Below are 57671 nucleotides of genomic sequence, written 5' to 3' on the forward strand. Positions count from 1 at the left end.
CTCGGTGTTGTGGCCGTGGGCTCTGCAAATGCTTCCATGGGACTGGACAGTGAAGCATTTCTGCAAATGTTGTTGACCCAGTTGCAGTACCAGGACCCTACCGCTCCCATGGATAACGCCCAGATGGTCTCCCAGCTGGCTGACCTGACCATGATGGAACAGAATGCCGAGCTGGTGCATGCCATGAATCAGCTGCGTGATCAGATGTATCAGTCTCAGGGTTTGTATGCTTCCAACCTGGTGGGTAAGGAAGTGATGGTCATCGCTAACCTTTTCAAAGTGGAAAATGGTCGGCTGCCAAGCGGTGAGATTTTGCTGAATTATGCGGCCAGTGATCTGAATCTGGAAATATATAAGCAGGATGATGAACCTAAGGATCACGATCCGGTTGATACCCTGAAGTTGGGTGAGCAGACAGAAAGCGGCAAAGTACCTTACGACCTGAATGATCTGAAGAAGTCGCTCGAAGACGACACTTATATGATGTATGCCTACGCCGAAGTAGACGGCAGTGATCTGGAACAGGCCGTTGTTCAGCGCAGTGTCGTGCTGAGTGTGGTGATTCCCGGTGGCGGGCAGGATGTGCTGGTTGATGTGAAAGGCATTGGACTGGTGCCTTTATACAGTATTACCGAGTTTCAGGGTGATTATGTTGCCGGTGGCGGGGATGGCGGGCAGGAAGGTCAGCGCCCGGAGCGGCCCGGTCAGTTGCCGTCTTTGCCGGAAATTGATCCTTTTGCCAGTGTGGCCGGTCATATGGAAAAGACGATGCGTGATGGTGAGCGCTGGACCATAAATCCTTTTCATAAGCCCCAGAGTATGCGCTCGAATGAACGACAGAAGAGTCAGCCGGTGTCACACCGCGATGCCATGTTCAGACGAGTTCGATAACGTTTAATCCAGTTTTTAGTTTGAATCAGACTGGCTGCTGAATTGAAATGCAGCAGCCAGACACCAGAGAGTAAATACCAATGTCAATGAATACCGGCGTTAGTGGCCTGAATGCTGCCAGCCAGAGCCTGAATACCATCAGTAATAACATCGCCAATGCCAATACCACCGGCTACAAATCCATGAATACCCAGTTTGCCGACGTTTACTCGTCAGCAACAGGCAGTGGTGGTGTTTATGTGGCTGCTATCGAAACTAACTTTGCTCAGGGTGATTTGCTGTATACCTCCAGTGCGACCGATCTGGCGATTGAGGGCGGTGGTTTCTTCGTGATGGAAGATTCCAACGGTCAGCAGTATTACACCCGCGCCGGTAATTTCAGCACCGACAAAGACGGCTTCCTGGTGAACAATCAGGGACAGAAGCTGATGGGTTTTGCTGTAGACGGCAATGGTAATGTGATTGAAGGTCAGCTGGTTGAGCTGCCTATTAATACCGCTGATATTGCTGCGCGTTCTACCAGCTCTCTGAATCTGGGTGCTAACCTCGATGCCCGTGTGGATGTGTTGGATGCTGACGAGTTTGATCCGGCTGATCCAAACTCTTACCACAGCACCACGACCACCACGGTTTACGACTCTCTGGGTAATGAACAGCAGGTAACGGCTTACTACATCAAAACCGCTGATGAGCCTGCCACCTGGGAAGTTCAGTACGAAATTAATGGTGAGCGTGTAGAAACGGCGCCGGGCAGTGGTGAGTACTTTGCTGCCACCCTGACCTTTGATGAAGACGGTGTATTGGCCAGCAGTGATCCGATGAGTGGTACGACGCCAGGCGTCTTTGATCTGCCGGAAGTGTCTCTGGGTAATGGTGCATCCCCTCTGAATCTGGAAATGAATGTCTCTGATTTCAGTCAGTTCGGTAATGATTTCTCTGTTAGCCGAAACAGCCAGGATGGCTATCAGGCGGGTTCTTTCCTGGGTGTGTCGATTTCTGATGAAGGGGCTATTGTGGCCACTTACTCCAATGGTGAGAGCATGATTCAGGGCTATGTGGCGCTGGCGAACTTCCCGAACACTGGCGGCCTGACCACAGCGGGTAATACCAGCTGGACGGAATCTCCTGAGTCCGGAAGCCCGATCATTGGTCTGCCGGGCAGCGGTACACTGGGCAAATTAACCAGCAGTGCGCTGGAAAATTCCAACGTTAATATGAGTGGCGAGCTGGTTGATATGATCGTGGCGCAGAGTGCCTATCAGGCCAATACCAAAACGATCTCTACCGCCAATGAAAACACCCGCTACCTGCTGAACACCTTTTAAGCGGAGCTGAGGTTTAATGGATAAGGCGTTATACACCGCTCTCAGTGGTGCGACCCGGGCGATGCATTCCCAAAGAATGCACGCCAATAATCTGGCTAATATCACCACCGATGGTTTTCGGGCGGATTACCTGAATGCCGTGTCTTCCCTGGTCGAAGGGGAAGGCGAGCAGACCCGGGTGCATGTGGCGAATGGCGAACAGTGGACTGACCTGAGTAACGGACAGTTATCGTTCACTGGCCGGGATCTGGATGTTGCCATTCAGGGCGACGGTTGGCTGACCGTGGTGAATGATGAGGGCGAGGAAGCCTATACCCGTGACGGTAGCTTTTTTGCTGATGCCGATGGTGTGTTGCGTAATGCGCAGGGCTGGATGGTGGCAGGGCAGGGTGGCCCGATTCAGTTGCCGGATTATGAAAAGCTGACCATTGGTGCCGATGGTCGTGTGTCTGTGGTGATGAATGGTGCTGCAGAGAACGAGATCGTTATGGTAGACGTTCTGCGTCTGGTAAATCCACAGGCGGCTGATCTGGCCAAGGGTGGTGACGGTCTGTTCCGTGTTGGCGAAGATGTGGCAGTACCTGAAGATGCAGCAGTGACCGTGGTCAGTGGTTATCTGGAAGGCAGTAATACCAATGCCGTCGCTGAAATGGTAGCGGTCACCAACCTGAGCCGTAACTTTGAAATGCAACTGAAAATGATGTCGTCTGTTGAGCGTATTGCGCAGGCAGGCGATGAGTTGCTGAGACGATAAATTTTCATACAGGCGGGTGCCGGGTTCTGAACCATCAACGTACCGGCCTGTTTTTTTGTGAGTAGTTTTCAATGAATCCAGCTTTGTGGACGGGTCAGACAGGTCTGACTGCACAGGACAAGCAGCTGAGTGTTATTTCCAATAACCTGGCGAACGTCAATACCATCGGCTTCAAGCGCGATCGAGTGGTGTTTGAAGACCTGTTTTATCAGGTTCAGCGTCAACCGGGTGCAGATAACACCGAAGGTAACCAGATTCCTAATGGTATTCAGATGGGTACCGGTGTTCGGGTGTCTGGCACGCAGAAGGTGTTCACCACCGGTTCTTACGTGACCACCACCGACCAGCTGGATATGGCGATTGAAGGTCAGGGCTTTTTTCAGGTGTTGCAGCCTGACGGTACCATGGCGTACACCCGTAATGGTCAGTTTCACCTGAATTCGGATGGTCAGATGGTGACTGCCAATGGTTATCCGCTGGAACCCGCCATTGAGATTCCGGAAGATGCCCTGTCCCTGACAGTGGGAGCTGATGGTCTGGTGAGTGCATCGTTGGCGGGTGATCCGAATCCGCAGGAACTGGGTCAGATTACGCTGGCAAACTTTGTTAACCCGGCCGGTCTGAGTGCGCTGGGTGGCAACCTGTTTGCCGAAACCGCTTCCAGTGGTCAGCCCTTTGAAGCGATTCCCGGTGAAGACGGAGTGGGCGCGGTGAAGCAGTACACGCTGGAGTCTTCCAACGTGAACATGGTGGAAGAGATGGTGAACATGATCACCGCTCAGCGTGGCTATGAAATGAACGCCAAGGTGATTTCTGCTGCCGACGATATGTTGCGCTTCGCTAACCAGACGCTGTGATAAACAGTAAGAGAGCTTTTGCATCATGCCTTTTTTTATAAACACTGCTCTTGTGAAAAACAGCGTTAAGAAAGGTCTGCTTCCGGTTCTGGCAATGTCTCTTGCGGGCTGTGTCACCATGCCTGAGCCGTCCGGGCCAAAAGAGGCAGATCAGGCAGGAACACCGGATCAGATATTTGAAATGATGGCGTTGCCCATGCCGGATACGGAATCCCAGGAGATAGTAAACGGCAGTCTGTTTAATCCTTCCTACAGTAGTAGCCTGTATGAAGATCGTATGGCGTATCGGGTTGGCGATATTCTGACCGTTGTACTGGATGAGCAGACCCGTTCCAACACGTCTTCCGGTACCGATTTCCGTAAAGATAACTCGGTGAATCTGCCCGGACCTTTGCTGTTTGGACGCAAGGAGCCGGATTCCGGCATGTCCATGGATCGTCGTTTCAGTGGCAGTGGTTCCAGTACCCAGCAGAATATGCTGGACGGTTCTATTACCGTGTCGGTGCTGAAGGTGCTACCAAACCGGACGCTGTTGGTGCGCGGTGAAAAGTGGCTGACCCTGAATCAGGGAGACGACTATATTCGGGTATCCGGCATTTTGAGACCGGAAGATATTGCACCGGATAACAGTGTTTCTTCCCAGCGTCTCGCCAGTGCCCGACTGGTGTTCTCCGGAGACGGGCCACTGGCAGATGCCAATGAGGCAGGCTGGTTGATGCGTTTCTTTAATAGTCCAGTGATGCCAATGTGAGGAAGAGCAGCGTGTTTAAGTGGTTAACAAAAACAGCCTGTGTTCTGACGGCGGTAGCGATGACCGTTTCGGCGCCAGTGCTGGCGGAGTCTCACCAGTCGTCACGACGACTGATGGATATGGTGGATATACTGGGCGTTCGTAGTAACGAACTGGTGGGGTATGGTCTGGTGGTCGGTCTTGATGGTACCGGCGATAAAACCCGACAGACGCAGTTTACTGCCCAGTCCATGAATAATATGTTGCGCCAGCTGGGTATTCAGATGCCTGAAGGTGCGAACCCCAACCTGAAGAACATTGCGGCGGTGTCGGTAACGGCTACGCTGCCACCGTTTGGCAGTCCCGGACAGAGTATTGATGTAACGGTGTCGTCCATAGGTGATGCCAGCAGTCTGCAGGGCGGTACCCTGCTGATGTCCCAGCTGAAAGGGGCGGATGGTCAGGTGTATGCGCTGGCGCAGGGTAATCTGATTGTAACGGGTATGTCTGCCCGCGGTAACAGTGGTTCCAGTGTCACCGTGAATATTCCAACGGCTGCCCGTATTCCTAACGGAGCCATTATCGAGCGGGCAGTGCCGAGCAGTTTTGCCTCCAAGGATCATATTGAGCTGAACCTGCGGTCACCTAACTTTACGACAGCGGGCAACATTGTGCGTGCCATTAATGAGAAGTTTGGTCCTGAAACGGCCTGGGCGGAAAATGGTGCAACGGTTCGGGTAGGCGCTCCTGCTGACCCCAGTCAGCGTGTTGCCTATATGTCTGTATTGGAAACCATGCGCATTAATGAAGGCGACACCATTGCCAAGGTGGTACTGAACAGTCGAACCGGCACCGTCGTGATGAACGAGCATATTCGTCTGCGCGCGGCTGCGGTGAGTCATGGCAATCTGGTGGTGACGATTCGGGAAGATTTTACGGTCAGTCAGCCGCCGGGCTTCAGTGGCGGTGATACGGTGGTGGTGCCCAATACGAACATTGTCGTCGATCAGGGTGATAAACACCTGTTTATGGTACCGGAAGGTAACTCGCTGCAGGATGTAGTGAATGCGATTAACGCCGTGGGTGCAACACCGGCGGATTTGATGGCTGTGCTACAGGCGCTGGAGCAGGCGGGTGCGTTGCAGGCTGAGCTGCTAGTGATTTGATTAAGCTCGTTATTTGATTAAGCTCGTTATTTGATAAGAAAGTGATCTGATGGATATTTTAAGCTTGCAAAGTGCTTCTTCTCAGTCGTTAAACCAGATAAAGCCTGCTGCCAGAGAGGCGGCAGGTGAAGACTCTGCTCTGCGAGCCGCGGCTCAGGACTTTGAGGCGATGATGCTGGAGCAGATGTTGAAAAGTATGCGCGATGCGAATGAGGCGATAGCGGAAGATGGCTTGCTGAACAGTCGCGAGCAGAAATTCTGGCAAGAGTTTCAGGATTCCCGGTTGGCGCTGGAGTTGGCGAGAAGTCAGGGGTTAGGGCTGGCAGATGCCATTGTTGCCCAGGTGGAAACACTTCAGGGTGGATGACTATTGCTTCGGCAAGATAAAAAAAGAGCACCAGCTGTAAGGCGGTGCTCTTTTTTTTGCCGGGTGGGTCAGGCTGCGGTATTGCTGAAGGGTATTGGGCTGTCAGCGATGGTAGCTTTTATGCTTGCAGTTGATTCCGGGGGTTCAGAAGTTGTTGAGTCGTCAGGCTTATCTTCCGATGCGTTGGCGAGAATACTCTCTTCCACTTCTTCTTCATTAATAGCTCTGGGTATAAATGCAGGTGCTATGACAGGCCAGCTGCGTGCAACGCTGTTAAATTTAGCCACTGGATGGCGGTCGTCGCCCATGCGTATAAAGCCCTGCATATCCGGCAGTTCATGTATCTGCTCAGGGGAGACAATAGGCATGGTCAATTGACGTTCAGTGGTTTGAGTTTGATGTTTGCCGCTGTAAGTGATTTCAGTTTTTTGAACGGTATTGCGTTTACCCAGTTTGCTCGATGCCCATTTGGCGGTGCTGTAATCACTGCAGCGCATGGAGGCCCAGCTTTCACAGGAGCGGCTGATCGCCTGCACTGTGCTCATGCCGTATATTTCCGTCAGTCGCATTACCGAGTCAACACCCAGAATGGCGCAGGCGCCGATTTTGCGGGACTGAATCATAAAGTTCTGCAGTGACGGGATCAGGTTAAGCCGGGTCAGGTCGTCTGCGACAAAGAAGAAACGGCGCAGATGGTCGGGTGGCAGGCTGATCAGGGTGCTGCAGGCAAATTCCAGCCAGACCGTGGTCAGTGGTCTCAGAACATCAATCTCGTCGGAGTGAGTGCTGATAAATAACCAGCTGTCGTCGTTTTCATTGAATGCCCAGCGACGTACAGAGAAGCGGAAGTTTTCACTGGACAATTCCTGCATGGGGCGGATGGAGGCAATCAGAACGCCGCGAATACCCATGCAGGCTTCTTCTTCACCCCATTTGGCCAGAATCGGTGCCGAGTCGGTTTCGGAAAGGATTTCAACAATCCGGCTGTCTTCGATCTCCCGAATTTGCTCCAGCAGGATATCGGTGTTGGGATTCTCGGTATCGCCAAGATCCTGTGCCAGTTTCGCCAGAACAGTACGCGCGCCGGTTGACCAGTCCTGCTCCATTTTATGGTCGGGAATCAGGGCTTTTGCCATACGAATGTAGTCGTAGCTGCGATTGCATTCGCACCAGATGTCCCAGGAGGCGCTGCGCTCATCCATCGGGTTCAGAATGATGTCTTTATCCTGACGGTAGAAGTGGCTGATGAACTCGCCGTTGATGTCGAAGACAATGGCTTTTTTTCCGGCAGCACGAATGCCAACCAGCGTTTCCTTGATGTTGACACTTTTACCGGAGCCGGGAGAACCGACGACAATCAGGTGGCTGGTGTCTGATTTTTCTGGCATCGGAATGCCGGCAAACTGCATTCTGGACACGCTGGGGCGTTCTGCCGTGATTTTGCGCAGATCGGCGGCTTCGACAATGCGATTGTTGTCTGCCTCGATTTCTTTACGACGCTGGATAACGTGGCTGGTGCTGCGGCAGAAAAATTTGACGGTCATCCACAGGATAACAAAGAGAATGATGGAAGCGAGGGTGGAGGCCAGGGTGACCATGGCGCTGCGTTGAATGGTGGTGTCTTCTATGACGCTGCTGCCGCTGCGCATGTAGACCTGACCATCGCTGGTGCGAACCGGAAGGTTGTAACTGGTGTCCTGCAGAACCTGAACGTTCATGGTTGCGTTCAGCAGGGCGGCTGTTTCGTGTCGTGCCTGGGGGCTGGTGATACCAATGAAAACCACAATCGATATCAGTAAGGCCGGCAGGGGTGACAGTCGTTCAAGCGTTTTTAACTTTGTCGATTGCATGGATTTTACTTGAGTGTCTGGTGAAGAATAACGATTTAGCTGGGGTGACAATGTAAACGTCCCTGTAGAAAAAAAATTAAGCAGACGGGTAAAAAAAACTTAACTGTTCAGTGCTTTTGTCGTATTCCGAAGTAGTTATATTTTCTGGCCGGGAAGTCCCACACATGAGCATGATTCACAATGGTATCGCAGGCATGAATGTTGCCTCGACCGCACTGGTTGTCACCAGTACCAATATCGCAAACGCCTCCGTCGCCGGGTACTCCCGTCAGCAGACAATGTTCTCGACCTCGGGCACTGGTGGTGTCTATGTCAGCGATATTCAGCGGGTGACGGATCAGTTCTATGTGTCTCAGGTTCAGTCGGCAAGCACGTCGCTGGGCTATGCTACCACACTGGCCAGCCAGAATAATCTGCTTGAAGTCACATTAAGCAACGAGTCCATGAGCCTTTCTCCTGCCCTGAATGATTTTTTCAATAGTCTGGACAGTGCCCAGGCTGACCCGATGGACATTGCCTATCGTCAGGAAGTGCTGTTCGGGGCTGAAAACGTCGCTAGTCGTTTTAATGGGCTGGTGACCGATATGAACAAACAGCTGGATGAAGTCAACAAACAGGTTGATGTGATGGTCGGTGAAGCCAACACCCTGATGAACCGGGTTGCCGAACTGAACAAGGAAATTCAGATGGCCGAAGCAGCCGGTGGTGCGTCTTCTGCTTTGCTGGATGAGCGTGATCGTTCTGTGCAGCAGTTGTCTGAATTGCTGGGTGTGCAGAGTATGATTCAGTCAGACAACACTGTTAACCTGTTTCTGCCATCGGGCGAGCCATTGGTGACGGGTGGAACGGCGACAGAGCTGGTGGTTGAAAAAGGTAATAGCCCCTGGGATAGCTCCATTGCCCTGAAAACCGGCGGGCACACGAAAACCATTAACGACGTAGGTGGTGCAGTGCAAGGGCAGCTGGATTTTCGTGATGATGTGCTGGCACCTGCGTTTGACGAACTGATGCTGATTGGTGAAGTGCTGGCAGACGAATTTAATGCCGTACTGACTCAGGGTTATGACCTGAATGGCGAGCCGGGTGAGCCTTTGTTTGAATTCACTGCCAATGGTGAATTAAAAGTGCTGATTGATGATCCGTCAAAGCTGGCATTCTCCTCTGATCCAGAAGAGCCGGGCAACAACGATGTTCTGATGCAGCTCAGTGATCTTCGTCATGAGAAGTGGGAAGAGCTGGGTGACCTGTCGTTCAACGATGCATACAACGGCATGGTGATTGAAGTGGCGGGTAAAGCGTCTGACGCCATGAACCGTTACGATGCTGCCTCGCTGATTTACAATGAAGCCAACAATAATCTTGCCAGTGTTGCCGGTGTCAACATGGACGAAGAAGCGGCCAACCTGATTGTATTTCAACAGGCTTATGCGGCGAATGCCAAGGTGATTGCCTCGGCGAATGACATGATGAATATGTTGCTGGCGATTTAATAACGGTTTGTAACGTAGGTTGGGACGAGCGGAACGCGCTTGTGCCCTTCAGGGTAACCTCCCAACACGGGTAGTCAATTTATGTTACTGCCCCGCAATTTTAAATTAAGTCAGTGTGTTTGGGCGAGCGCGACCTCCCAACACGGGTAGCTCGTTCATGTTGCTGCCACGCAAATTTAAATTGAGTCACCGTGTTGGGAGGTCGCTTCGCTCGTCCCAACCTACGACAGAGAAAAGGTATTTTTATGCGCATCAGCACCATGCAGATGAACAACACGATGACGAACAATATGATGTCTACGTCGTCTTCCATGAACCGCATTCTGATGGAATTGAGTACCGGCAAGAAAATTCTCAAACCGTCGGATGATACTCTGGCGTCTACCCAGATTCTGGGTCTGAAAGACGCCAATGCGGCGCTGGAATCCTTTGAAAAGAATATGAAAACCGCTGAAAGCTCGCTGGTGCTGGCTGAAACAGTGGTGGGCGATATGGTTAATGTGATTAACCGTATGCGTGATCTGGCGCTGGGTACGGGCGGTATTCCAACGCCTTATGATGGCGAAGATGGTCAGGACGGTGTTGATGGTGATTCCGGTGATGGCCGTTCTGCCCAGGCGCAGGAAATTGCCATGCTGATGGAAACGCTGACCAGTCTTGCCAATACCCGCAGCAGCAGTGGTGAATACATCTTTGGCGGTACCATGGGTAACAATGCACCGGTGGGCGCGAAGGAAAACGGTAATGGACCGAGCTTTTCCATTAGTGGCAGCGACAGTGCCCGTCAGATCAAGATCAGCGATTCCCAGACTATTGATCTGGGTGTGGTGGCAGACGATCTGTTTGTTCTGAGTGATGGCAGCAATATTTTTGATGTCATGAATGGGTTTGTGGATGCCCTGAATGATCCGTCGCTGTCTCAGGATGATATGGATGCCATTACGGCGGACACGGTGGATGCCATTGATGAAACGCTGGACAATATGAACCGCGCGCTGACTCATATTGGTGGCACGCTGAATACCATTGATCAGGCCATGGCGTCGAATCTGGATATGCAGATGTACAACGAGAGCCTGGTAGACAGCCTTGAAGCGGTGGATTTTGCTTCTGCCATTACCGATTTTACCATGATGCAGGCGCAGTACACTGCCAGCCAGAAAGCTTATGCGATGGTGGGTAGTGCATCGTTGTTTGATTTTGTTTAATTAATCGAACGATCAAAAAAATACGCGATCACCTTGAAAAGAGGCTGATAAAAGCGGGCGGATGGTCTAGCTTTTTCAGTCTCTTTTTTTAGACCATCGTACTCATGAAACTACCGCCCTGTACTGTTGTGGATTTTGTGTATAGCTGGCTGCAGTGCTGAATTTATTTGCGCCTTCAGGTTGCTGCATGATGGTTGACAGTCGATTTTTTTGGGATGTTTATGTCAAAAACACATGATATACGCTGGATTCTACGCTTTGATAACTTCCAGCGTGCTCTGGCTCGTTTACGTCAGGGTGTTGGGCTGGTTAATCAGAGGCAGTTAAGTGATCTGGAGCAGCTGGGTTTGATTCACATTTTTGAGTTTACTCATGAACTGGCGTGGAATGTATTGAAAGACTTTCTGATCTGGCAAGGTGTTGCAGACATTATTGGTTCCAGAGATGCTACCCGCACTGCATTCAAGGTGGGTTTGCTGGATGATGGTGCTGTCTGGATGGCGATGATCAAAAGTCGCAACCTCAGTTCCCACACTTACAGGGAAGAAGTGGCTGATGACATTGCCGGTAAAATTGTAGGCAACTATTACGACGCTTTTTGTGAGCTTGAAAAGGTGATGCTTGCCCGAAAGGATGATGTTGATGAAGCATGATTCCGGCTTGTCTGATGATGTCGAGAACCGTATTAAAGAGGTGTTTAGCCGATTTCCCGAGGTGGGTCAGGTGTTGTTGTATGGTTCAAGAGCGAAAGGGAATTATCGGAAAGGGTCGGATATTGATCTGACCCTGATTGCACAGGAAGGTAAAATACTCAACCTTGATCTTGTTTATGCGGTGGACGACGCTTTGGATGAACTACTGCTGCCGTATACCTTTGATTTGTCTATTTTCCCGGACATCGATAATCCGAATCTGGTTGATCATATTCAGAGGGTGGGTGTCGTTTTTTATCAGAAATAAACGTTTGCGCCGAACAGTCGGTTATTCACCGGCTCTGGTGTTCAATCAGCCCGAACAAATGCTTTGAGATATCAAGAATGCTCCCATAAAGCTTTTTACTGATAATGGCTTCTACGATGTTGCGGTTAACGTCAAGGTAGTCATGCACCAGTACATTTCTGAAGCCAATCATTTTCATGGCGGTTTCGTAGTCGCTTCTGCCCAGGTCGCCCTGTTTTAGCATTTTCGCCGTAAGCCTCCCTACTTTAAGTGGGGAGATATAAGGCGGGAGTCCGCAAGGACTCCGGTTGAGTATTTGCACTTATCTGTTAATATTCTCAGCAGGTCTGTCTCAAAGCCAGAGACTAGCGGTGACGAAAACCAAGCGCTGCGAATAAAAAATCAAGGCAGAGTATCTGCCTGTTGGGCTAGAAGACCCGCGAAAGTCGTTATTGAAACGCATCGTAGAGGGAACCGTATAGATACCCAACAAATCAAACAAAGACCTTTTAAAAGCCGGAAGGGCTGTCCGGTTCTGCTGATGGAGGCTTCTGTGTAAGTCCAGTCGCTATAGACTGGCTATAGCCTGTGAAGTCAGAAGCCTCCTGCTTTAGCTGGAGGAGCAGTCACTAAGCCATCCAGTGCCGCACGGGATTTGCTGACGTTGATGTTGTACTTTTGCTGGTAGGTGTAGCGGGATAAGCCAATCAGGCTTTCTATAATGATCTGAAGTGCGCGCTGGGCAGCCAGTAAGTCCCGGCCATTCCAGTGTGCTATATCATTGTGTAGTTCATCCAGCATCAGCAGCATTTCCTGCTGAATGTTCCGGACTTCCTGCTCGTAGGCTTTATCTCTCATAATCTTTTTCCCAGGCGGAGATAATGGCGTTTTCCATGCGTCGCACAACGGGTATGCCACGATCATAAAGTTTAATGCCCTGAATGATGTTCCATTGTAGCGGAACCGGTACTTCACGCAGGTCAACAATGCTGATGTCGTGATCGGGCAGAAGTGACTCTAATTTCGATTCTAACAATTGAGGTCTTGCTGTGCGTTCCAGAAGGTCTTCCATGTAGTCGCTAAAGAGAACGGCAATATCCCAGTCGCTGTCGGCTCGTTCGGTGCCTTTGCTGCGTGAGCCGTAGAGATAAATAGCATCGGTCTTTTCCTGCTCACAAATGGTTTCGCTAATGATTTCTGCAATGTTGGGTGTGGGCGTGCGGCTCAATGATGATCTTCCTGTCTTGCTGTAAAAGATAAAGTATCGGAAAACGCTTGATAACGCGAGAAGTATGGCTTTCAACAAAAAATCCCAAAAAAATATTTAAGGATAAAAAAACGCCGTCGTTTACAAAGGTAACCGCACTGGTTGTTGGTGCTTTTCCCTGCGAAGCGGGTGCAAAAGTGCGCGGCAGCCAACGTTTGTTTGTATTCGATAACACTGGAGTCGGTAATGATTACCATCAATTCCAACAGCTCTGCCCTGATGGCGCAGAACAACCTGTTCAACGCTCAGTCTGCACTGACTGGTAACATGCAGCAGCTGTCTACCGGTCTGCGCATCAACTCTGCGTCTGACGACGCTGCAGGTCTGCAGATTTCCAACCGTATGGAAACTCAGATGAACGGTCTGTCCGTTGCTCAGCGTAACGCGAACGACGGTATCTCTATGGCTCAGACCGCTGAAGGCGCGATGACCGAGAATACTACTATCCTGAACCGTATGCGTGACCTGTCTCTGCAGTCTGCTAACGATACCAATACTCTGGAAGATCGTCAGGCAATGCAGAAAGAAGTTAACTCTCTGGTTGCAGAAGTTGATCGTATTGCTTCCACTACTAACTTTGCTGGCATTAATCTGCTGGACGGTACAGCTGACAATCTGTCTTTCCAGATTGGTTCTAATGCTGGTGAAACCATTCAGTTTGGTATTGCTGATATGAGTGCTAGCGCTCTGACTGGTGATGTGACATCTATCAATTTTGATATGTCGGATCTGACATTTACTGATGGTGATTTGGTTATTGATGATGGTACTGATGAGAATGCCACTATTGCCGTTACGGTAAATGATGGAGCTGATGATCTTGCTGAAGTTACTCTGACTCAAGGTGATAGTATTGAAGACGTTGCACAAGCACTGAATGATGGTTTGAATAGCCAAGGCGTTACTTTTGCTGTTGAAGAAGGTGCTCTGAAAGCATTCTCTATGAATGAGAAGTTTGGTGAGACCGATGATGGTGAGGGTGGTACTAATCCTGCTGAGCTGACACTGCAAGTTGGTGGTGCTGACGCGACTGCTACTGGTGGTACTTCCCCAATGAGCTTGGAAGATATTAATATCACTACTGCTCAGGGTGCTCAGCAGGCTGTTCAGATTCTGGATGGCGCTCTGGCTAAGGTTGACGATCAGCGTGCTAATCTGGGTGCGGTTCAAAATCGTCTGGAATCCACCATCAGCAACCTGTCCAACATTGAAGAAAATCTGGGTGTTTCCCAGTCCCGTATCCTGGATGCTGACTTCGCTTCCCAGACTGTGGAAATGACTTCCAACCAGATGCTGATGCAAGCCGGTACTTCTGTTCTGGCGCAGGCTAAAGGTATGCCACAGTACGCGACTATGCTGCTGTAATAAGACGGCTGCTGTCATAAATTTTCGTTTAGAAAATTTAACCAGTGCAAAGGCGAATCCTTCGGGTTCGCCTTTTTTGTGGGTGCTATTTTGATGTTTGATCTGAAGTAGAGTCGCGATCCAGCTTTTCCTGAATGGCAGAGCAGATGAACGCATTGATGGAGCGGTTGCAGCTGGCAATGGCGACTCTGCGGTGCAGTTCCTCGCCAATGCGGATGTTCAACGAGCCTTTAAAAGGTGTGTCGGGTGTTTTGCCCAGTTCCGCACAGTCTTCAAGATAAGTATCGACAGATGTTTTAAATTCGGCTTCAAGCTTGGGAAGCGTGTCGGCTTCATAAGTAATAAGGTCACGAATAAAGGCAAGCTTGCCATAGAGAGTGCCTGTTTCAATTTGTGGTTCGATGGTGCCTTTGTAGCCTTTGTAGCTGAAGTAAGTCATTTTAAATATATCCTTCCTGTTTTAGCGCAAGGCGAACATCCTTCAGAGCGCCTCCTTTGAGGTAATTCTCGGGATGTGGTTTATGCAATCTGATCAGGTGTCCGGTGCCGGAGTGGTAAAATCGGACACGAGATCCAGCCATTTCCTTTCTTTCATAGCCCAGTTGCTTCATGAGCGTTACTAAATCTGACCAAGGATAGGTTTTGGTTGCGTTTTTGAGTTGGTCTTTGAGTTTGTCAGATTTGCCCATGGTTAGCCTCTGGCGTGCAACTAATTATAGTCGCTTTAGAATGTGTTTCGATAGTTTTGGGGTGTGCTGTTTTTGTGGATTTTCTTATACCTTGTTGTATTGCGTTCTCTATCTCTTCGAGGCTGGCGTGCTTTATCCGGGCATCAGCTGTCAGGCAGCCTGCAAGGTGGCTAATGTCATCTGGCTTTGTTGGCATGGAAATGTGCTCTTGTAATAGTGTGGAGGTCAAAGTAAAGACGGGCTGGCGAAGCTGTCAAAGCGAGATTCTTCAGAGTTTCGGAAACCGCTGATTATTTCTGTCAATGTGTTCTATCAAGGGAAGTTTTCAGGGCTTGCTTTTTGTGTACGACAATGGGGACGGTGTTGGCTGCTCTCACTCACCCTAATCACTTACTACACGCAGGCTCACTGGCAACGCTCCCGGCGCTGTTCAGCATACACTCCATCCGTGGAGATAATGGGGCTTCGATCGTTTGCCGCCTACTCAAATCTCCAATGGAAACGGGTATAGACTAACGCAATGACTGAAACACTTCCGGGCATTGCTCTGCAATCCTTAACAGGGCTTTTGCCGGACCTTGTGGTGTCCTGCGGCCTTGCTCCCAGTCCTGAATGGTTCTGATGCTGACGCCCATAAAACCGGCAAAGGCTGACTGGGATAATTTCAGTTTTTTTCTGATGTCTTTAGCAGGTGAGGGCTCTGAAAGGACAGAGGTTTTAAGTTTCCCTTCACCCGACTTAAAAGCCTTGATTTCTTCTATACCATCAAGAATTTCCTGACCGATATCTCGTTCACTCATTTTCGATTGCCTCCGCAATGTTTTTAAGGATATGGCCGGGGATAGAGGCTTGATCGGACTTACTGTAAATCGTGAGCATCCACATTTCATGCTCACTCTTTTTCCAGTAATAAATGACTCTAACGCCGCCACTTTTTCCTTTTCCTTCCGGTGCCCAGCGTACTTTACGGACACCTCCGCTACCACGAACAATGTCACCGGAATCAGGTTTTTCCTGTAGGTGCCATTGCAGCATTCTGTATTCATCATCTGATAAATAATCAGAAAGCAGCTTTGTGAATTTACTGGTTTCGATGAAGATCATAAAGATAAATATACGGCATTGCCGTATTTTGTCAAATTGTAAAATCTTGGATTCCCGTTTCCATGGTTTCTGTGTAGGAATCAGTATTATGTGATCAGCGCTTTTCTTGCCCATAATGCCTATAGGCAAAAAAAGATGGAGCCCGAAGTGTCAAAATTCACAGTTAAAAGAAAAGCCTTTGAGATTACGAGAGAGGTCGAAACTGTCAGTCAGAGGTCAATTGTTGCAGATTGCGGAAAGATAGATTTGACGATTGATCGCTATCGCTACAAAACTGCTTCTCCGCATGGTCTTTGGAAGGGTGGTGTTTTGTCTTATGACGATCCATCTGCCCCTGTTTGTGAAAATGACTGGGAGATAGAGTGTCGGTTCTTTTGATACTTACGTTCTCATTTATTGGGCAGGTCAATCCAGGCTATTAAGTAGTGCTGCTCTCGAGGCTGTTAAAGAAAATTTTATTTTAATAATTTCAAAAGCAGCCGTTTACCGCTGTAAATGCGCTCTGTCTAACCGGCGCTCACCGAATTTGAAGTTGTGGAGTGACCCCTCTTGATCACAATTAACTCTAACAATGCCGCCAAGATGGCGCAGAATATCCTCAATTCCAATCAGCTGCAGCTGACGGGTAATATGAAGCAGCTGTCTACCGGGCTGCGCATCAACTCGGCAGCTGACGATGCGGCAGGTTTGCAGATTGCCAATCGTATGCAGACCCAGATGCAGGGTCTGGCAGTGGCGCAGCGTAACTCTTCCGATGCGATTTCCATGGCGCAAACCGCTGAAGCGGGTATGAGCGAATCGACCAACATTATGAACCGTGTTCGTGATCTGGCCATGCAGTCGTTCAACGATACGAATAAGCAGGAAGATCGCGAAGCGACTCAAAAAGAAGTTGAGCATCTGAAAGAAGAAATTAACCGTATTGCCAATACCACGAACTTTGCGGGTATTAATCTGCTGGACGGCACTTCTGAGCATCTGGAGTTTCAGATTGGTGAGACTGCCGGAGATACGATTACCTTTGGTATTGATTCGGTAACCGGGGCTGATCTGGGTTCTGAGGTTCGTGAAGCAACTATTCCTGCTTCATTTGATGATGAAGGTGTTCTTGATGCTGATTTGGCATTGAGGTTTGACGGTGCTAACGAAACGATTGCAAAAGATCCGGGGCCGAAGCATATCTCTGATGTTGCTGAAGAGCTGAATGAATTGCTGGGTGACTACGATATTGAGGCGGAAGCGGTTTATTCTATTAATCCTTTTGCATTAGAAATTGTTGGTCATGAAGATGATGTGGATCTTGTCCGTAATTCTGCAGGCGGTGTACTTGCAGGAAATAATCTAAGCGTTGACAGTATCAACGTTGAAACTCAGGCGGGTGCCACCAAGGCCATGATTATTCTGGACGAAGCTCTGGCTCAGCTGGATGATCAGCGTGCCGATCTGGGTGCGGTTCAAAACCGTCTGGAATCCACCATTAATAATCTGACGTCTATGGAAGAGAATCTGGGTATTTCCCAGTCCCGTATTCAGGATGCAGATTTTGCCGAGCAAACCGTTGATATGACCAGTAACCAGATGTTGCTGCAGGCCGGTGTGTCGGTTTTGGCGCAGGCTAAAGGTATGCCTCAGTACGCAAGTATGCTGCTGCCATAACGTTCAAGCGGTTTTCATAAAAAAGCGAGACTTTGTGCTCGCTTTTTTTATGCCTTTAAGAAAAGACATCGGGTGTCGTATTCAAAGTATAACTCTTAACGTTTATGTGCTTTGCCATGAATACTGATCCGGATCTTCCTGATGTTTCTTTGTATAGCTCTGCTTCCAGTAAAGTTACTTCTGTTTCAGGGGTTAAACCTTTGAAGGGTTATGCAGATTCCGACGCTGAAAAGAAAAGGCAGCGTCGTACAACGGAAACAGATTTCCGGAAGCGGTTAAGCGAAGCGATTGGTGTTTTGCAGGCGCGTGAAGCGAGGCATTCTCTGGATTTTGATCTGGTTGAGCTGGATGGTGAACTGGCGGTTTCGATTGCGAATGCCGCCGGTGAGCGAATTGGGTTGATGCCTGCTGAAGAGGCTGTAGATCGGGCAGAGACGGGCGACGAAACAGCGTTTTTTGTTAATCGTGAATGTTGAATAGCTTTAATGGCACAACATTTGCATATCTATTCAATTGTATTGTTTGAAGGCGGTTGTCAGCCTTTGAATTCAGGCGCTGTCGTTTATCAGCCGCCGGAAATGAGGAAGTAAAGTATGTCAGGCATCTCCATGGGCGGTATGGGTACCGGGCTGGATATCTACGGTATGGCTACCCAGATGGCGACACTGCAGATCACTCCGAAAGCGACCCAGCTGACTCGTCGTGAAGGCGCAATTAATGAAGAGATTGCAGCACTGAACGAATTAACCAGTTCATTGAACAGCTTTTATAACTCTTTGAATCGTTATTCCGACGTGACGCGCTTTGGTTCGGTGTCGGTGTCGATGTCTGAAGACGATGAGAAGTATGCGGGCATCAGCGTTGATGAAACGGCGATTACCAATACTTACACGCTTCAGGTTAATGAGTTGGCGCAGCAGCATAAGGTTGAGTGGTTTTCAGTGGATGCAACCGGTGATAATGCTGGCGAAGTCCCTGAAGGCATGGAAGGCGAGTATACGCTTGAAGTCAATGGTGAAGCATTCAATGTGGCGATTGAGGCAGGTGACAATATTGCGGATATTGCTGAACGAATTAATAGTGATTCTGCAAATCCGGGTATCACGGCCAGCTTGCTGAGTGATGGTGAAAAGTCCTATCTGACTCTGACATCGGACGAAACAGGGCTCGATAATGCGATCAAAATTTATCACCCTGACTCGGATATGCCAATCAAAGTGGAAACCTTGCAGCCTGCACAGGATGCCGAGTTTTTCATTGACGGTAAACGAATGTCGAGTTCGACGAACCGTGTTGAAGATGCGATTCCCGGTGTGACGCTGGATCTGAAAAGCACCAACGATGAAGCATTCACCTTCGAGATTCGCTCGGATACCTCGAAAATGACGTCTTCTGCCCGCGCTATTGTAGACAGCTTTAATGATGTACTCAGTACGCTGGATTCGCTGGGTAGTCGTTCCATGGATGAAGACGGTAATGTCACCCGTGGCCCGTTGGCGGGTGATCCGATGATTAATGGTATTCGCAACGAACTTCGCCATGTTCAGCAGATGACCTTTGACGGACCTTATCCGAACCTTGCCAGTATTGGTGTGATGACCAACCGTAATGGTGATCTGGAAGTGGATACCGAAGTGCTGCAGGACGCTCTGGATGACGACCCCAAGGCTGTGACCGAAATGTTTCTTGAGGTGGTGGAAGAGTGGCAGGATGTTTCCACCAAGTACATTGGTCGCCCTGAAGAGGAAGAGTCTGAAGGTGATGAAGACGACGAAGACTATGTACCGCCGCCTAGCAATGATGACAAATACATCCCTAAAGATGGCCTGATTGATGCCCGTGTTGAAACGCTGGAGCGCAACCTGCGCGCAGTGGAGTCGGAATGGGAAGTGGTTGAAACCCGTTATGAATCCATCTATCAGCGTTATCTTAACGAATTTATTGCAATGGATCTGGCTGTCGCCCAGATGCAGAATTCCATGTTTACGTTTTAAGATTTAAGTCCCGAATATGAATGCAAAACGCGGCCTGAACGCCTACCAGAGTAACCAGACCCGAACCCGTGCAGAAGTGGCCAGTCCTTATCGTCTGGTGGCGATTATGTACGAAAACCTGATTGATAATCTTTCCAAGGCGGCAGGCGCCATTGAACGCAAGGATATGGCGTTGCGCGGTGAAAGCGTTGGTAAGTGTATGGATATTCTGGGGGCTTTGACGGGTGCCCTGGATCATGAGATTGGCGGCGAGATGAGCCAGAATCTAGCGCAGATTTATCAATACTGTAATACGCGCCTGCTGGAAGCCACCCGAACCAACTCTGCTGAACCTATTGATGAAGTCATGGATTTGATGACAAAGATTAAAGGCTCTTGGGATCAGATCGGGGGCAAGCTGAATGGCAGCGAGTAATCCTGCCGTTGTTCGTGAAGAGCTGGCTGTTTTGCAGCAGGAGCTGATTGAGGCCAGTGAGCAGAAAGACTGGCCTCTGGTTCAGGATATTGACGACGATATTCGTGAATTGCTCAAAGCTGTTCACCCTGATTGGAAGCAGGGTGAACTGGCAGACGTCATTGTTGACATGAAGCAGACCTATGAAAGGATATTTGTTCAGTGTCGTCAGCGCCGAGTTGAGTTAAAGGAAAAAATGGAAGCCATGCGTAGCAATAAAGATGCACTTGAGGGGTATAAAAACTCTCAGGCGGCTGGTAATCGTGAATTGAGGAAGCAGGCATGACGACCGGTGTTATTTCCGGCATGGAGTTTTTAACTTCAGCGACAGGATCGTCAAGCGCGATTTCTTCATCGAATGCAGGCGAGCGGAGTGGTGGGGCTGTGTTTGATGATTTGTTAGAGCAGTTTGTCGAGCATTCTGCTGACACTGATGCCCAGGATGAACGACTTGATGCCTTGCGCTCCACACTTGAAACCATGGACGACAGTGAAGTGGTTGGGTTTCTTGCGATGTTGGAAAACCAGAGCAACTGGCAGGTTGAGCAGCAACCGTTAGCGCAAGTGGTGGATTTAGAGGCGTGGCGACAGCAGGTTCAGGGCACTATTCAGGAAACGATGCATGACGTGGTAGAAGGCTCGCAGCCGCTGCTTTCGGAAGCGGCTGGTAAAGCGCTGGAAAAAGCACTGGAACACTACATGCCTGCAGATGAGTCTGAGCAGCAATTGGATGTTTTGCTGAAGAGAGAGTCGTTAGCGACGGCATCGCAAGAGTCTGTTAATGCGGCGGCGTTGACTTCGGTCAATGCGGACGAGGTGATTATGAATCAACAATCGTTCGCTGAATCGTCCTCCTATCAGCCAGCATTGGATATGAAGTTGCAGATGCAAGTCATGACAGACACGATGTCCGACACTCTGTCGATTCAGCCAGCACAGTCGTCTATTGAATTGTTGGGCGCAGTGCCTGCTGTAGCCCAAAGGGTTGAAATGGTGCAGGTTCAGACAGTGAGTAACCCTGCTGTTGCGCAGACCGCGACTCAGGCTAACCCGGAAATCAGTCTGCGTCAGGAAAGCTGGTCTGATGCCATGGGGCAACGGTTGATTACCATGGCGAGCGAAGGGCGTCATGAGGCGCAAATCAGGCTGGACCCGCCCGAACTGGGGGTGATTGGTGTACGACTGGTGATTGAAGAATCAGGCGTCAGTGTTCAGATGGCTTCTGCGGTTCCGCAGGTGCGTGAATTGTTGGATGGTCAGTCGGACCGGTTGAAATATGCCCTGGAGTCCCAGGGTTACGATCAGGTGGATGTCAACGTAGGTTCTGATGGTGATCGCCAGTTTGCGCAGCAGGAAGGTTCCCGTTCTGAAGGCGCTTCGGGTGCCGGTGGGGTAGTAGCTCAACAGATTGATGTGGTTGATACAACCTCTGTAGAGACTGCACCTGCCGGTTTTATTAACACATTTGCATAATCTGGAAGTAAGAATGTCCAAAGAAAAGGCAGGCCTGGCAAAAACGGTATCTTTTACTGTATTGGGGCTGGCTGGTGTTGCGGTTGTCTGGTTCTGGTTTATGTCTGGTACTGCAGGCGCAGGTACCGGAGCGTCGAAGCCGGTTTATTACGAAATGGATTCGGTCGTGGTGAATGTTTCGAGAACCGGTAAAAGCAATCGTTATTTTAAGGTGAAGCCTGTGTTGGTTGTGAACCACGAGTCTTCTCTGAATGAGATCAAGCATTATTCACCGATTATCCGTAGTCGTTTAATTGCACTTTACTCGCGTGAGTCTGTTGATGAGCTTTTGGCAGAGGATGGTTTTGATTCTCTGCGGGAAAGAAGTCTTGATGAAGTGCGGGATGTGATTGCCAGTACTGACGGATCGCACTCTGTTTCAAAAGTCCTGTTTAATGAGTTTGTGATTCAATAGCAATGACAGCTGTAGCTCTTACCTATTCTTCCAGTGGCAAGGCATGTTTTGCCCGGAATAAGTCGGTTTCCGTCACCGCAAAGCGCGATGCGCTGGTGATGGAACACGCTGAAATGGTGCGGCGGGTAGCGCTGCATATGGCTGACCGTCTGGATGGTGCTGTCGATCCGGATGATTTAATTCAAACGGGGCTGGTTGGTTTGCTTGAAGCCGCTGAGCGTTATAGCCCCATGGATAACATACCTTTTGAGGCGTATGTTTTGCCCCGTGTTCGTGGTGCAATGCTGGATAGCCTTCGTAAAAACGACTGGTGTTCACGAAATGTGCGCAGAATGGGGCGCGAGCTGCAACTTGCCCGTTCAGGTCTTCAGCAGAAGCTGGGTCGAAATCCTACGGATGAAGAGTTGGCTGAAGCGACCGGTTTTACCGTTGAAGAGTGTCGTAAAACCGAAATGCAGGTGGATGAAGCCAATGTCGCCAGTCTTGAGGTGATTCTGGAGTTTGGTGAAAGCCTTCTGCCGGTTGAGTCGGATAAGGTGGCCAGCCCTGTTGTACGACAGCGTTTAATGCGAGCGTTGACAGAAGCACTGAAGCTGTTGCCCGAGCGTGAGCAGATGATCATGCAGCTGTATTACGATGAAGAGCTGAACCAGAAAGAGATCGCCAGAGTTCTGGAGCTGACGGAAGCCCGTATTTCCCAATTGCGCAGTAAGGCTGTGAAGTCGTTGCGCAATAAACTGTTAGAGTGGATGTAACACATTATGTTTTTGAAGTTTGGTGGCGTTATTCTGCTCGCAGCCAGTATTATTGGCGGGTTTATGATGGCAGGGGGCAGTCCTCTGGTGCTGTGGCAGCCGCCCGAATTTGTCATTATTTTTGGTGGTGCTTTTGCGGCCTTTATGATTTCCAATTCCTGGTCGGGCGTTAAGGATTCGTTTAAAGCGATACTGAAAGTGTTTCGTGGGAAGCACCTGAATCAGTCCTATTACCAGCGTTTATTGACCTTGTTGTACCAGTTGTTTGAACTGCGTCGTCGGTCTGGTGTGTCTGTTCTGGAAGATCATATTGAGCGTCCGGGTGAGAGTTCTATCTTTACCGAGTCGGGTATGCTGGAAAATCCACGTCTGGTGAGTTTTATCTGCGACAACCTTCGTCTGGTGGTATTGGGTAAAGTGCAGCCTCATGAACTGGAAAGCCTGCTTGATAGTGAGCTGGAAACCATGGAAGACGACATGCTTCGTCCGGCGCACAGTGTGCAGGCTGTTGCCGATGCTTTGCCGGGTTTTGGTATTGTGGCTGCGGTGCTGGGTATTATTGTGACCATGGGTGCCATGGGTGGGCCGGTTGAAATCATTGGTATGTCCATTGCCAAGGCATTGGTGGGCACCTTTTTAGGTATTTTGTTGTGTTATGGTTTTGCAGCGCCGCTGGCTCAGGCCATTCAGCATAATGTGAAAGAAGAAGTGCTGTTGTTTGAGTGTGTAAAAACCGCGATTGTTGCTCAGGTCTGTGGTCGTCCATCGGCTATTGCTGTGGATGCTGGGCGTCGCTTGTTGTATGCAGAGGTGCGCCCGACGTTTGAGCAGATGGAGGGCTGGTTGCTGGAAAACCGGCAGGCATCATGAGTTCCGACCAGATTATTGTTGTTCGGCGTCGTAGCAGGAGGGGCGGTCGCAGGCATGGCAGTAGTGCCTGGAAGATTGCTTTTGCCGACTTTACCTTGTCTATGATGGCGGTCTTTCTGGTGTTGTGGGTGGTCAGTACTGCGACACCTTCAGAAAAGGCCGTCATCGGACAATATTTCTCAGATCCAAACAGTGTCTTTGAGGAAGGCGGTCATGCCAGCATCATTGATCTGGGATTTCCAAATCCGCCCATTGCGACCATGATTCATGGAGAGCCACAGGGCTTAAGCAACTCCTCTATGCCAATGAATTCGCCTTTGTGGGGCTTGATGGAAGACCTTGAAGGTGCTGGATTAACAGGTGCTCAGGGTGACTATCAGGGGAATCTTAATCTGGAATTTATTCCCCAGGGGATCAAGATTTATATCTCTGAATCTGAAGAGAGAGCGATGTTTGATCAGGGCAGTAAGCACCTGACGCCTTTTTTTGAGGATTTGCTGCTGGGATTGGCGCCTTATCTCGCTGACACAGGTCGTGCGCTTTCAATCACAGGTCATTCTGACGGTGTAGACTTTTCAGATAACCTGGATATGGATAACTGGTATCTGTCGTCTTATCGAGCCAACGAAGCAAGGCAGACACTAATTCATGGCGGTTTTCCCGAGGAGCGTATTGTTCAGGTGGCTGCCATGGCTGATCGTGCCCTGGTGGATAAGGAAAACCCCTATAACCCGATTAACCGTCGTGTCGAGATTGTGGTGATGACGGCTGACAGTGAGTTTCGTCTGACCGGGATTGATTATGATGCCCTGAGGCTTATGGTTGATTCTGGTGAGGATGCTGACGCGGTTGAAACTGAGACGGTTCGGCGAGAGTTTGACACCGGTCGTATGATTGATGTGCGCAGGCTGGCTGAGGATAACCGGTTGCCGGGGCGGGGATAAAATGACATGCGTGCATGCTTTGCGCGCATTTTTTTGTGACCAAGTCGCAACTTTACTTAAGTTGAGACTGTGATAATAATAACAATCCATAGCATTTCCCAAATTACGTATTGTAAATCCGTTGTAAGTACTTAGAATTACCTAGTTGTCCTGCATTGCCCCTACCGACTCTACTTTACCCTCCAAATGAGTGAGAAGTGCGTTCCCAGGCGATAGCGGATGTATGAGTAAAACTCATAAACCTATATGCCTGTTCATATCTTTTGATCGAACTGTCTGAAGATCTCAGCAGGCTTGGTGAAGCAGTGTGCTGACTGGTCAGCCGTAGAGCACTGTTGTCGCTCTGGCTGTTTCGGAATGTGCGTGATTCGGTGGGCGGTAGCGTGTTTGGTTGATATAAGATTGGAAATTTTATTCAAGTGATGACTGTTGTTCTTCCTTAATAAGAAAGATATGGATATGTTAATTTTTATTAGCTAATGCTATTAATATTTGAACTGTAAGTTGCAGAAAAAGAGGCTTGCTCGCCACTGTCTTGTATTTATTATTGGTGGTGAAATCGGCTCGTCCAAAAAGAGTCAAACATTGTCAATCTATTAAATTAGCAGCTATAAGGTGTAGAAGCTAACCAAAGCCCTAAGGGTAGACATTAAGCGAAAACCTTTACTGGTATAGGCTATAGAGGTGTTATTGACCTCCCGTATAGAAGTTCAGAAACGAGCTTCTTGGATTGTGTTGGTGTGAGCGGCAAAGCATAACCGTAGTACTTGAATATATGCTTGCTCTACAGCCCTAGCGGCATAAGACCTTCTTCTTAATGTCCACCCTAAGAACCAAAGCCTATAGTTAAGATCATTATTCTGAATAAAGAGTCAAAAATACTACCTCATATTGATTGAGTACAAAGCTACGGTTAACTATTATTGTATTCACTGTATGGCTTTTGAAAAGCTGCTTTGATATTTGATCATTACAAAGATAAATAAATTTAAGTGAATTTTTAAGTGTTGAATTATCTTTATCTGATTTTTGGTAAGTTAAGTTCTAGAGTTTGTCCTATATTATTTGGTTTTATTCTCGTTAGAAACTATTCGGTAGAAGCTTATAGTGGTTTTGTAGAACTAATTATGCTTTCTAACGTGTTAATAAATTTTGCTATTTTTGGAATGTCTTCTCAAATTCTTTCAGAGAAGGTTAGTGTAGATAAAAGTCTGATCAATAGTTTGATATCAATCTATAATTTAGCTCTTATCTTGGCTGTTTCTGTCGTATGTTTGTATTTCTATGTGGAAGGCATTAATTTTTTAACAGGCTTGTCACTAGTTTTTTATGTGATAGGTTATAGTTGGCTATCTTTGTATGATACTCTTTCCTGTCGATTAGCTAAATATCAAGATGGTGCCAAAGCATACGTTATAACAACGTTGTTTGTTTCTTTATTGATTATATTTGTTTTTCTTACAGAAATAAAAGATAATATTTCAATTATGATTTTTTGTCTAATATACTTTATTTCTGGAATTGTTTTTCTTATAAAAGGCTTGAGAAATTCTGGTTATTACTTTTCAATTGAAAAGATTCTACGGAATCTTAGAGTAGTTGTTTCTAATTCGTTAGATGTTGTTGTTTTTAGTTTTAGTGTCTTTTTTTCAATTTACTTGTTGATGCAACAAATAGAAATAGAGAACGATAAAGCTGTTTTTGCATTAGGCTATCAGATTTTTTCTATAATGGTTTTTATACCTAATGTGCTTTCTAATATGGTTGTGCCTAAGTTGAGTAATAATAGAAGTGTCAAAGTATCAAGGTATTTAATTTTGTATGCTGTTTGTTCTTTGGCTGGTATTTTCATGTTTGCTTTACTGGGTGATATTTTGTTTTGGTTGTATAAATTAGATGCTACGATTTATAATCGATTTGTAGTTTTTGTTATTTTGTTAAGTGCAACGCTTTCATCTATAGCTACATATTTCATACAAATATTTAATTCATTGTCACGCTTTTATATTTTGCGATTTTCAGGATTAATAATGTTTTGTATAGTTTTAATTTTGAATGTTATTGTCGATTTGAAGGGGGCGCTTGATTATGCATTGGTGCTTCTTGTTGGTTATGTATTTTTCCTTGCTTATTTGTTGTTCAGTTACTACGGAAGTGAGTGTTGGAAGCTTGATAGATGAACTTTCCAAAGGGTAGTTTTGTTTGTGATCTGAGGCAGTAAAAATGAACACCAGATTAAGCAACTTTTGCCAGCTCATATTTCTCTGGGCTCAGATAACCCAGAGAGCTATGCCGACGAGTTCGATTATAATCAACTTCAATGTATTCAAACACAGTCTGGCGCATCTGTTCTCGATTCATCATGGGGTCATACAGAATCGCCTCAACTTTTAGAGAATGGAAAAAGCTTTCAACACAGGCATTATTCCAGCAATCGCCCTTAAGGCTCATACTTTGAACTAGACGATTCTCCAGAAGAATATTTCGAAACTCCTCTGAACAGTACTGACTTCCTCTGTCACTATGGAAAATAACGCCTGTAGGGAATTTTCGCCGCCAGAGAGCCATGTTCAGAGCATCGCAGATCAAGCTTGCTTTCATGGTGGTACTCATTGACCAACCAATTACTTTCCGTGAGAACAGGTCAATAACAACAGCCAGATATAACCAGCCTTCTGTCGTTTGTAGATAGGTGATATCTCCTGCCCACTTTTGATTAGGCTTTGTCGCTGTAAAATCGCGTTCCAGCAAATTCGGTGCAACAGGTAATGAATGTTTGCTGTCGGTGGTCACTTTAAATTTCCTTGCGGCTTTTGGGATAAGCCCTTGCCTTTTCATACTGGCCTGGATGGTCTTAAGACAACAGGGATAACCGTCATCCGCCAAATCTTTCTGGATACGACGGGCACCGGAGCGCCCCTTGCATTGCTGAAAGACCTCACAGATTAACAAGTCGCGAGCAGCCTGAACCTCAGCTCTCTGGCTGAGCTTGTGTCGGTTTTTTACCCATCGGTGAAACCCACTTCGGGAAACGCCCAGCACAGAAGCCATCCTCTTCAAAGAGAATTGACCATAGTGTTTGAGCATAAAGCGGAAGCGCTCTATTTTTGATTCTTCGCGAAGTAGGTGGCCGCCTTTTTTAGTATTTCAAGCTCCTCTGCCTGTTCAGCTAGTTTCCGCTTGAGCCGGGCATTTTCAGTAGCTAATGCAGACTCACGTTCACTAACAGATTTTTTCCGATTGGCAGCAGCACGCCAGGTGTAAAGTTGAGATTCTTGCAAGCCAAGTTCTTTTGCGGCGGAGGGTACACTGGTTTTCTCAGCCAACTTCAGAGCCTCAACCTTGAATTCAGGGGAATGAAATTTTCTTTTTGTCTTGGTAGTCATTGGTCACCTCTCGGAGAGAGTTTAATCTCTTATGGAGGTGTCCATAACTACTGTCTCAGATCAAACCGTGAGGTAGAGGGATATATTTTTTGAGCCATCTTCGTTTGCGCTTGGCAAGTTTTGACACCATCTTCCAGTCATCGGCACCACAAAGAATCATGCAGACAGCAATGAAAACAAGGTGGGATAATGGGTAGCGATGATTGTCAGCACGAAACTCTTTAAGATCGGAAAAAACGTCAAGCAAGGTCATCGAAAGCATCCTGAAAATCAGATCACAGGATGCCAGAGTTGCTCGATTGTTTTATTGTCTTAAGCCAAATGAGAACGCCCTAAGCCCTAAATAGTATAGGTGATGGTTAAAAACCAATTTTCTTAAATGCCTGTCGTGAGAGGTGTCCTTTAGAGTTATGAATGTTTTGATTTTAGCCACTAAATATCCAATGCCTGATGAATCTCCATGGTTAACTAGTGAGCTTGGCGACGAATTGCTAAATTTGGGCTGTACTTTAACCGTTGTTAGTGTTGAGTGGGGTTCTGAAAATAGTAGAAATTATTCTAATTGTGAAGGAAGTAAAAGGATAAATAGAAAAAAACCAGTTTGTACAAATGGTAGAGGGTTGTTATTGCTTATGCGTTGGCTTTTTTCTTCATTGAAATTTTTTTCATTTTTTTTTAATGCAATAAAAAAAAGAGAGAAGTATGACTTGGTAATTTCTTTCTCACCATGTCTTGCTATGTGGTTTCCAGTTTTTATCTCTAAATATATTTCGAACTATCGTCATGTTATTTATTGGGATTTTTTCCCAATACATAATGAACAAATTAGTAATAAAGTGCCAAAGCTGCTCAGCTCAATTCTGAAAAATACTGAACGCTACCTTCTCTCAACGTTTGATCGTGTTTCTTGTATGAGTCCGGCAAATCTCAAGTTTTATGAAAAGTACTTTGGGAAAATACCAAAGGAAAGAGATATTTTACCTATTTGGACATCGCATTTAGAGTCAGTATTAAATTATTCAGATGCTGTCGATGACAATGATGACTCAGTAAAGCTTGTATTTGGCGGCCAGTTAGTAGCGGGTAGGGGTATTGATGAAATATTGAATGCTGTTAAAATAGCAATTAGAAAAAATCCAAAAATTAAATTGTTGGTATGTGGTTCAGGTGAACTTGCTGAGAATGTAATTGGTTTTTCTAATCAATATCCAGATAATTGTCGGTATCTTGGCCAGTTGGATCGTGAGCACTATTTGCAAGTTCTAGCTTCTTCTGACATAGGAATAGTCGCTACAGTTGCCCATGTCTCATGTCCTACATTCCCATCCAAGTCTTTGGACTATATGGCATCTTCGATTCCAGTTGTTGCCAGTTTGGAGGCTTCAAGTGATTTTAGCATAATACTAGAAAAGAACAGTTTTGGTCTTTCGTCGATCGCTGGTGAAGTGAATCATTTGGCAGACAACATTCTTACCTTGGCTGACAACAAGAAATTACGAACTCAGTTTGGTATTAATGGTAATAACTACCTTAAGAAAAATCATTCAGTAAGCAAAATTGCTTTAAATATTTTGGAAAGAGTAAATGTTCAGAAATAAAATACTGTTAATAACTGGTGGAACAGGTTCATTTGGTAATGTTGTACTTAAACGCTTTCTTGAAACAGATATAAAAGAAATCAGAATTTTTTCTCGTGATGAAAAAAAACAAGATGACATGAGAAAAAAGTATAATAATCCAAAATTGAAGTTTTACATTGGTGACGTAAGAGATTTTAAGAGCATTTTGAATGCTTCTAGAGGTGTTGATTATATTTTTCATGCCGCGGCATTGAAGCAAGTTCCCTCATGTGAATTTCACCCAATGGAGGCAGTTAAAACCAATGTCATTGGTACAGAAAATGTTCTTGAAGCTGCTATCACAAATGAAGTTTCTCGTGTTGTTTGCTTAAGCACCGATAAGGCCGTTTATCCAATTAATGCAATGGGTATTTCCAAAGCAATGATGGAAAAGGTTATGGTGGCCAAGTCACGCAATGTTGATAGCTCTAAGACAGTTATCTGTGGCACGCGCTATGGTAATGTAATGGCTTCAAGAGGATCAGTGATCCCACTTTTTGTTAATCTTATCAAGGCAGGTAAGCCAATCACTATAACTGATCCAAAAATGACTCGATTTATGATGACGTTGGAGGACGCAGTAGACCTTGTTCTTTATGCGTTTGAGAATGGTTCAAATGGTGATGTTTTTGTTCAGAAGGCACCGGCTGCTACCATTGAGACACTTGCACATGCATTACATGAACTGCTAGATATTGAGAATCATCCAATTAATGTAATTGGCACTCGGCATGGGGAAAAATTATATGAAGCGTTATTAAGTCGTGAGGAAATGGTTGCGGCTTATGATTTGGGTGACTACTACCAGATTCCGCCAGACCTGCGTGACCTTAACTATGGAAAGTTTGTTGAAGATGGTGATGTTCGGATATCTGAAGTTGAGGACTATAACTCCCATAATACCAAGAGATTGGATATTCAAGGAATGAAAGAGTTGCTCTTAAAGCTGCCATTCATGCAGGCTATTTGTGCAGGTGAAACGTATGAGCTGGATGGGTAAAATGAACATAGTAGTAACTGGTGCTGAAGGCTTCATAGGTAGCAATTTATGTGCTCAACTATGTGAGCAAGGTTACAAAAATATTATAAAGGTTGATAAAAATACTTCGCATAACGACCTTATAGGATTTTTAAGAGAAGCCGACTTCATTTATCATCTTGCAGGTGTTAACCGTCCCAAAAATGAAGATGAGTTCCGTGAAGGAAATATAGAACTAACTGATTTTCTATTACAGGAACTGATTAGTAATAAAAGAAAAGTACCTGTTATGCTGAGTTCATCGATACAGGCTGAACAAAACAATGCATATGGATTGAGTAAAGCAGAGGCTGAACGTAAGTTGCAATCTTATGGAGATCAAACTGGGTCGCCATATCATATTTACCGATTGCCTAATGTATTTGGTAAATGGTGTAAGCCTAACTACAACTCATTTATTGCTACATTCTGTCATAATATAGTCAATGATATTGAAATTAATATTCACAACCCTTCGGCTCCTGTTAATCTGGTTTATATCGATGATGTCTGTGCTGAATTGATTTCATTGTTAACTGATAATATTGAATCGGGCTACCAGAAGGTAAAAACTGAATACAAAAGCACAGTTGGTGAGGTTGCAGAGCAATTACAAGCATTTAAAAATAGTCGTCAGTCATTACTCTCTGAGAAGGTAGGTACTGGGTTAACCAGAGCATTGTACTCAACCTATCTCAGTTACCTAAGACCTGATCAATTTAGCTATCAGTTACCGAGCTATGTTGATGAGCGTGGTGCATTCTGTGAAATGCTAAAAACCAAAGAGTCTGGTCAATTTTCATTTTTTACAGCTCACCCAGGTGTAACTAGAGGAGGGCATTATCATCATTCAAAAAATGAAAAATTTCTGGTCATAAAGGGTAAAGCGCTGTTTAAATTTGAGCAGATCATTACAAACGAGCGCTATGAACTGGCTGTAACAGGTGATGAGTTTCAAGTGATTGAAACTGTACCAGGTTGGTCACATGATATAACTAACGTTGGAGATGAAGACCTCGTAGTTATGCTTTGGGCTAATGAAATTTTTGACAGAGAATCTCCAGACACTTTTGCACGTCCTTTATAATGAAAAAACTTAAAGTAATGTCCGTAGTTGGTACGCGACCAGAAATTATTCGTCTATCACGCGTACTCTCAAAATTGGATGAGCATTGTGAGCACGTGCTAGTACACACTGGTCAAAACTATGACTATGAACTCAATGAAGTATTCTTCAATGATTTATCTGTAAGAAAGCCTGACTATTTTCTTAGTGCTGCTGGAAGTAATCCTGCGGAAACCATTGGTCAAGTAATTATTAAAGTAGACCAGGTGTTAGAATCTGTAAAACCTGATGCAATGTTGATTCTGGGTGATACAAACTCATGCCTTTCAGCATTACCTGCTAAACGACGTAAAGTACCTATATTTCATATGGAGGCAGGTAACCGTTGTTTTGATCAAAGGGTTCCGGAAGAAACCAATCGACGCATTGTTGATCATATTGCCGATATCAATTTAACTTATAGTTCCATTGCCCGTGAATATTTATTGTCTGAAGGTATATCTGCTGATCAAGTGATCAAAACAGGAAGCCCGATGTTTGAAGTCTTAAATCATTACATGGCGCAAATTGATGCATCTAATGTTTTAAGAAACTTAAGCCTTACATCAGGAAATTACTTTGTAGTCAGTGCACACAGGGAAGAGAATGTTGACTCAACGAAACAGCTAGTCAGACTGCAGAGTGTACTAGACGCGGTTTCACAGCACTATAATCTTCCAGTTATTGTTTCTGCTCATCCCAGAACCAGAAAGCGCATAGAGAGCGAGGGCCTTAAATTTCATCCTAATGTTCGTCTATTAAAACCGCTTGGTTTTCACGACTATAACCACTTGCAAAAAAATGCAAAGGCTGTGCTATCTGATAGTGGAACCATTACTGAGGAGTCATCCATACTTAACTTCCCTGCCCTGAATCTGCGTGAAGCTCATGAGCGCCCTGAAGGATTTGAAGAGGCTGCAGTAATGATGGTTGGGTTGAGTGCCGATCGAACCTTGCAGGCTTTGAAAATTCTTGAGATGCAACCGAGAGGGGATCAAAGAATACTACGATTGGTAGATGACTATAGTATGCCTAATGTCTCGGATAAACTAGTTCGGATTATTCACTCTTATACTGACTACGTTAAACGCGTTGTTTGGAAAATGTATTGAAACTTTAGTTTATTACGTCTGAGATACTTAATCAAAAGCTAGTATCTTATAAATTCTATATTCGTGATCATGACTTACAGTAGTCTATAACAGTTAGGCTACTGACAAGTGATCACAAAAAGTGATGGAATCTGAATTTACTCATTTCGAATATTGTGAAAATACTATTACATACTCAATGGTTTGATCCTGAACCAACGTTTAAGGGGTTGTTATTTGCAAGAGCATTACGTGATGCAGGTCATGAGGTAGAAGTACTTACGGGTTTCCCTAATTATCCTAGTGGAAAAGTTTATGACGGTTATAAAATTTCATATTATAAAAAAGAATGTATTGATGGAATTATAGTTCATCGAGTGCCTTTGTATCCAAGCCATGATAGCTCATCGTTTAAAAGAGCACTTAATTATATTTCATTCTGCATCAGTTCTTTTCTTTTGGGTCTCATTAAATGTAGAAATGTCGATGTTATTTATAGCTATCATCCCCCCCTTACAACAAGTCTTTCATCTGTCTTTATTGGCTTTCTTAAAAGAGTACCTGTAGTTTTAGACATCCAGGATTTATGGCCAGATACTTTATCTGCAACAGGGATGATAAACAATAAAAAGGTTTTGAAGGTCATAGGTGTGGCATGTAAGGTAACCTATAAGATGTCTTCAAGGATTGTGGTTTTGTCTCCTGGATTTAAGTCAAGGCTTATATCATACGGAGTTCCAGAAAATAAAATTAACATTATTTATAATTGGTGTGATGAACAGGCAGTAACCCATTTTCAGACTTGTGACTCAAAGCTTCCAGATAATAATAAACTTAATTTGCTTTTTGCCGGAAATATGGGATTTGCTCAAGGTTTGCCTGCTATCGTAATGGCTGCTGAGTTATTGAAGAAAAAGAATATACCTGTGAATATTGTACTTCTCGGTGATGGTGTAGGAAAAAATCATGCCATTGAAATGGCTCAAGAGATAGAGCTGGATAATATATACTTTATTCCACGCGTTCCGATGAGTGAAGTCGGCTCTCTATTATCTACTTCAGACATTTTATTAGTTCATCTTAATGATAATGATTTATTTAAAATCACAATTCCATCCAGAACTCAAAGTAATCTTGCCATTGGTAAGCCCATAATAATGGGGGTTGCTGGCGATGCTGCAGATCTGGTGAAAAAATCCGGTGCGGGTTTGGTTTGTGAGCCAAACAACCCTGAATCTCTTGCTGCCGCAATTACCACTATGGCAGAAATGTCACCTGAAGATCGTAATGCAATGGGGTTAGCAGGAAAGAAATTTTATTATGATAATCTTTCTCTAGATAAAGGTGTCGAAAAGTTCATCAGTATCTTTAAGGACATTGTATGAAAAGACTACTGGATATAGTCATATCTTTAGTTGCGATTTTATTATTGTCACCATTATTCGTTGTAGTAAGCTTGAATGTAAGAAAAAAGTTGGGTTCACCTATTTTCTTTCGCCAAGTACGTGCTGGTTGCGAAGGTAAGTCATTTGAGATGATAAAGTTTCGAACAATGAATGATGCCAAAAATGAAAAAGGCGAATTATTATCTGATAATGAGAGACTAACACCATTTGGTAGTTTTCTTCGTCGATCTAGTTTAGATGAACTACCTGAACTATGGAATGTCTTAAAAGGAGATATGAGCCTTGTAGGTCCAAGACCACTATTGATGGATTATCTTCCACGTTACTCTAAAAAACAATACAGGCGTCATGAGGTAAAACCTGGTATTACGGGTTGGGCTCAAGTTAATGGTCGCAATGCAATATCCTGGGAAGAAAAATTTAATCTTGATGTTTGGTATGTTGATAACAGGAATTCTTGGCTTGATGTTAAAATTCTATTTCTAACAATAAAAAAAGTACTATTTAGAGAAGACATTAACCATGGTGGGGAAGCTACAATGCATGAATTTTTAGGTAGTAAGGGTGATGACTGAGAAAGTATTTGGAATTTATGGCGCAAGTGGCTTTGGTAGAGAAGTCATGCCTATCGCTCAAGAATATATACATAAAGAAGGCATCGAGACAGGAAAATTATTTTTCATAGACGATAATCTAACTGAACGCTTCATCAATGGTGTTAAAGTTGTTAGCTATGATGAATTTATAAATTTACCAGACAAAGAAAAGTTTGTTAGTTTAGCAATTGCAGACCGTTATATCAGACGTGAACTTTTATCAAAAATAGAGAAAGATAATGTACATCCTTGGGATTTGTGTTATCACAACGTTGTCAAATTATGTGACGTTTCCATTGATGCTGGTTCTCTACTCTGCCCATTTGTGACCCTGACTTCAAATATCAAGGTTGGAAAGCAGTTCCATGCAAATATTTATAGCTACGTTGGACATGACTGCATAATAGGTGATTTTGTTACATTTGCACCCAGTGTCAAATGTAATGGTAATGTTGTTATAAAGGATAATGTCTACATTGGAACTGGTGCAATTATTAAACAAGGAAAACCAGGTAGGCCGATTATCATTGGTGAAGGTGCTGTTGTTGGTATGGGTGCTGTTGTTACAAAAAATGTACCTGCCGGGGTTACTGTCATAGGTAATCCTGCGAAGCCTTTGTCGAGAAGAAATATTAAATAGTTGATGTATTGTTTCTTCAGTTGACAAGGATAGCTTGTTGGCTTTGATGAAAAAAGTTTTCAACTATATGTTTATTCGAATAGTTAATTAGTGATTTGGCTTTAATATGAAAATTGAAGAAATTCAAGTTGGTATGTCAGCATCTTATTCGCAGACTATTACTGATGCAGATATCAAGGGGTATGCAGGTATCTCTGGTGATAACAATCCTGTTCATATGGATAGAGATTATGCTGAAGAATCACGATTCGGTCGAAGAATTGCGCATGGATTAATTTCTGCTGGTTTTTTTTCTGCACTTTTTGGTACTAAGCTTCCTGGCCCTGGTTGCGTATATGTTTCACAGAGTTTAAATTTTAAGAGACCTGTTTATATAGATGATACAGTAGCTGCAATCGTAACAGTTAAAGAAATTGATCTAGCTAAACAACGTGTTTATTTTGATACTGTTTGCAAAGTGAAAAATAAAATTGTAATTAGTGGAGACGCTGAGATATACATCCCTAAAGATAAATAAGTTGAGTAGTCTTAAACTATTTTCACCTTTATAAGCGATATTACCGAATTTAGATTAATTATTAAATTATGCCTAATCCTCAGTTTACTTCATGGCCGTCTTTTTCCAAAGAAGAGGCCAAAACAGTATCTAATCTTTTGCTATCTAATCGAGTCAACTACTGGACAGGCACCGAAGGTCGTGAATTCGAGAAAGAATTCGCCCAATTCAGCCAAACCGAATACGCCGTAGCGGTTGCCAATGGAACATTGGCGCTTGATCTCGCCCTGAAAGCACTGACCATTGGCGCCAATGATGAGGTGATTGTTACCTCCAGAACATTTCTTGCCTCTGCCAGCTCTATTGTGACAGCAGGTGCTACACCCGTTTTCGCTGATGTTGATCCTGATTCACAGAACGTGACTGCTGAATCCATTAAAAAGGTGTTTACTGATAAAACCAGAGCGATTATCTGTGTGCATCTGGCTGGCTGGCCTTGTGAAATGGACGACATTATGAGTCTGGCTAAAGAGCATGAGCTTTATGTTATTGAAGACTGCGCACAGGCGCATGGTGCCAAATATAAAGGCCGATCTGTCGGTAGTATTGGTCATATCGGTGCCTGGTCTTTCTGTCAGGATAAGATTATGACGACAGGTGGTGAAGGAGGCATGGTCACCACCAATGACCCGGAGTTATGGAAAGCCATGTGGTCTTATAAAGATCACGGAAAATCCTATGATGCTGTTTACAACAAGCAGCACCCTCCGGGATTTCGCTGGTTACATGAATCCTTTGGCACAAACTGGCGTTTGACTGAAATGCAATCTGCCATTGGGCGTATTCAATTGACACGTATGCCGGAATGGTCTGCTAATAGACAACAGAATGCTGCACGTATAAATGATGTGTGTCGTGCGTTTTCTGCACTAAGAGTGCCTCAGGTTCCTGATTATATCGAGCATGCCTGTTACAAGCATTACGTGTTCGTTCGCCCTGAGAAACTGAAGCCGGGTTGGAGTCGTGACCGCATTGTTGATGAGATTGTAAAACTCGGTGTTCCCTGCTTTCAAGGCTCCTGCTCGGAAGTTTATCTGGAAAAAGCCTTTGATAATACGGGTTTTAGACCCGAGCAGCGCCTGCCTGTTGCCAAGGAACTGGGCGAAACCAGCCTGATGTTTTTGGTTCACCCAACGTTAACCGATTCTGAAATAGAAAAAACCTGCTCAGCAATTGCTCAGGTGATGACTTTGGCAAGCCTTGTTTAAAAAAAATCATTCAGGAGCCGCTGTGAGAGAAACAATACTTGGCTTTTCCAAAGTTAAGAAACGACTGCTAACCCTTGGAATTGACACTTTATTAATCTGCTTTTCCCTTGCACTGGCTTTTTGTCTCAGGGTAGGCGTCGAAGGGTGGCTATTTCGGTTTTTTGATGTCTATCTCAAATCTTGTTTAGTCGCTATCTTGATTGCCTTACCTGTCTATATCCGGATGGGGCTTTATCGTGCGGTTTTGCGTTATATGGGACCGCAGGTGTCGTTTACCATTTTCAGGGCATCCTTGATTGCTTTTGCCGGGTTCACATTGGTCCAGTCAGCAACAGGCCTTGATGTACCAAGAAGCATTCCAGTGCTTTACTGGCTGATATCAGCTTCCCTTCTTGGGTTAAGTCGCTATGCTGCAAGATACTGGCTTCTTGGCTATCGCTTGCGCGATATTTTGCTGTCTCCGGTTGCGTACGAAAAAATTTCTTCCAGAAGTCAGCAGGGCAAACCCATAGCCATATACGGCGCAGGCTCTGCAGGCGTTCAGCTGGTTAAGGTGCTCGAACATTCCAAAGAATATCGCCCTGTTGCTTTTCTAGATGACAATAACGGCTTGAAAGGGCGAGTCGTTTCCGGAAAACCCATTTACCAACCGTCACAACTCAATGCAATGGTGATGGATACGGGGGTTCAGGAAGTGTTGCTGGCGATACCTTCGGTCTCCCGCAAACGCCGAACCGAGATAGTGAAAAGTCTTGAATCATTCGGCCTGCCTATCAAAACCATGCCCGACCTGCAGGATCTGACGTCCGGACGTCTTAAAATTCAGGACGTGCAGGAGATTGATATTGCTGATGTATTGGGCAGGGAAGAAGTAAAACCTATCCCTGAACTGATTGCCAAACATATTACCGGTCAGGTGGTGATGGTCACCGGGGCAGGTGGTTCAATTGGTTCTGAAATGCTCAGGCAGGCTTTGCAAAGACAGCCTAAGGCCATCATTTTATTTGAGCATTCTGAATACAATCTTTATGCCATTGATCAGGAGTTGCAAAAGACCATTCGAACCAATGGCATCAATACCAAGGTGATTTCGGTATTGGGCTCCATCACCGACCCTGCCAGACTGCTGGATGTTATGAAGACCTACAAGGTCGATACGCTTTATCATGCCGCCGCTTATAAGCATGTGCCCATTGTTCAGTACAACGTTTCTCAGGGTTTGAAGAATAATGTTCTGGGTACTTTGTATACGGCTCAGGCCGCTATTGCATCAGGCGTTAAGCACTTTGTTCTTATTTCAACGGACAAAGCGGTCAGGCCGACGAATGTGATGGGCGCTTCCAAGAGGCTGGCAGAAATGGTCTTACAGGCTCTAAGTAACGAACGTCTTCTGACGTTTTATCATGCTGAGAAGTTTGGCCTTGGCGATCATGACCTTATTAGCAGTAAAACCAACTTTTCCATGGTTCGCTTTGGTAATGTACTGGGTTCCAGTGGTTCGGTCATACCGGTTTTTCGTGAACAGATCCGGACGGGGGGCCCGATCACTGTGACTCATCCGGATATCAATCGCTTCTTTATGACTATCCCTGAAGCGGCACAGCTGGTGATTCAGGCCGGTGCCATGAGTAAGGGTGGTGATGTGTTTGTTCTGGAGATGGGAGAGCCGGTTAAAATTGTTGATCTGGCTAAGCGTATGGTTTCACTGTCGGGATTAACGATTCGGGATGAGTCGAATCCGGAGGGTGATATCCGCATTATGTATACAGGCCTGCGACCCGGTGAAAAACTTTATGAAGAGCTGCTGATTGGCGACAATGTCACAGAAACCCAGCACCCATTAATCTGTCGTGCAGAGGAAGAGATGATTGCCTGGGCTGATCTCAGACAGGTTCTTGATAAGATTAACCAGACTCTGGAAGAGCATCGATACAAAACAACCAGTGAGCTGTTGCTGAGGTATGTGAATGGTTATGCGCCCAGTGATAAAGTGGTGGACTGGCTGTATCAGCAATCTTTGCATAAGGCTGATGTAGACAATGTGGCCTGATTTTTGCCTTTAAAGATTCTGTGAATCAGGATAAAGGCAACACTTTAGCCTGTTTTATTCTGAACTATTTATTGTACTATTGCTCTAAGTAGGTTATCTCAAGATTTCAGGACACCCATGATCAAAAAATGCCTCTTCCCCGCTGCTGGCTATGGAACGCGCTTCCTGCCTGCCACCAAGTCGATGCCCAAGGAAATGATGCCGATCGTCAGCAAGCCGCTGATTGAATACGGTGTTGAGGAAGCCCTCGAAGCGGGTATGTCCGATATTTGCATTGTGACCGGTCGGGGCAAGCGTGCGCTGGAAGATCACTTTGATGCCAACTATGAACTGGAACATCAGATTTCCGGTTCTTCGAAGGAAGAGTTGTTGACGGGGATTCGCAGAATCATCGACGAATGCACATTCTCTTATACCCGTCAGAGGGAAATGAAAGGCCTGGGGCATGCCATTCTGACCGGGCAGACTCTGGTGGGTGATCAGCCGTTTGGTGTGGTTCTGGCCGATGATCTCTGTATTAATACGGAAGGTGCTGGCGTACTGTCGCAGATGGCGCAGCTGTACCAGCAGTTTCGCTGCAGCATTGTCGCAGTGATGGAAGTGCCGGAAGATGAGGTGCATAAGTACGGTGTTATTTCCGGTCAGGCGATTTCCGATGATCTGATTCGGGTTGAGACCATGGTTGAAAAGCCAGCCAAAGAAGATGCGCCCAGTAATCTTGCCATTATTGGCCGTTACATTCTGACACCGGATATTTTTGATCTGATTACCGATACTCAGCCGGGTAAGGGTGGTGAAGTGCAGATTACTGATGCCCTGATGGCGCAGGCAGAACGCGGTTGTGTGTTGGCCTACAAGTTCAAGGGGCAACGGTTTGACTGCGGCAGTATTGAAGGTTTTATTAAAGCCACGAATTACTGCTATGATGAGTTCCGCAAGTAACTGATCGTTTATTCTGAGTCAGTAGTAAACGACTATAAACGTTAATTAAAAAGGCATACAGGCGCAGTTTGCATCTGTATGCCTTTTTTATTGTCTGTCTTTTTTGTTCAAGAATGTGTAGTACTTAATCATTATGGATGCTGTTCAAATAACTGTCCTTGCCCTGATTCAGGGCATTACCGAGTTTTTGCCCATTTCCAGCTCGGGGCATTTGATTCTTCCGGCCCAGTTACTGGGCTGGCAGGATCAGGGTATTGCCTTTGACGCGGCAGTGCATATTGGTACTTTGGTGGCGGTGATGTTGTATTTCCGCAAGGATATCTGGTTACTGATCCGTGACTGGACGTTATCACTGGCAGGGAAAGGTACGACGGAATACAGTCGAATGGCCTGGTATGTTGGTCTGGCGACATTTCCTGCCGTGATCTTCGGGCTTCTGTTAAAGATGTATGGTATCGATGAAGCCATGCGTTCCACTCACGTTATTATTGCAACCACATTAATTTTTGGCACATTGATGGGGGTCGCTGACTATTTTGGCAAACGTACGACAGAGATGTCCGGTATGACCCTGAAGTCAGCCATGATGATCGGTTTTGCTCAGGCCATTGCGCTGATTCCCGGTACTTCACGCTCAGGCATTACCATCACAGCAGCACTGATGCTGGGCTTCAAGCGCGAGGTGGCAGCAAGGTTTTCATTTCTGCTGTCGATTCCAGTGACCATGGGAGCCAGCCTGCTGGTGATTCTGGATCTGGTGAAGTCTACAGAAGTGGTGATCTGGAGTGAGTTGATAGCAGGGGCTTTGATTTCCGGTGTCAGTGCCATGCTGTGTATTCACTTTTTCCTGGGCATGATCAGTCGCGCAGGATTGATGCCCTTTGTGATTTATCGATTGTTACTGGCCGTGGTGTTGTTAATCATTATTTAACTGCTGCTCCTTCCTGATAAAAGCTCTGCCTGTTTGTTCGGGCAGGGCTTTTTTTGTGTCTGAATGTGGTATAAACCGAAAAAATTGATAATAGATAGTTAAATTATGAATCATTTATTAGTTAAAATCTGAACAAAAAACGTGCAATTCCCGCTATTCGTTCATTTATTAAACAATTATTCTTCTGCTTAGTTTTTGGACACGAATGTCAATGAGGTAATGAATGAACTCACTCGATGAGCAGAGGGTAACGATTGGGAATTATATAGCACTGGCGTTTGCTATTCTGTTTTTTTCCGGATTGTTTCAGTCCGCCGAATGGTATGGAGTGTTTGATTTCACCACTCTGAATGGCACCTTCGGTAGCATCATGGACGGAGGTTCTTTTCGTGGTACGGGCGGTGACGGAGCCCGCGATGGCTTTATCTTTGCTTTGACAATTGTTCCTACCTGTATGTTTGCCATGGGTGTGATTAATGTTCTGGAACACTTTGGTGCGCTGAGAGCGGCACGTACTCTGCTGACGCCTCTGATGCGACCACTGATGGGCCTGCCAGGTATTTCTGCGCTGGCGTTTATCGGTTCTTTGCAGAATGTTGATATTGGTTCCAGCATGACCAAAGAATTGCTGGATCGCGGTGAACTGACAGACGATGAAGGCAGTATCTTCACTGCATTCCAGTTTATTGGCGGCGGTATGCTGGTGAACTTCTTCAGCTCTGGCGCGGTGATGTTCACGCTGACAAATCCGGATGGCTCTATTGCTGCGCCAACCAGCCTTGGTCTGGCGATCATGGTGATCTTTGTACTGAAAATTCTGGGTGCAAACATGATGCGTCTGTACCTGAAAATGATGGGTAACAAATACTCCGTACCCGTAATGATGCAAGGGCAGGTGGCATAATCATGGCTGAAGCAAGCAAGAAAATGATCACCGATATTTTTGTGGAAGGTGCCCGCAAAGGCTGGAATGCCGGTGCGATGAGCATCATCCCGAATATCATGATGGCGTTCATTCTGATCAAAGCTCTGAACGTGACCGGTGCTCTGAGTGTTCTGGGTATTCTGTTTGAACCCATGATGACCCTGGTCGGGTTGCCGGGTGAAGGTGCTGCGGTTCTGATGGGCGCACTGATGTCCATGGGTGGCGGAGTTGGTATTCTGGTGGGGCTGTTTTCAGAAGGATTATTAGCCGGTGAGCATATTTCCATTCTGGCGCCGGCCATTTACCTGATGGGCTCTCCGGCTCAGTATGTTGGTCGTATTCTGGGCGTTGTTGGCACTAAAGGCAGCCTGTACCCGGTGATGATTGCTATTGGTATTATTAACGCGTTCATTGCCATGTTCCTGATGAATCTTTTCGTCTGAAACTCACCTGCATCAGCCGGTCATACTATTAAGCCGGTCATACTATTAAAAGGTGCATCGGATAAATATCAAAAAGCCAGCTGTGTAGTGCAGCTGGCTTTTTGATTTTTTACCACGTTTGACCGTCACGAAACCTGCATCAGGCGCAAGTTGTGTGAGCGTTTTCCCCATTGTAATTTTTTTACCCTGTTACTAAGCTAGCCTTTTGTACCGATTAACCTCTTAAGCTTTAATGGCTGCGTTGTAATACATGACTGACTCTTCTATCAAATTTATAGCCACTGATATGGACAGAACCCTGCTGGATGAACAGGGTCAGCTGGATGCTACTTTTTTTGACCTTCATCAGCAGATCGAAGAGAAAGGTATTTTAGGTAGTGGGCCAGAACTGTTATATCGCGTGAATATTGACCCCAAACTCAACTTTATTAATCAATAATCCAATAACAATATCGTGCATCTTTTCGAGCTTTGAAAAACAAATTGTCTTTCTGGCCAACCGTTTAATCCAAGTCCGAAAATTAAGGTTTTTACGCTCTATCTTCTGAGTGTTTGCTTTACCAATAATATGCATGTTTTCATCAAGGTGTCGCTCATAGGCTCCCCAATCATCGGTGTAAAATTTATTAATACCAAATGGCTTCAGAAGTGTTTTGAGTTCTTTAAAAACTTCATCTTTCCGTTTTCCGAAAACATAAGCAAGCACGGTATTTGTAGCGTGATCAACAGCATACCAAAGCCAGCGTTGGTTCGATTTATCATGAACATACGACCACTGCTCATCTAGCTCAGCCTCTTGGCAGACAAGCCCTACATGAATAATTGCATCTGACTTGAGATCAATAGTTTGAATATTTGGGTTGACCTTTACCAGACCGCTTTCTTTTTTTTTAGAGTCTTTATTACTGTTGTCTTGCTTATTCCGAGTACTTTACTTGTATCCCTGATTCCGCTGCCATTTATTGCCATATCGATGATTTTTTCTTTAACGCCAGGCTCACAGGCCTTGTAGCGATATTCAAGCATGAAGGTTTTGATTTCACATTTGTCATTACAGCAATAGTATCGTGGAACATCATGAGTGCTGTATCCGAAAGGCCGAACTTGGTTACTGCCACATGTTGTACAGAGGACTTGCGTAAGGCACATTTTTAAACCGCATTTTTCAAAGTTGCCGAATGTCGTATTTTAGCAGACAGGGCTAGAATCACAGAACTGTGCCACTACCGTATTTTATTTGCCGCAGCTTCCGGAAGGCAGTATTACAGCCTCAGGGAAACCTTCGCGCCCATTCGTGACAGAATGCTATTTATTGCTGAAAATGGCACGCTGGTGATGCACCAGGACAAAGAGTTATACAGCTGTACCATGGACAAGGCGCAGGTTCACCGGATCATTATGGAGGCCAGACAGGTTGCAGGTGCTCATCTGGTGGTCTGTGGTAAAGAGTCGGCTTATGTTGAGACCTCTGACGAAGTCGCTTTGGAAGAAATCAGCAAGTATTACCGTCGTTGTGAAAAGGTTGATGACTTGCTTGCGGTCAATGATGAGTTTATTAAGGTAGCCATCTGCCATTTTGACGGCACCGAACGCCATGTTTATCCTGTTCTTGAAAAGCAGTTTGGAGAAGAGTGTCAGGTGGTGGTCAGTGGTCAGATCTGGCTGGATTTGATGAACATTGAGGCTTCTAAGGGTAAAGCCATCGAGTATCTACAGGAAACAATTGGTTTTACCTACGAGCAGACCATGAGTTTTGGTGATTACTTCAACGATATTGAAATGCTGAAGGTCAGCTACCACTCTTATGCCATGGAAAACGCTCATGAACAGGTGAAAGGCTTTGCCCGGTTCAACGCGCCCAGTAATGAGGAGTCGGGTGTGTTGCAAATCATCAGGCGATTGCTTGATAGCCCGGTATCATTGAGCATTGCATAGAAGTTGTTGTTATAGAGCTGGCCAGTTGCTGATTGGTCGGCCGACTCTCTCTGAATGATCCCTGAAATATGATCAGGATCATCATTTCTGGTTTCAAACTGTGGAATGATAAAATCAGGCAAAGAGGGTATAACAATGAAAGAACGGTAGTGGCACAGTTCTGTGATTCTAGCCCTGTCTGCTAAAATACGACATTCGGCAACTTTGAAAAATGCGGTTTAAAAATGTGCCTTACGCAAGTCCTCTGTACAACATGTGGCAGTAACCAAGTTCGGCCTTTCGGATACAGCACTCATGATGTTCCACGATACTATTGCTGTAATGACAAATGTGAAATCAAAACCTTCATGCTTGAATATCGCTACAAGGCCTGTGAGCCTGGCGTTAAAGAAAAAATCATCGATATGGCAATAAATGGCAGCGGAATCAGGGATACAAGTAAAGTACTCGGAATAAGCAAGACAACAGTAATAAAGACTCTAAAAAAAAAGAAAGCGGTCTGGTAAAGGTCAACCCAAATATTCAAACTATTGATCTCAAGTCAGATGCAATTATTCATGTAGGGCTTGTCTGCCAAGAGGCTGAGCTAGATGAGCAGTGGTCGTATGTTCATGATAAATCGAACCAACGCTGGCTTTGGTATGCTGTTGATCACGCTACAAATACCGTGCTTGCTTATGTTTTCGGAAAACGGAAAGATGAAGTTTTTAAAGAACTCAAAACACTTCTGAAGCCATTTGGTATTAATAAATTTTACACCGATGATTGGGGAGCCTATGAGCGACACCTTGATGAAAACATGCATATTATTGGTAAAGCAAACACTCAGAAGATAGAGCGTAAAAACCTTAATTTTCGGACTTGGATTAAACGGTTGGCCAGAAAGACAATTTGTTTTTCAAAGCTCGAAAAGATGCACGATATTGTTATTGGATTATTGATTAATAAAGTTGAGTTTGGGGTCAATATTCACGCGATATAACAGTTCTGGCCCACTACCGATGGTTTTAATATTGATGGTCGGGAAATGACCGTTAATGAGCTGAGTGATGCCATTGATAATGAATTGTCAGGCCGTCCAATGTTTGCCGATTTTCAGGGGCGCTCTATTGAAGATGATCGTTATACACCAAAAGCCGTTACCAACCGGATCACCGAACCGGCAGTGAAGGCGGCTTTGAACGGTGAGCCGTTATCGCCTGTTTATCAACGGGAAGTGACCCGTCTTTTGAATGAAGCCGAGAACGACCCGGTGTTTGAAGCTCCTGCTTTTTTAAATGAGCAGGAAGCGCAGATCGAGCAGGAAAGACAGGCTAATGCTGTGCCGGAAGAGTGGTATGAGCAGTGGGAGCCTGTTAACTTCGAAGAAGCTGATGCTACTATAGGAGTGGACAGCAAGGACTTTAACGATGCAGACTGGAAATTAATCGCTGAAGCCCAAGAACAAATCCTGCTTGAAGAAGCTGCGCTTCATGAACAGCAGAACACTATTGAGGAATCTAACCTTGAAAGAACAGCAGGACAGCACTCAACAAGAGCAGAAACCAACCCTGACACCGAAGCAGGCGAAAGCCTACGCCAGAGCGTTAATGAACTCCAAGAAGAAGCGGGAACAAGCCAAACAGAACCAGAAGTAACCCCTTCTGATTTTTCCCTTCAAACTCAAACCGAACAATCCCTTCAGCAGCAAGCAGAGCAACAGCAGGCGGCTGAAGCGGCAGAGCGTGAAACCCAAAAGCAGGCACAGCAGAAAGCAGAAGCGGATAAGGAGCGGGATGATTTCGCTCTGACGGGTTCTGATTCGGTTGTTGATTCAAATCCAGATCAGGCCGACCTATTACCAGATACTTCTCAAGATCAAGCTGGGCAGGGGCGAGAGATTCAAAGGCTTGAAAGCGAGCTTGCTGAATTAAAAAGTCAGCAAGAAAACATAAACAAAGCGATGCTGAAAGATGCCGGTACTATGGCTTCTCTATCAGGCAGGAAAGGTAAGGAGCAAGAAAAAGACGTAGTAGATGAAAGATACTATCGAACACTCAAACAGTTCAGAAAAAACAGAAACAGAATAAATGAAATTGAAAGCAAATTAACTGCTCTTAAAAAAACTAATGAACCGAAAGAAACTGAAGAGGCAAAAGCTCTGAAGGAGCGCAGAGCAATAAAGGAAGCCAATGTCACCTCGACAGCCTACGAACGAGCAAAGAAGCGCCTTGATCGTGAAGTTTCCAATTTTGTTTCAGGAGCCGCCAGTAATAATGGCTACTCAAATTACTCCAGCACACCGGACAGCGTAAGCAATAAGAAGCAGTCTAAAAACGCCACTGAAAACACAGCCACTCCCAGTCAGTCAGAACAGAAAATAGAAGACTTTGGTGAAAAGATTGGTGGGGCTCGTAAAGATGTTTGGGCGGGATTCAGGGAAAGCCTGTCAGGTGACGTTGATGTTAAAGCCCTGCCGCTGAGCAAAACCTTCCCCGAGCCTAACTATGAAAAGCTGCATGAAGCCGGCGCGGATAGTCAGTCGCTGGCGATTATTGCAGCAGTGCGTGCGGATATTCCCGCCAAGCCCAGAAAAAGCTACAAGCTGAAAAGCTGGGCTGCCAATGTTGAAGCTGCCCGGCAGATTGCGAGCATGCTGGTTGGTGGGAATGCGTCTTCTGATCGTGTGTTGGAAGTGATGAAACAGGACGGCAATGCCCCGGAAGGCATTATCAATATGATTCCGGTACTGGCAAAGCTGGAACCGGGACAGCTGAAGGCAGCAGCCGGTTATCGTATCCGGTCCGGTTCGTTCTCAATCTTCAATGGTCAGCAGCGTGACCCGGGCAAACCGATCTATTACCTGAAAGACAATAAGACCAAGCGCAGCCATTATGACCAGTCTTCAGAAAGCCTTGCCGAACTTCAGGAGCAGGTGCTGGGCTTTATCCGCCAGCAGCTGGATAGTGATACTGGCAGCAAGGGGCGACAGACCCGCTTTGATGTATTCCGTACCCGGGGCACTAAAAGTTACTGGGTCGGCAAGAAGATTGCAGCCGGTAAATTCATCACCCTGAAAACTGGCTTTGACAGTGTTGGTGAGGCTAACAAGTTCCTGAAAGACAATCAGCAATGGTTAGAGCAGGAGCTGAAGCGGAAGAAAGATGTGCCGGCTCATCGTCGGACGGTAAATATTGAACGGCAGGGTGAAGATTATCGGGATGGTCAGAACATTACCCCTGAATCCTTTACAGAAGCCTTTGGCTTTCGAGGCGTGGAGTTTGGCAACTGGGTAGAGCAGGGGCGCAGGCAACACGACCTGAACCGGGCTTATGATGCCCTGAAAGACCTTGCCAACCTGATCAATGTGCCGACTCAGGCACTGTCGCTGAATGGTGAGCTGGCTCTTGCTTTTGGTGCAAGAGGGAAGGGAGGTAAGAAGCCTGCCGCTGCTCACTATGAGCGTGACAAGGTAGCGATTAACCTGACCAAGAATAATGGCCCAGGGTCTCTGGCGCATGAGTGGTGGCATAGTCTTGATAACTATTTCTCCCGGTTCCGTAATGATCCGGATGACTACCTGAGCGAGCAGCCGAAAAAGAGTGTCTGGAAAGGCAGGGAGCAGCAACGGGATGACAGCGTTCGCCCGGAAGTGGAAGATGCTTTTGACGCAGTAGTAAAGGCCATCGAAAAAACAGGCATGCCAACACGTTCCAGCGAACTGGACGGTACCCGCAGCAAGGATTACTGGTCAACGGTTCGGGAAATGACTGCCCGGGCATTTGAGAACTACGTGATTGAGAAACTGGAGGCCAGCGGTTTTCATAATGACTACCTGGCTAATATTGTTCCTGAGATTGAGTTTTCCGGATCGGCTGACAGCTACCCGTACCTGACCGCGAAAGAAAAAGAGTCTGTTGTTAAAGCGTTCGACCAGCTGTTTTCCAGCCTGAAAACGGAAGCCACTGACACAGGTGTCAAGCTATACCGTCTGGGCAATGGCAAGGGCATCAAGCTAAACAACGCCCGTCTGGTTGCCCACCGGATGAAAAAAGAACTGGGTGTTGGTGTTAAAGCAGTCGCCACAGAAAGCGAGCTTCCAGATCACCTGCAACAGGATATTCAAAGAGACAAAGTAAGTGGTCGGGTAAAAGGGATATATGACCCAATATCAGGCGACGCTTTCATTATTGCTGACAAACTAAATGACGGCAGAGATGCAGTTAAAACCCTGCTGCATGAGCTGGTCGGTCATAAAGGTGTACGTCAGGCACTGGGTAAGCAGCTGAATCTGGCAATGGTGGGCATCTACCGGGATATGCCCGCCAATGTACGACAGTCGCTTGAAACGGAATACGCTGGTCAGCTTGAAGGCTTGTCTACTGCCAAGCGCAAATTAAAAGTTGCTGAAGAGTATGTTGCACGGATTGCTGAAAGTAACCCTAAAGCGCCAATACTGAAGCGACTCTACAGCCGGTTCAAACGCTTGCTGCGTAACATTATGCCCAGCATTCAGTGGACGGATGCGGATATTGTGGAGCTGGTGCAGGCGGGGAAGAGTGCTTTGCGAAAGCCAGCAGGGAGTCAGCATAGCCCTGAAACCAGCACTGTTGCATATAGCCTTGACGATAAGAAGGTGTTGAAAATCGACCCAAGGCAGTTGATCCGCAAAGGTCGCCTGACTTTCCTGAGAAAGAAAATGCTGGAGCTGGCTGAAAAGCTGGATGGCAAGTCTGTTACTAATCAAGCAACAGGACAGAAAATCTGGTTTTACAAGAAAGGCTTCAAGCACAGTAGCTCTGGTCGTATTGATCATAACAATGAGCTGGCAATCAGGTTAATGCCGGTTATGCCTGAGATTATTGAGAATGCAGTGCCATTTGAATCGCAGCCTGATCGAAAAGGTCGTCACACGATTGAGACGGCAATAAAACTCAGGACAAAAATCCAGATTGGCGAAGATTTTTACTTTGTTGATCTGAGGGTTAGAGATCACACTAATGATCAGATTAAAAGGCTTTATGACCATAGGGTAAGAAAAGAGGACCCTGCGGGCATCGATGGCGATCATCCGCACAATCTGATGATTGCCGATGTTTCACTCCATCCCACAACAGGGTCCAACCTAAATATAGACCAACGGAAGGCAAAAAAGTTCAACGATGAAGACCCTCTTTACTCTCTGGAAGCTGTTGATACTGGTTCTGGTGCTGGTTCGGATAGCACAAGCGGTCGGTCGAATTTTGTTGTTCAGCCTGAAACCTGGCAGGAAGCGTTTATCCGCAAGATTCAGGACAAGTTCAAACCTCTGAAGCGTACTCAGGATGCTATTACGCTGAATGGCGCTGATCCGCTGTCTGAAGACGTTGATACTTATCTGGCAGAAGAACTATCTCACGGCAAGATAGAAGAATCCCTGCGTCAGTTTGAGAATCGACATGTACGACCACTGGCTAGAGCTATTGCTCAGGCGTCGGTGGGTCGTGAAGATCTGGACTTGTATCTGTACGCCAAACACGCTCCTGAACGCAATGCCCATATTGCCAAGATTAACGACAAGATGCCTGATGGCGGTTCTGGCATGACCAACGAACAGGCTGCTGATATTCTCAGCCGGTTTGAAGCGGGTGGTAAAACGGCAGAATTGCAGACTCTGGCGGATCGTATTTACCGGATTAACAAACAGCGACTGTCGTTATTGCAGGATGCAGGACTTGAGAGTCAGGCCATTCTCAACAGCTGGAGCCGGTACCAGAATTATGTCCCACTGAAAGGCAAAGGCGAGCAGGTAGAGTCTGCCCAGCACCGACAAAATACCGGACGAGGGTTTGATATTCGGGGCAAGGAATCCATACGGGCAATGGGGCGTCGATCCATGGCAGAAAGCCCGGTGCTGCATTCGCTGGCTGCTTTTGAGGAAACGCTGGTTCGCAAGGAGAAAAACGACGTTGCCAAGACCTTTCTGAACATGGTGCAGAAATACCCCAATAAGGAGTACTGGGAAGTATTCAGTGAAGATCGGTTAGATACCAAGCGCATGTTTGATCCACGCTCAGAGAAAGTGGTTGACCGTGACAACCCGTTTATGAAGTTTGACCGTGATAACTATCTTTCGGTGAAAGTGGATGGCAAGGAGCATTACATCAAACTGGCTGATAAGCAGCTGCTGGATGCGATGCAGAACCTTGGGCCGGAAAAAATGGGAGTGATCACCCAGACACTAAGCAGGGCGAACCGCTTTCTGGCGTCGCTGAATACCAGCCTGAACCCTGAGTTTGTTATTTCCAACTTCAGCCGGGATATTCAGACCGCAGTGCTGAATGTGATTGCTGAGCAGGATTTGCAGGATGGACGGATTGAAGGTGAGCAGCTGGCAAAGAATGTGGTTAAGGATGTTCCCGGAGCTATGCGCGGCATATGGCGCAACCTTCGTGAAAAGGATGGTCAATCAACTGAGTACCAAAGATGGTTTGATGATTTCCGGGAAGACGGCGGCAAGATCGGCTTCTTTGGTCTGAATGACTTTGATGTGCAGGCCAGACGCATTAAAGAGCTGATTACTGTTTCAGAAGGTGGTCGAAAGGGTCAGGCTCTGGAGTTGTGGGGTAATCTGCGTGATGTTATCGAAGACGGTAACGCAGCTGTTGAAAATGCTGTACGACTGTCGGCTTACGTCAATGCCCGTAAAGCAGGTGTCAGCCGCAAGAAAGCAGCCAGCCTTGCCAAGAACTTGACCGTGAACTTTAACCGCAAGGGCGAGCTGGGCGTTTATATGAATGCCCTGTATATGTTCTTTAATGCCGGTGTTCAGGGTACAGCCCAGTTTGCCAGGGTAATGAAATCCCGCAGGGCGCAGACTGTAGCAGCGGGGCTGGCTGGCGCTTCACTGTTACTGGCGGAATGGAACCGTATGATTGCCGGTGAGGATGAAGATGGTGAGAACTGGTGGGATAAGGTACCAGACTATGTGAAGGAGCGTAATCTGGTATTGATGAAGTGGTGGGAGGACGACGGCTCTTATATCACTGTGCCACTGCCTTATGGTTACAACGTGTTCCATGTAGCAGGCACACTGGCTGATGATTTGTTTAGGGATAAGAAGTCAGTGCCTGAAGTAGCTGCAGAAGCGACCAAGGCATTATTGGGCGCTTTCAACCCTATTGGCCTTCAGGATTCGGAAGATTCAGAAAAGGCTGTCATCAAGAGTATTTCACCGACGGTGCTGTCACCGGTTGTGCAACTGGCAGTGAATGAAAACTTTTACGGTGCGCCGATATATAAAGAAGGTTTTCCCGGAGCCACCCCGAGGCCGGATAGTACTCTGGCAATGAAATCCACGATGCCGCTATTCCGTGACCTTTCTACCTGGCTGAATGAAGCGACGGGTGGAACAGGTTTTCGTAGTGGCTGGGTAGATATCAGCCCGGACAGTATTGAGCATCTGTTTGAATTTACCACGGGCGGTGTTGGCGCGTTTGTTGGTCGGAGCTTTAATGCTGCTTTTGGAGACAAAAAAATATCGGAGATGGAAGATCGGGAGATTCCATTCTGGCGCAAACTTAACGGTACGGTTTCAGAGTATCGCGATATCCAGACTTTCTATGACCGACTGGAAGAAGTGAACCAATACCTGGACGAGTATAAGTCGCTTGCAGAAGCAGAGAAGGCTGGCTATCGTGCCGAGTATGGCAACTACCTGAAGCTCTCGATGTTTGCCCGCAAAACCCGCAAACGGTTGAAGTTCCTGAATGATCGCATTGATCTGGTGGAAAACAGCAATAAGCCGGATTCCGAGAAAGAAGATTTACTTGAGCGGTTGCAGAAGCGGGTGAATCTTGAGGTGGACCGATTTAATGGAGAGTATGGGGTATTGGTGAAATAGGCATGAAAAAGCCCGGATTCAACCGGGCTTGTTTTGTTTTAACCTGGGCTTATTCAGGCTGCTTTTTTGTGCGCCTGAGAGGCTGCCGCAAGACGCTCCTCTGCTTGCAGGTGACGCTGGTATGCCTGATCAGCCAGAGTTCCAACCCTTTTAGCCAGTCTGGTGATCTCGTTGGTAATTTGCTCGATTGACATATCTTTCGTATTCATAAGAAGCTCCACCGATCCGCCTGAGTTGTTAATGCTTTTATTCTTGTTTCGTCACCGGCTTGTATAGCTTTAGCTACATCTTGTACAAACCTAGCATAATCTTTTGCTCTGCTAAGTGTCCAGTGATTTTCAGTATACTCGTCGTCCTTGATTCGATCATGATTGATCAGGGCATCAAGCAACTCGCATATAAAAAGTAAGTCGTCAGCAATCTGTTCGTAGGATGGGTTATCCTCTTCTTTCAGCACTTGAATAGAAAAACGCTTGGCATTTCTCAATACTTTAGAGCTTTCAAGAAGAACCGTATCATACAGCTCTCTGACGAGCGTATCCAGTGATTGAACATTCATTTTATTATAATCCCTCAACAGGGGATATAATCTATCACAACAGTTCCATCTTATAAATACGATGGATACAGGTAAGATCACAAAGAAAATCGAACCTCCAGCCACTCTACTAACTTCACCACTTCCCGATCAGGTAACTTCAGGAGCAGAAACAGCAATCGCTGATGAACAGACGAACCCATATCAACGCCCAGCAAAAGCCAATCAAGAGAGGCTCCCGTTGCCTTGTGGACGGCTATCAACTCATCCATAGAGGGAGTCGTTTTATCCCGCTCCCAGCGTGACCACTGTGTCGGATTTCTATTAACCCGCCTTGCCATCTGGCTCTGAGTTCTCCTGAACCCTTTTCTTGTATATCTCAATCTCTTACCGAACGTATTCATTACAACTGCACCAATTCGTCGTGCTGGCCTGTCAGAGCCGAAGATGAGAAGGAAAAAATGCGCATCATGCACAGCTTTTGATGATTTCTGTGCATGCCGTGCAACTGTAGACAAGAAATTGATCTGGATCAGTTTTTTTTGTTCGATCGGTTGGTAAGCATGAGGCACCAGTACTGGAAATCAATAGTAAAAATACTGTATAAAACTACAGTAGTTGCACGGAAGAAATAATAATGAAGTATGAGCCAATACTGCGTCTCATCGAACTGGCAGAGTATAGCCAGTCTGTCGCCAGCCTGTGTGGAAAAACTGACTTGGAAGAACGATTGACGAAACGAGAGAAGACAATGAAGGAAGCTTTGGAGAAAGTCAGCTGTGAAATGGCTGAGCTTGCGATAGAGCTGAATTCGCCGATCTGTTCAGAGATTGATGGCGAGACAGAAGAGTAGAGGGATTTGGGGTGCCGGGTGCTGACAAGTCAACACGCGACCCCCTGAGTATTACCCGGAGGCTATTCCTCAGGACACCCGGCCCAAAGTGCCGTTTGTCCCGTGGGATGACGTTCCCACCGTGTTCGGTTGTCAGGCCGGAGGTGGAGAGTAGAGGATGCCAGTTTGTATAAATCAGGGCAATATAGACGGATACTTTTGTGTCAGGTTGTGTGCTGGATATATGCAATGCAGGCATAAGCGCAATATACGACAGAGCGGATATTGTACAAATAAACAAGGGTGTTTTTTGTTGGACGGTTTGTTGGATGGACGACAGTGTAAGATATGTGGGGAAAGAGTAAGATATTGATAATTAAGTAGAATTTTGGTCGGAGCGAGAGGATTTGAACCTCCGACCCCCACAACCCCATTGTGGTGCGCTACCAGGCTGCGCTACGCTCCGAACCTTTACTATACAGCATGCAAAGTTGCCGTCAGCGGGCTGTATATTACCGTTGTTGCGGTTAATTGCAAGTCTTATGTCGGTCATTTGCCTTGTGGCACTAATCACGTAGGATAGTTGGTTTTGTGATGACGACAATTAAGGATACAACATGAGAATATGGCTGAACCGTTTACTGTCGGTTTCTATGGTGCTTGGTCTGACTGTTATGGCCAGTGGAGTGGCAGCAAAGCCGGTCGAACCGGTGAAGAAGAACGCAGAGCCGGAAGCCGTGCTGGTCAAAATGGAAACCAGTAAGGGTAATATTGTGATTCAGCTCGACGAGAAACGTGCTCCGGTCACCGTAAAGAATTTCCTCGGCTATGTTGGTGATGGCTTTTACGATGACCTTATTTTTCATCGAGTTATCAATGGCTTTATGATTCAGGGTGGCGGCATGGACAAAGATATGAGCCAGAAGCCAAACAAGGCTCCGATTTACAACGAATCGTCCAATGGTCTTGGCAACAGACGTGGCACTATTGCCATGGCGCGTACCTCTGCACCACACAGTGCGACTTCCCAGTTCTTTATTAATCTGGTAGATAATCAAAGTCTGAACTATCGTGCAGGTCAGCCGGGTTATACCGTGTTTGGTGAAGTGGTTGAGGGCATGGAGACGGTTGATGCAATTGCTCAAGTGAGAACCGGCCGAAAGGCAGGGCATGGGGATGTGCCGGTTGAGCCCATACTGATTATCAAAGCCCAGCGAATTAAGGCGGAAAAAAGCAGCCAATCACAAGAAAAATAATTCTCAGGGAGCGGTAAAAGGTACGCCCGTCCGCTCCTTTTCTAAATCTCGTATGCTAATACAAAAATCTGATTTGGAGTCTTAGTCTGAAATTTTTTATAATCCCTCCTGACTAAAAATATCTGTTCTAACGATGAGAAATTGCATGTTTCGATGTATGAAACATTTAATCGGTCTGTGCTTGGCGGTCAGTCTTGCAGGCTGTGGTCAGCCGGATAACCCACAGCTTTCAGAATTTACTGCCATTGATCAGGATAAAATGATGACCCTGATCAACGAGCGTGACTGGGTATTGGTGGATGTGCGTGCCAGCGACTGGTTTAATGGCTGGCCTTCCGACAACACCGGTGTGGGTGGACATATACCGGGGGCGCGCAACTTTGATCTGAACTGGCTGTTAAATGATCGCTCTGAACTGAATAAACTCACTGAACGGTTGTTTCAGAGTAAAGGTATGCGTCAGGCACCGGGTATCGTTATTTACGGTTCTGACCAGCATGAAGCAAAGATACTGGCAGACTGGCTGGTGACTGAGCAGGGCTTTGAAAACTCTGATATTCGCATTTATCCGTTTGGTTTCTCCGGTTGGCTGAAATCCGGTGGTTCTGTAGAGACCATGCCTTCCTATACTCGTCTGGTGCCACCGGCCTGGCTGGACAAACAGTTCAATTCTCCTGAACCTCCGCTGGTTCTTGACGTGTCCTATGGCGCAGGCATTCGCTACCGAATCAATCATATCCCTGACGCTATTCATGTGGACACGTCGTGGATTGAATCCAAGCCATTGTGGAATGTGATTCCTGAAAATGAATTGCAACAGTCATTAATGAACCTTGGCGTTACTCAGGATCGGCAGGTTGTGGTCTATGGCGAGGATATGACAGCCGCCGCACGAATGGTGAGCGTATTGGAGTCCATGGGTGTCAGTGATGTACGACTGCTTAACGGTGGCTTAAAGGCCTGGGTCGATCAGGGCTATATGGTGCAGTCGGGTTGGGTGACGCCAGAGCCTGTCGATGTGTTTGGGGTCTCTGCTTTTAAGGATGTGTGGGTGGATACCATGCGCGTGAAGTCGATTTTGAAAGACGACGATGAGCATCTGGTCAGTGTCCGCTCATGGCGTGAATACACTGGCAAAAGTAGCGGCTACAGTTATATCAATGCGAAAGGCCGTATCCCCGGCGCGGTATGGGGGCACTCGGGAACGGATCCATACAGCATGCAGGACTACATCAATCCCGATGGCACTTTAAGAGAGATTCAGGATATACAGGGCTACTGGCAGGGACTATCACTTAATGATGATACGTTCATGGCCTTTTATTGCGGTACTGGCTGGCGAGCCAGTCTGTCCTGGTTTGCAGCCCGTCTGCTGGGTTATGAGAACGCCAGAATATACGATGGTGGCTGGATGGAATGGAGCAGTGATTCCCGCCGTCCAAGAGAGGCTGGCTAAGCGGTGCAGGCAATATTCAGTCAACGATTGAGTCGTCTGACTCAAAATAACCACCGGGAACTGGTGGTGATCAGTGGTGAGCAAAACTGGTGCATGGAAACCATAAACTCACTATTACCCGCTTTATCGAATGACCTTGGACTCTGGTTGGGCGACGATGCTCCGGACGCCATACACTCTATTCCGGCAGGCAAAGCAACACAATGGCTGGGGCGTGAACGTCAGTTTGTGGTGTTCAATGCCTGGTCCGGTTTTGATGTTGATGCGTTTGGCGCGATCAGTGGTGTGATTGAAGGTGGCGGCGTAATGCTGTTGTTGACACCGGAGCTTGATCAATGGAGTCTGCTGGAAGATCCTGAACATCGTCGTATCACCATTTACCCCGAAGCCGAAAACCGAGTTACAGGCCGTTATATAAGACGGCTGGCTCAACTGTTTGAACGGTCTGAATGTTGCAGTTTGATTCGGCAGAACAAAGATCCGGTCTGGCAAATTTTACCCGACAAAGCTAAAGAGCAGGCAACGCCTTACGTAAACGATTGTTGTCGCACAGAAGATCAGGATGTTTCGGTTGAAGCTATTCATAAAGTAGCGACGGGACATCGACGTCGCCCACTGGTGTTAACTGCTGACCGTGGGCGTGGCAAAAGTGCTGCGCTGGGTATTGCCGCTGCACAGTGTTTGAAGCATGGGTTAAGCCGTATTGTGGTCACCGGACCTTCACTGGCTGCTACCGGTCAGGTGTTTCAGCATGCCGAACTCACTTTGAATAAAAATACTATTAATAAAAACACGATTAATAAAAACACGATTAATAAAAACACGATGGACTCTCCTGTCGTCTCCAGAGGCAGGCTGGTCTGGCAGGATAAATCCATAGAGTTTCTGGCACCGGACGAGCTGGTGGCCAACCCGGTAGAATGTGATCTGATGCTGGTGGATGAAGCCGCTGCATTGCCGGTTCCTCTGTTAGAGTCATTACTCCGAAGTCAGTCGCGAATTGTTTTTTCCTCCACCATTCACGGTTATGAAGGGACGGGGCGTGGTTTTGCCATTCGTTTTCGCAACAAACTGGAGGCTATTGCGCCCCAGTGGCGAGCCTTGCATCTGAATCAGGCGATTCGTTGGGCAGAGAATGACCCGTTAGAGCAGCTGGTTTTTTCCAGTCTGTTGCTGAATGCCAGTCCTGTTGAAGATCAGGCAATGCAAAACACGACAGCAGACCAGTGTGAGTGGGTGCATTTTGACCGTAATCAGCTGATTGAAAATGAATCC

Annotated in this window: 59 protein-coding genes and 1 tRNA gene (2 of these 60 only partly in view); 45 read left to right on the forward strand and 15 right to left on the reverse strand. The window is 46.3% G+C overall.

The genetic code is table 11. The annotated features are described in order from the left end of the window. From EZMO1_RS11455 to EZMO1_RS11485, 7 genes are all read left to right on the forward strand, one after another. A protein-coding gene (locus EZMO1_RS11455; protein ID WP_051789489.1) for a flagellar hook assembly protein FlgD crosses the window boundary here: on the forward strand, window positions 1-891 show its 3' portion. Its footprint begins 48 nt before the window's first position; only the last 891 of its 939 coding nucleotides appear in the window; its start codon lies beyond the left edge, outside the window; the stop codon is at window positions 889-891. An 80-nt stretch (window positions 892-971) separates the two neighbouring features. Next, on the forward strand, window positions 972-2216 hold the full coding sequence (gene flgE / locus EZMO1_RS11460; protein ID WP_034873301.1) for a flagellar hook protein FlgE: 1245 nt from the start codon (window positions 972-974) through the stop codon (window positions 2214-2216). Between the two features lie 16 nt (window positions 2217-2232). Continuing rightward, a complete protein-coding gene (locus EZMO1_RS11465) occupies window positions 2233-2970 on the forward strand; it encodes a flagellar basal body rod protein FlgF (RefSeq protein ID WP_034873302.1) in 738 nt (245 codons plus the stop codon). Window positions 2971-3041: 71 nt separating this feature from the next. Continuing rightward, window positions 3042-3827, forward strand: a complete 786-nt coding sequence (gene flgG / locus EZMO1_RS11470) for a flagellar basal-body rod protein FlgG (RefSeq protein ID WP_034873303.1) — start codon at window positions 3042-3044, stop codon at window positions 3825-3827. A gap of 25 nt (window positions 3828-3852) precedes the next feature. Continuing rightward, window positions 3853-4578 carry a flagellar basal body L-ring protein FlgH gene (locus EZMO1_RS11475; protein WP_082211672.1) on the forward strand — a complete coding sequence of 242 codons (726 nt, stop codon included), beginning with the start codon at window positions 3853-3855 and terminating at the stop codon, window positions 4576-4578. 11 nt (window positions 4579-4589) lie between these two features. Next, entirely contained in the window at window positions 4590-5723 is a 1134-nt protein-coding gene (locus EZMO1_RS11480) for a flagellar basal body P-ring protein FlgI (protein ID WP_236631944.1), read from the forward strand. Between the two features lie 49 nt (window positions 5724-5772). Then, complete coding sequence (locus tag EZMO1_RS11485; RefSeq protein ID WP_034873304.1) at window positions 5773-6090, forward strand: rod-binding protein; 318 nt, start codon at window positions 5773-5775, stop codon at window positions 6088-6090. Window positions 6091-6158: 68 nt separating this feature from the next. On the opposite strand, the gene EZMO1_RS11490 is transcribed toward EZMO1_RS11485, so the two are convergent. Continuing rightward, a complete protein-coding gene (locus tag EZMO1_RS11490) occupies window positions 6159-7940 on the reverse strand; it encodes a type IV secretion system DNA-binding domain-containing protein (protein ID WP_034873305.1) in 1782 nt (593 codons plus the stop codon). A 164-nt stretch (window positions 7941-8104) separates the two neighbouring features. On the opposite strand from EZMO1_RS11490, the gene flgK reads away from it, so the two are divergent. From flgK to EZMO1_RS11510, 4 genes are all read left to right on the forward strand, one after another. Continuing rightward, window positions 8105-9430 carry a flagellar hook-associated protein FlgK gene (gene flgK, locus EZMO1_RS11495; RefSeq protein ID WP_034873306.1) on the forward strand — a complete coding sequence of 442 codons (1326 nt, stop codon included), beginning with the start codon at window positions 8105-8107 and terminating at the stop codon, window positions 9428-9430. 245 nt (window positions 9431-9675) lie between these two features. After that, a complete protein-coding gene (gene flgL / locus EZMO1_RS11500; RefSeq protein WP_034873307.1) occupies window positions 9676-10638 on the forward strand; it encodes a flagellar hook-associated protein FlgL in 963 nt (320 codons plus the stop codon). A gap of 221 nt (window positions 10639-10859) precedes the next feature. Next, entirely contained in the window at window positions 10860-11291 is a 432-nt protein-coding gene (locus EZMO1_RS11505; protein WP_034873756.1) for a nucleotidyltransferase substrate binding protein, read from the forward strand. Beyond that, a complete protein-coding gene (locus EZMO1_RS11510; protein WP_034873308.1) occupies window positions 11281-11598 on the forward strand; it encodes a nucleotidyltransferase domain-containing protein in 318 nt (105 codons plus the stop codon). The genes EZMO1_RS11505 and EZMO1_RS11510 overlap by 11 nt, the downstream gene beginning before the upstream one ends. A gap of 25 nt (window positions 11599-11623) precedes the next feature. Here the strand turns inward: EZMO1_RS11510 and EZMO1_RS11515 are convergent, their stop codons facing one another. The 3 genes from EZMO1_RS11515 to mntA all read right to left on the reverse strand — a co-directional run bounded on the left by EZMO1_RS11515 (window position 11624) and on the right by mntA (window position 12805). Beyond that, entirely contained in the window at window positions 11624-11821 is a 198-nt protein-coding gene (locus EZMO1_RS11515; RefSeq protein ID WP_034873309.1) for a HepT-like ribonuclease domain-containing protein, read from the reverse strand. A 350-nt stretch (window positions 11822-12171) separates the two neighbouring features. Next, the gene (locus EZMO1_RS11520) at window positions 12172-12435 is read right to left on the reverse strand and encodes a hypothetical protein (RefSeq protein ID WP_051789494.1); all 264 of its coding nucleotides are present in this window, start codon (window positions 12433-12435) and stop codon (window positions 12172-12174) included. Next, entirely contained in the window at window positions 12425-12805 is a 381-nt protein-coding gene (gene mntA, locus EZMO1_RS11525; RefSeq protein WP_201772142.1) for a type VII toxin-antitoxin system MntA family adenylyltransferase antitoxin, read from the reverse strand. The genes EZMO1_RS11520 and mntA overlap by 11 nt, the downstream gene beginning before the upstream one ends. A gap of 225 nt (window positions 12806-13030) precedes the next feature. On the opposite strand from mntA, the gene EZMO1_RS11530 reads away from it, so the two are divergent. Then, a complete protein-coding gene (locus EZMO1_RS11530; RefSeq protein ID WP_034873310.1) occupies window positions 13031-14209 on the forward strand; it encodes a flagellin in 1179 nt (392 codons plus the stop codon). A gap of 85 nt (window positions 14210-14294) precedes the next feature. Here the strand turns inward: EZMO1_RS11530 and EZMO1_RS11535 are convergent, their stop codons facing one another. The 4 genes from EZMO1_RS11535 to EZMO1_RS11555 all read right to left on the reverse strand — a co-directional run bounded on the left by EZMO1_RS11535 (window position 14295) and on the right by EZMO1_RS11555 (window position 16002). Then, complete coding sequence (locus EZMO1_RS11535; protein WP_034873311.1) at window positions 14295-14648, reverse strand: type II toxin-antitoxin system HicB family antitoxin; 354 nt, start codon at window positions 14646-14648, stop codon at window positions 14295-14297. 1 nt (window position 14649) lies between these two features. Beyond that, entirely contained in the window at window positions 14650-14898 is a 249-nt protein-coding gene (locus tag EZMO1_RS11540; RefSeq protein ID WP_034873312.1) for a type II toxin-antitoxin system HicA family toxin, read from the reverse strand. Between the two features lie 512 nt (window positions 14899-15410). After that, window positions 15411-15698, reverse strand: a complete 288-nt coding sequence (locus EZMO1_RS11550) for a helix-turn-helix domain-containing protein (RefSeq protein ID WP_051789496.1) — start codon at window positions 15696-15698, stop codon at window positions 15411-15413. Further along, on the reverse strand, window positions 15691-16002 hold the full coding sequence (locus EZMO1_RS11555) for a type II toxin-antitoxin system RelE/ParE family toxin (protein WP_034873315.1): 312 nt from the start codon (window positions 16000-16002) through the stop codon (window positions 15691-15693). The genes EZMO1_RS11550 and EZMO1_RS11555 overlap by 8 nt, the downstream gene beginning before the upstream one ends. A gap of 90 nt (window positions 16003-16092) precedes the next feature. Between EZMO1_RS11555 and EZMO1_RS11560 the strand changes: the two genes are divergently transcribed. The 12 genes from EZMO1_RS11560 (at window position 16093) to EZMO1_RS11615 (ending at window position 26782) form a co-directional block, all read left to right on the forward strand. Beyond that, a complete protein-coding gene (locus tag EZMO1_RS11560) occupies window positions 16093-16380 on the forward strand; it encodes a hypothetical protein (RefSeq protein WP_051789497.1) in 288 nt (95 codons plus the stop codon). Between the two features lie 171 nt (window positions 16381-16551). Beyond that, a complete protein-coding gene (locus tag EZMO1_RS11565) occupies window positions 16552-17658 on the forward strand; it encodes a flagellin N-terminal helical domain-containing protein (protein WP_034873316.1) in 1107 nt (368 codons plus the stop codon). A 116-nt stretch (window positions 17659-17774) separates the two neighbouring features. Next, complete coding sequence (locus EZMO1_RS11570) at window positions 17775-18134, forward strand: hypothetical protein (protein ID WP_145912572.1); 360 nt, start codon at window positions 17775-17777, stop codon at window positions 18132-18134. Between the two features lie 117 nt (window positions 18135-18251). After that, entirely contained in the window at window positions 18252-19652 is a 1401-nt protein-coding gene (gene fliD / locus EZMO1_RS11575; protein ID WP_082211674.1) for a flagellar filament capping protein FliD, read from the forward strand. 16 nt (window positions 19653-19668) lie between these two features. Beyond that, window positions 19669-20067 (forward strand): flagellar export chaperone FliS, encoded by a 399-nt coding sequence (gene fliS, locus EZMO1_RS11580; protein WP_034873319.1) that lies wholly within the window; start codon window positions 19669-19671, stop codon window positions 20065-20067. Continuing rightward, window positions 20054-20392 (forward strand): hypothetical protein, encoded by a 339-nt coding sequence (locus EZMO1_RS11585; protein WP_034873320.1) that lies wholly within the window; start codon window positions 20054-20056, stop codon window positions 20390-20392. Before fliS ends, EZMO1_RS11585 begins: the two co-directional genes overlap by 14 nt. Then, on the forward strand, window positions 20389-21579 hold the full coding sequence (locus tag EZMO1_RS11590; RefSeq protein WP_034873321.1) for a flagellar hook-length control protein FliK: 1191 nt from the start codon (window positions 20389-20391) through the stop codon (window positions 21577-21579). Before EZMO1_RS11585 ends, EZMO1_RS11590 begins: the two co-directional genes overlap by 4 nt. Window positions 21580-21592: 13 nt before the next feature. Continuing rightward, window positions 21593-22033, forward strand: a complete 441-nt coding sequence (locus EZMO1_RS11595; protein WP_034873322.1) for a flagellar basal body-associated FliL family protein — start codon at window positions 21593-21595, stop codon at window positions 22031-22033. A 2-nt stretch (window positions 22034-22035) separates the two neighbouring features. Next, window positions 22036-22788: a sigma-70 family RNA polymerase sigma factor gene (locus EZMO1_RS11600; RefSeq protein ID WP_051789500.1), complete on the forward strand. Its 753-nt coding sequence runs from the start codon at window positions 22036-22038 to the stop codon at window positions 22786-22788. Window positions 22789-22794: 6 nt separating this feature from the next. Next, complete coding sequence (gene motA / locus EZMO1_RS11605; RefSeq protein WP_034873323.1) at window positions 22795-23658, forward strand: flagellar motor stator protein MotA; 864 nt, start codon at window positions 22795-22797, stop codon at window positions 23656-23658. Then, window positions 23655-24602 (forward strand): flagellar motor protein MotB, encoded by a 948-nt coding sequence (locus EZMO1_RS11610; protein WP_034873324.1) that lies wholly within the window; start codon window positions 23655-23657, stop codon window positions 24600-24602. The genes motA and EZMO1_RS11610 overlap by 4 nt, the downstream gene beginning before the upstream one ends. Window positions 24603-25606: 1004 nt before the next feature. Next, the gene (locus EZMO1_RS11615; protein WP_145912573.1) at window positions 25607-26782 is read left to right on the forward strand and encodes an MATE family efflux transporter; all 1176 of its coding nucleotides are present in this window, start codon (window positions 25607-25609) and stop codon (window positions 26780-26782) included. A 55-nt stretch (window positions 26783-26837) separates the two neighbouring features. On the opposite strand, the gene EZMO1_RS11620 is transcribed toward EZMO1_RS11615, so the two are convergent. Beyond that, a protein-coding gene (locus EZMO1_RS11620; protein ID WP_145912574.1) for an IS3 family transposase occupies window positions 26838-27988 on the reverse strand; the annotation gives its coding sequence in 2 pieces (ribosomal slippage) (window positions 26838-27745 and window positions 27745-27988; 1152 coding nt in all). Between the two features lie 55 nt (window positions 27989-28043). Further along, complete coding sequence (locus EZMO1_RS11630) at window positions 28044-28241, reverse strand: transposase family protein (RefSeq protein ID WP_034873328.1); 198 nt, start codon at window positions 28239-28241, stop codon at window positions 28044-28046. A gap of 157 nt (window positions 28242-28398) precedes the next feature. Here EZMO1_RS11630 and EZMO1_RS11635 point away from each other — a divergent pair, with 157 nt between their 5' ends. The 14 genes from EZMO1_RS11635 to EZMO1_RS11700 all read left to right on the forward strand — a co-directional run bounded on the left by EZMO1_RS11635 (window position 28399) and on the right by EZMO1_RS11700 (window position 42518). Next, window positions 28399-29586: a glycosyltransferase family 4 protein gene (locus tag EZMO1_RS11635; protein ID WP_034873329.1), complete on the forward strand. Its 1188-nt coding sequence runs from the start codon at window positions 28399-28401 to the stop codon at window positions 29584-29586. Then, complete coding sequence (locus EZMO1_RS11640; protein ID WP_034873330.1) at window positions 29573-30607, forward strand: polysaccharide biosynthesis protein; 1035 nt, start codon at window positions 29573-29575, stop codon at window positions 30605-30607. Before EZMO1_RS11635 ends, EZMO1_RS11640 begins: the two co-directional genes overlap by 14 nt. Further along, window positions 30591-31712 carry a UDP-2-acetamido-2,6-beta-L-arabino-hexul-4-ose reductase gene (gene wbjC, locus EZMO1_RS11645; protein WP_236631946.1) on the forward strand — a complete coding sequence of 374 codons (1122 nt, stop codon included), beginning with the start codon at window positions 30591-30593 and terminating at the stop codon, window positions 31710-31712. The genes EZMO1_RS11640 and wbjC overlap by 17 nt, the downstream gene beginning before the upstream one ends. Then, on the forward strand, window positions 31712-32842 hold the full coding sequence (gene wecB, locus EZMO1_RS11650) for a non-hydrolyzing UDP-N-acetylglucosamine 2-epimerase (protein WP_034873331.1): 1131 nt from the start codon (window positions 31712-31714) through the stop codon (window positions 32840-32842). Before wbjC ends, wecB begins: the two co-directional genes overlap by 1 nt. Before the next feature lie 155 nt (window positions 32843-32997). Next, window positions 32998-34206, forward strand: coding sequence for a glycosyltransferase family 4 protein (locus EZMO1_RS11655; RefSeq protein WP_034873333.1), 1209 nt, complete (start codon window positions 32998-33000; stop codon window positions 34204-34206). Further along, window positions 34203-34802, forward strand: a complete 600-nt coding sequence (locus EZMO1_RS11660; protein ID WP_034873334.1) for a sugar transferase — start codon at window positions 34203-34205, stop codon at window positions 34800-34802. Before EZMO1_RS11655 ends, EZMO1_RS11660 begins: the two co-directional genes overlap by 4 nt. After that, window positions 34795-35463 (forward strand): NeuD/PglB/VioB family sugar acetyltransferase, encoded by a 669-nt coding sequence (locus EZMO1_RS11665; RefSeq protein ID WP_034873335.1) that lies wholly within the window; start codon window positions 34795-34797, stop codon window positions 35461-35463. Before EZMO1_RS11660 ends, EZMO1_RS11665 begins: the two co-directional genes overlap by 8 nt. A gap of 106 nt (window positions 35464-35569) precedes the next feature. Next, on the forward strand, window positions 35570-35980 hold the full coding sequence (locus tag EZMO1_RS11670) for a MaoC family dehydratase (RefSeq protein WP_034873336.1): 411 nt from the start codon (window positions 35570-35572) through the stop codon (window positions 35978-35980). 68 nt (window positions 35981-36048) lie between these two features. Beyond that, window positions 36049-37227, forward strand: a complete 1179-nt coding sequence (locus EZMO1_RS11675) for a DegT/DnrJ/EryC1/StrS family aminotransferase (RefSeq protein WP_034873337.1) — start codon at window positions 36049-36051, stop codon at window positions 37225-37227. Window positions 37228-37249: 22 nt separating this feature from the next. Beyond that, window positions 37250-39277, forward strand: coding sequence for a polysaccharide biosynthesis protein (locus tag EZMO1_RS11680; RefSeq protein WP_051789557.1), 2028 nt, complete (start codon window positions 37250-37252; stop codon window positions 39275-39277). 117 nt (window positions 39278-39394) lie between these two features. Further along, on the forward strand, window positions 39395-40219 hold the full coding sequence (gene galU, locus EZMO1_RS11685; RefSeq protein ID WP_034873339.1) for a UTP--glucose-1-phosphate uridylyltransferase GalU: 825 nt from the start codon (window positions 39395-39397) through the stop codon (window positions 40217-40219). A 133-nt stretch (window positions 40220-40352) separates the two neighbouring features. After that, window positions 40353-41150, forward strand: coding sequence for an undecaprenyl-diphosphate phosphatase (locus EZMO1_RS11690; RefSeq protein ID WP_034873340.1), 798 nt, complete (start codon window positions 40353-40355; stop codon window positions 41148-41150). 223 nt (window positions 41151-41373) lie between these two features. After that, window positions 41374-42054, forward strand: a complete 681-nt coding sequence (locus EZMO1_RS11695; RefSeq protein ID WP_034873341.1) for a nucleoside recognition domain-containing protein — start codon at window positions 41374-41376, stop codon at window positions 42052-42054. Between the two features lie 2 nt (window positions 42055-42056). After that, the gene (locus EZMO1_RS11700) at window positions 42057-42518 is read left to right on the forward strand and encodes a YjiG family protein (protein WP_034873342.1); all 462 of its coding nucleotides are present in this window, start codon (window positions 42057-42059) and stop codon (window positions 42516-42518) included. 391 nt (window positions 42519-42909) lie between these two features. Here EZMO1_RS11700 and EZMO1_RS28115 read toward each other — a convergent pair. Then, window positions 42910-43667, reverse strand: a protein-coding gene (locus tag EZMO1_RS28115) for an IS1 family transposase (protein WP_420809906.1) whose coding sequence is annotated in 2 segments (ribosomal slippage) — window positions 42910-43400 and window positions 43400-43667 — 759 coding nt in all. Because the reading frame shifts where the segments join, the coding sequence is not laid out codon by codon here. Window positions 43668-43748: 81 nt separating this feature from the next. On the opposite strand from EZMO1_RS28115, the gene EZMO1_RS11720 reads away from it, so the two are divergent. The 3 genes from EZMO1_RS11720 (at window position 43749) to EZMO1_RS11735 (ending at window position 52314) form a co-directional block, all read left to right on the forward strand. Then, the gene (locus EZMO1_RS11720; protein ID WP_236631961.1) at window positions 43749-44453 is read left to right on the forward strand and encodes a Cof-type HAD-IIB family hydrolase; all 705 of its coding nucleotides are present in this window, start codon (window positions 43749-43751) and stop codon (window positions 44451-44453) included. Window positions 44454-44677: 224 nt separating this feature from the next. Further along, window positions 44678-45435 (forward strand): IS1 family transposase gene (locus EZMO1_RS28120; RefSeq protein ID WP_420809906.1). Its coding sequence is split into 2 segments (ribosomal slippage): window positions 44678-44945 and window positions 44945-45435, totalling 759 coding nucleotides; the frame shifts between segments, so codons are not numbered across the junction. A 45-nt stretch (window positions 45436-45480) separates the two neighbouring features. Beyond that, window positions 45481-52314: an LPD5 domain-containing protein gene (locus tag EZMO1_RS11735; protein ID WP_051789504.1), complete on the forward strand. Its 6834-nt coding sequence runs from the start codon at window positions 45481-45483 to the stop codon at window positions 52312-52314. 53 nt (window positions 52315-52367) lie between these two features. Here EZMO1_RS11735 and EZMO1_RS26785 read toward each other — a convergent pair whose 3' ends face one another. From EZMO1_RS26785 to EZMO1_RS27630, 3 genes are all read right to left on the reverse strand, one after another. Next, on the reverse strand, window positions 52368-52523 hold the full coding sequence (locus EZMO1_RS26785) for a hypothetical protein (protein WP_160174019.1): 156 nt from the start codon (window positions 52521-52523) through the stop codon (window positions 52368-52370). Next, window positions 52520-52873 (reverse strand): hypothetical protein, encoded by a 354-nt coding sequence (locus tag EZMO1_RS11740; RefSeq protein WP_034873345.1) that lies wholly within the window; start codon window positions 52871-52873, stop codon window positions 52520-52522. Before EZMO1_RS11740 ends, EZMO1_RS26785 begins: the two co-directional genes overlap by 4 nt. A 77-nt stretch (window positions 52874-52950) precedes the next feature. Beyond that, complete coding sequence (locus tag EZMO1_RS27630) at window positions 52951-53193, reverse strand: helix-turn-helix domain-containing protein (RefSeq protein ID WP_236631947.1); 243 nt, start codon at window positions 53191-53193, stop codon at window positions 52951-52953. 296 nt (window positions 53194-53489) lie between these two features. Between EZMO1_RS27630 and EZMO1_RS11750 the strand changes: the two genes are divergently transcribed. Continuing rightward, window positions 53490-53705, forward strand: coding sequence for a hypothetical protein (locus EZMO1_RS11750; RefSeq protein WP_034873347.1), 216 nt, complete (start codon window positions 53490-53492; stop codon window positions 53703-53705). Window positions 53706-54073: 368 nt separating this feature from the next. On the opposite strand, the gene EZMO1_RS11755 is transcribed toward EZMO1_RS11750, so the two are convergent. Continuing rightward, window positions 54074-54150 (reverse strand) — tRNA-Pro (locus tag EZMO1_RS11755). A gap of 151 nt (window positions 54151-54301) precedes the next feature. Between EZMO1_RS11755 and EZMO1_RS11760 the strand changes: the two genes are divergently transcribed. From EZMO1_RS11760 to EZMO1_RS11770, 3 genes are all read left to right on the forward strand, one after another. Then, window positions 54302-54940, forward strand: coding sequence for a peptidylprolyl isomerase (locus EZMO1_RS11760; protein WP_082211680.1), 639 nt, complete (start codon window positions 54302-54304; stop codon window positions 54938-54940). 157 nt (window positions 54941-55097) lie between these two features. Beyond that, window positions 55098-56396, forward strand: coding sequence for a sulfurtransferase (locus EZMO1_RS11765; protein ID WP_051789505.1), 1299 nt, complete (start codon window positions 55098-55100; stop codon window positions 56394-56396). A gap of 27 nt (window positions 56397-56423) precedes the next feature. Then, window positions 56424-57671: the 5' portion of a tRNA(Met) cytidine acetyltransferase TmcA gene (locus tag EZMO1_RS11770; RefSeq protein WP_034873348.1), read on the forward strand. Its footprint extends 927 nt past the window's final position; 1248 of the gene's 2175 nt are visible here — the first part of the coding sequence; the start codon lies at window positions 56424-56426; its stop codon lies beyond the right edge, outside the window.

Source organism: Endozoicomonas montiporae CL-33, assembly GCF_001583435.1.
Classification (GTDB): domain Bacteria; phylum Pseudomonadota; class Gammaproteobacteria; order Pseudomonadales; family Endozoicomonadaceae; genus Endozoicomonas_A; species Endozoicomonas_A montiporae.

Coding starts and splice junctions, on each gene's coding strand:
- EZMO1_RS11675 (WP_034873337.1), top strand. CDS start 36,049: ATGCCTAATCCTCAGTTTACTTCATGGCCGTCTTTTTCCAAAGAAGAG.
- galU (WP_034873339.1), top strand. CDS start 39,395: ATGATCAAAAAATGCCTCTTCCCCGCTGCTGGCTATGGAACGCGCTTC.
- EZMO1_RS11695 (WP_034873341.1), top strand. CDS start 41,374: ATGAACTCACTCGATGAGCAGAGGGTAACGATTGGGAATTATATAGCA.
- EZMO1_RS11610 (WP_034873324.1), top strand. CDS start 23,655: ATGAGTTCCGACCAGATTATTGTTGTTCGGCGTCGTAGCAGGAGGGGC.
- EZMO1_RS11585 (WP_034873320.1), top strand. CDS start 20,054: ATGGCAGCGAGTAATCCTGCCGTTGTTCGTGAAGAGCTGGCTGTTTTG.
- flgK (WP_034873306.1), top strand. CDS start 8,105: ATGAGCATGATTCACAATGGTATCGCAGGCATGAATGTTGCCTCGACC.
- EZMO1_RS11595 (WP_034873322.1), top strand. CDS start 21,593: ATGTCCAAAGAAAAGGCAGGCCTGGCAAAAACGGTATCTTTTACTGTA.
- EZMO1_RS11700 (WP_034873342.1), top strand. CDS start 42,057: ATGGCTGAAGCAAGCAAGAAAATGATCACCGATATTTTTGTGGAAGGT.
- EZMO1_RS11630 (WP_034873328.1), bottom strand. CDS start 28,241: ATGACCTTGCTTGACGTTTTTTCCGATCTTAAAGAGTTTCGTGCTGAC.
- EZMO1_RS11760 (WP_082211680.1), top strand. CDS start 54,302: ATGAGAATATGGCTGAACCGTTTACTGTCGGTTTCTATGGTGCTTGGT.
- EZMO1_RS11740 (WP_034873345.1), bottom strand. CDS start 52,873: ATGAATGTTCAATCACTGGATACGCTCGTCAGAGAGCTGTATGATACG.
- EZMO1_RS11750 (WP_034873347.1), top strand. CDS start 53,490: ATGAAGTATGAGCCAATACTGCGTCTCATCGAACTGGCAGAGTATAGC.
- EZMO1_RS11550 (WP_051789496.1), bottom strand. CDS start 15,698: ATGAGTGAACGAGATATCGGTCAGGAAATTCTTGATGGTATAGAAGAA.
- EZMO1_RS11670 (WP_034873336.1), top strand. CDS start 35,570: ATGAAAATTGAAGAAATTCAAGTTGGTATGTCAGCATCTTATTCGCAG.
- EZMO1_RS11570 (WP_145912572.1), top strand. CDS start 17,775: ATGAATACTGATCCGGATCTTCCTGATGTTTCTTTGTATAGCTCTGCT.
- EZMO1_RS11475 (WP_082211672.1), top strand. CDS start 3,853: ATGCCTTTTTTTATAAACACTGCTCTTGTGAAAAACAGCGTTAAGAAA.
- fliS (WP_034873319.1), top strand. CDS start 19,669: ATGAATGCAAAACGCGGCCTGAACGCCTACCAGAGTAACCAGACCCGA.
- EZMO1_RS11690 (WP_034873340.1), top strand. CDS start 40,353: ATGGATGCTGTTCAAATAACTGTCCTTGCCCTGATTCAGGGCATTACC.
- EZMO1_RS11465 (WP_034873302.1), top strand. CDS start 2,233: ATGGATAAGGCGTTATACACCGCTCTCAGTGGTGCGACCCGGGCGATG.
- EZMO1_RS11600 (WP_051789500.1), top strand. CDS start 22,036: ATGACAGCTGTAGCTCTTACCTATTCTTCCAGTGGCAAGGCATGTTTT.
- flgL (WP_034873307.1), top strand. CDS start 9,676: ATGCGCATCAGCACCATGCAGATGAACAACACGATGACGAACAATATG.
- wbjC (WP_236631946.1), top strand. CDS start 30,591: ATGAGCTGGATGGGTAAAATGAACATAGTAGTAACTGGTGCTGAAGGC.
- EZMO1_RS11535 (WP_034873311.1), bottom strand. CDS start 14,648: ATGACTTACTTCAGCTACAAAGGCTACAAAGGCACCATCGAACCACAA.
- EZMO1_RS27630 (WP_236631947.1), bottom strand. CDS start 53,193: ATGGCAAGGCGGGTTAATAGAAATCCGACACAGTGGTCACGCTGGGAG.
- EZMO1_RS11765 (WP_051789505.1), top strand. CDS start 55,098: ATGAAACATTTAATCGGTCTGTGCTTGGCGGTCAGTCTTGCAGGCTGT.
- EZMO1_RS11735 (WP_051789504.1), top strand. CDS start 45,481: ATGACCGTTAATGAGCTGAGTGATGCCATTGATAATGAATTGTCAGGC.
- flgE (WP_034873301.1), top strand. CDS start 972: ATGTCAATGAATACCGGCGTTAGTGGCCTGAATGCTGCCAGCCAGAGC.
- EZMO1_RS26785 (WP_160174019.1), bottom strand. CDS start 52,523: ATGAATACGAAAGATATGTCAATCGAGCAAATTACCAACGAGATCACC.
- EZMO1_RS11660 (WP_034873334.1), top strand. CDS start 34,203: ATGAAAAGACTACTGGATATAGTCATATCTTTAGTTGCGATTTTATTA.
- EZMO1_RS11665 (WP_034873335.1), top strand. CDS start 34,795: ATGACTGAGAAAGTATTTGGAATTTATGGCGCAAGTGGCTTTGGTAGA.
- EZMO1_RS11590 (WP_034873321.1), top strand. CDS start 20,389: ATGACGACCGGTGTTATTTCCGGCATGGAGTTTTTAACTTCAGCGACA.
- EZMO1_RS11635 (WP_034873329.1), top strand. CDS start 28,399: ATGAATGTTTTGATTTTAGCCACTAAATATCCAATGCCTGATGAATCT.
- EZMO1_RS11530 (WP_034873310.1), top strand. CDS start 13,031: ATGATTACCATCAATTCCAACAGCTCTGCCCTGATGGCGCAGAACAAC.
- EZMO1_RS11555 (WP_034873315.1), bottom strand. CDS start 16,002: ATGATCTTCATCGAAACCAGTAAATTCACAAAGCTGCTTTCTGATTAT.
- fliD (WP_082211674.1), top strand. CDS start 18,252: ATGTCAGGCATCTCCATGGGCGGTATGGGTACCGGGCTGGATATCTAC.
- EZMO1_RS11490 (WP_034873305.1), bottom strand. CDS start 7,940: ATGCAATCGACAAAGTTAAAAACGCTTGAACGACTGTCACCCCTGCCG.
- EZMO1_RS11510 (WP_034873308.1), top strand. CDS start 11,281: ATGAAGCATGATTCCGGCTTGTCTGATGATGTCGAGAACCGTATTAAA.
- EZMO1_RS11640 (WP_034873330.1), top strand. CDS start 29,573: ATGTTCAGAAATAAAATACTGTTAATAACTGGTGGAACAGGTTCATTT.
- EZMO1_RS11540 (WP_034873312.1), bottom strand. CDS start 14,898: ATGGGCAAATCTGACAAACTCAAAGACCAACTCAAAAACGCAACCAAA.
- flgG (WP_034873303.1), top strand. CDS start 3,042: ATGAATCCAGCTTTGTGGACGGGTCAGACAGGTCTGACTGCACAGGAC.
- EZMO1_RS11505 (WP_034873756.1), top strand. CDS start 10,860: ATGTCAAAAACACATGATATACGCTGGATTCTACGCTTTGATAACTTC.
- EZMO1_RS11520 (WP_051789494.1), bottom strand. CDS start 12,435: ATGAGAGATAAAGCCTACGAGCAGGAAGTCCGGAACATTCAGCAGGAA.
- motA (WP_034873323.1), top strand. CDS start 22,795: ATGTTTTTGAAGTTTGGTGGCGTTATTCTGCTCGCAGCCAGTATTATT.
- wecB (WP_034873331.1), top strand. CDS start 31,712: ATGAAAAAACTTAAAGTAATGTCCGTAGTTGGTACGCGACCAGAAATT.
- EZMO1_RS11485 (WP_034873304.1), top strand. CDS start 5,773: ATGGATATTTTAAGCTTGCAAAGTGCTTCTTCTCAGTCGTTAAACCAG.
- EZMO1_RS11515 (WP_034873309.1), bottom strand. CDS start 11,821: ATGCTAAAACAGGGCGACCTGGGCAGAAGCGACTACGAAACCGCCATG.